55 protein-coding genes (2 of these 55 cut by a window edge) are annotated in these 56,598 nt (G+C 63.9%); 33 read left to right on the top strand and 22 right to left on the bottom strand.

Annotated features, from left to right (window positions below; all coding sequences use genetic code 11):
• The 8 genes from accD to LPW30_RS06870 form a co-directional block, all read left to right on the top strand.
• Positions 1-773: the 3' portion of an acetyl-CoA carboxylase, carboxyltransferase subunit beta gene (gene accD / locus LPW30_RS06905; protein WP_238624225.1), read on the top strand. Its footprint begins 211 nt before the window's first position; the window shows 773 of its 984 coding nt (coding positions 212-984); the start codon falls outside the window, past its left edge; the stop codon is at positions 771-773.
• On the top strand, positions 770-2,083 hold the full coding sequence (gene folC / locus LPW30_RS06900; RefSeq protein WP_239680398.1) for a bifunctional tetrahydrofolate synthase/dihydrofolate synthase: 1,314 nt from the start codon (positions 770-772) through the stop codon (positions 2,081-2,083). The genes accD and folC overlap by 4 nt, the downstream gene beginning before the upstream one ends.
• Before the next feature lie 94 nt (positions 2,084-2,177).
• Positions 2,178-2,648 (top strand): Dps family protein, encoded by a 471-nt coding sequence (locus LPW30_RS06895; protein WP_025281188.1) that lies wholly within the window; start codon positions 2,178-2,180, stop codon positions 2,646-2,648.
• A gap of 91 nt (positions 2,649-2,739) precedes the next feature.
• Positions 2,740-3,324 carry an SPOR domain-containing protein gene (locus LPW30_RS06890; protein ID WP_025281189.1) on the top strand — a complete coding sequence of 195 codons (585 nt, stop codon included), beginning with the start codon at positions 2,740-2,742 and terminating at the stop codon, positions 3,322-3,324.
• 83 nt (positions 3,325-3,407) lie between these two features.
• A complete protein-coding gene (locus LPW30_RS06885; RefSeq protein ID WP_239680397.1) occupies positions 3,408-3,902 on the top strand; it encodes a CvpA family protein in 495 nt (164 codons plus the stop codon).
• 51 nt (positions 3,903-3,953) lie between these two features.
• Positions 3,954-5,462, top strand: a complete 1,509-nt coding sequence (purF, locus tag LPW30_RS06880) for an amidophosphoribosyltransferase (protein ID WP_238624228.1) — start codon at positions 3,954-3,956, stop codon at positions 5,460-5,462.
• Between the two features lie 112 nt (positions 5,463-5,574).
• Entirely contained in the window at positions 5,575-6,126 is a 552-nt protein-coding gene (locus tag LPW30_RS06875) for a L,D-transpeptidase (protein ID WP_026623736.1), read from the top strand.
• Between the two features lie 32 nt (positions 6,127-6,158).
• Entirely contained in the window at positions 6,159-8,327 is a 2,169-nt protein-coding gene (locus LPW30_RS06870) for a malate synthase G (RefSeq protein ID WP_239680396.1), read from the top strand.
• 171 nt (positions 8,328-8,498) lie between these two features.
• Here the strand turns inward: LPW30_RS06870 and LPW30_RS06865 are convergent, their stop codons facing one another.
• The 7 genes from LPW30_RS06865 to LPW30_RS06835 all read right to left on the bottom strand — a co-directional run bounded on the left by LPW30_RS06865 (position 8,499) and on the right by LPW30_RS06835 (position 17,754).
• Positions 8,499-9,449, bottom strand: a complete 951-nt coding sequence (locus LPW30_RS06865) for an MBL fold metallo-hydrolase (RefSeq protein ID WP_238624230.1) — start codon at positions 9,447-9,449, stop codon at positions 8,499-8,501.
• Between the two features lie 67 nt (positions 9,450-9,516).
• Positions 9,517-10,965 carry a bifunctional 2-methylcitrate dehydratase/aconitate hydratase gene (locus LPW30_RS06860; RefSeq protein ID WP_239680395.1) on the bottom strand — a complete coding sequence of 483 codons (1,449 nt, stop codon included), beginning with the start codon at positions 10,963-10,965 and terminating at the stop codon, positions 9,517-9,519.
• A gap of 132 nt (positions 10,966-11,097) precedes the next feature.
• Positions 11,098-12,249, bottom strand: coding sequence for a bifunctional 2-methylcitrate synthase/citrate synthase (gene prpC / locus LPW30_RS06855; RefSeq protein ID WP_239680394.1), 1,152 nt, complete (start codon positions 12,247-12,249; stop codon positions 11,098-11,100).
• 19 nt (positions 12,250-12,268) lie between these two features.
• On the bottom strand, positions 12,269-13,153 hold the full coding sequence (prpB, locus tag LPW30_RS06850) for a methylisocitrate lyase (protein WP_025281534.1): 885 nt from the start codon (positions 13,151-13,153) through the stop codon (positions 12,269-12,271).
• Positions 13,154-13,219: 66 nt separating this feature from the next.
• Positions 13,220-13,945 (bottom strand): GntR family transcriptional regulator, encoded by a 726-nt coding sequence (locus LPW30_RS06845; RefSeq protein ID WP_025281535.1) that lies wholly within the window; start codon positions 13,943-13,945, stop codon positions 13,220-13,222.
• A gap of 148 nt (positions 13,946-14,093) precedes the next feature.
• Positions 14,094-16,043: a propionyl-CoA synthetase gene (locus LPW30_RS06840; RefSeq protein WP_338018812.1), complete on the bottom strand. Its 1,950-nt coding sequence runs from the start codon at positions 16,041-16,043 to the stop codon at positions 14,094-14,096.
• Positions 16,044-16,233: 190 nt separating this feature from the next.
• Entirely contained in the window at positions 16,234-17,754 is a 1,521-nt protein-coding gene (locus tag LPW30_RS06835; protein ID WP_025281537.1) for an FAD-linked oxidase C-terminal domain-containing protein, read from the bottom strand.
• 129 nt (positions 17,755-17,883) lie between these two features.
• Between LPW30_RS06835 and serS the strand changes: the two genes are divergently transcribed.
• Together serS and LPW30_RS06825 are read left to right on the top strand one after the other, a co-directional pair.
• Positions 17,884-19,176, top strand: a complete 1,293-nt coding sequence (serS, locus tag LPW30_RS06830; RefSeq protein ID WP_239680393.1) for a serine--tRNA ligase — start codon at positions 17,884-17,886, stop codon at positions 19,174-19,176.
• A 176-nt stretch (positions 19,177-19,352) separates the two neighbouring features.
• Positions 19,353-20,396 (top strand): thioredoxin family protein, encoded by a 1,044-nt coding sequence (locus tag LPW30_RS06825; protein WP_029762413.1) that lies wholly within the window; start codon positions 19,353-19,355, stop codon positions 20,394-20,396.
• On the opposite strand, the gene LPW30_RS06820 is transcribed toward LPW30_RS06825, so the two are convergent.
• The 4 genes from LPW30_RS06820 to LPW30_RS06805 all read right to left on the bottom strand — a co-directional run bounded on the left by LPW30_RS06820 (position 20,397) and on the right by LPW30_RS06805 (position 23,861).
• Positions 20,397-20,762, bottom strand: coding sequence for a hypothetical protein (locus LPW30_RS06820; RefSeq protein ID WP_238624235.1), 366 nt, complete (start codon positions 20,760-20,762; stop codon positions 20,397-20,399).
• 140 nt (positions 20,763-20,902) lie between these two features.
• On the bottom strand, positions 20,903-21,586 hold the full coding sequence (locus LPW30_RS06815; protein ID WP_239680392.1) for a Spy/CpxP family protein refolding chaperone: 684 nt from the start codon (positions 21,584-21,586) through the stop codon (positions 20,903-20,905).
• 87 nt (positions 21,587-21,673) lie between these two features.
• Positions 21,674-22,858 (bottom strand): toxic anion resistance protein, encoded by a 1,185-nt coding sequence (locus LPW30_RS06810; protein ID WP_025281542.1) that lies wholly within the window; start codon positions 22,856-22,858, stop codon positions 21,674-21,676.
• 64 nt (positions 22,859-22,922) lie between these two features.
• Positions 22,923-23,861 (bottom strand): cobyrinic acid a,c-diamide synthase, encoded by a 939-nt coding sequence (locus LPW30_RS06805; RefSeq protein WP_239680391.1) that lies wholly within the window; start codon positions 23,859-23,861, stop codon positions 22,923-22,925.
• A 480-nt stretch (positions 23,862-24,341) separates the two neighbouring features.
• Between LPW30_RS06805 and LPW30_RS06800 the strand changes: the two genes are divergently transcribed.
• Complete coding sequence (locus tag LPW30_RS06800) at positions 24,342-24,821, top strand: YbhB/YbcL family Raf kinase inhibitor-like protein (protein ID WP_025281544.1); 480 nt, start codon at positions 24,342-24,344, stop codon at positions 24,819-24,821.
• A gap of 103 nt (positions 24,822-24,924) precedes the next feature.
• Here the strand turns inward: LPW30_RS06800 and LPW30_RS06795 are convergent, their stop codons facing one another.
• Entirely contained in the window at positions 24,925-25,353 is a 429-nt protein-coding gene (locus LPW30_RS06795; protein WP_025281545.1) for a DsrE family protein, read from the bottom strand.
• Positions 25,354-25,478: 125 nt separating this feature from the next.
• Here LPW30_RS06795 and LPW30_RS06790 point away from each other — a divergent pair, with 125 nt between their 5' ends.
• A complete protein-coding gene (locus LPW30_RS06790) occupies positions 25,479-25,682 on the top strand; it encodes a hypothetical protein (RefSeq protein WP_025281546.1) in 204 nt (67 codons plus the stop codon).
• Between the two features lie 15 nt (positions 25,683-25,697).
• On the opposite strand, the gene LPW30_RS06785 is transcribed toward LPW30_RS06790, so the two are convergent.
• The gene (locus LPW30_RS06785) at positions 25,698-27,254 is read right to left on the bottom strand and encodes a GTPase family protein (RefSeq protein WP_239680390.1); all 1,557 of its coding nucleotides are present in this window, start codon (positions 27,252-27,254) and stop codon (positions 25,698-25,700) included.
• Positions 27,251-28,438 (bottom strand): YcjF family protein, encoded by a 1,188-nt coding sequence (locus LPW30_RS06780; RefSeq protein WP_239680437.1) that lies wholly within the window; start codon positions 28,436-28,438, stop codon positions 27,251-27,253. Before LPW30_RS06780 ends, LPW30_RS06785 begins: the two co-directional genes overlap by 4 nt.
• A gap of 106 nt (positions 28,439-28,544) precedes the next feature.
• On the opposite strand from LPW30_RS06780, the gene LPW30_RS06775 reads away from it, so the two are divergent.
• From LPW30_RS06775 to LPW30_RS06765, 3 genes are all read left to right on the top strand, one after another.
• Complete coding sequence (locus tag LPW30_RS06775; protein WP_239680389.1) at positions 28,545-29,897, top strand: M48 family metalloprotease; 1,353 nt, start codon at positions 28,545-28,547, stop codon at positions 29,895-29,897.
• Between the two features lie 72 nt (positions 29,898-29,969).
• Complete coding sequence (locus LPW30_RS06770; protein WP_025281550.1) at positions 29,970-30,653, top strand: TVP38/TMEM64 family protein; 684 nt, start codon at positions 29,970-29,972, stop codon at positions 30,651-30,653.
• A 122-nt stretch (positions 30,654-30,775) separates the two neighbouring features.
• Positions 30,776-31,495, top strand: coding sequence for a DUF3581 domain-containing protein (locus LPW30_RS06765; RefSeq protein WP_274520676.1), 720 nt, complete (start codon positions 30,776-30,778; stop codon positions 31,493-31,495).
• Between the two features lie 123 nt (positions 31,496-31,618).
• Here the strand turns inward: LPW30_RS06765 and LPW30_RS06760 are convergent, their stop codons facing one another.
• Positions 31,619-32,122 (bottom strand): disulfide bond formation protein B, encoded by a 504-nt coding sequence (locus tag LPW30_RS06760; RefSeq protein ID WP_239680388.1) that lies wholly within the window; start codon positions 32,120-32,122, stop codon positions 31,619-31,621.
• 199 nt (positions 32,123-32,321) lie between these two features.
• On the opposite strand from LPW30_RS06760, the gene LPW30_RS06755 reads away from it, so the two are divergent.
• The 4 genes from LPW30_RS06755 (at position 32,322) to LPW30_RS06740 (ending at position 35,066) form a co-directional block, all read left to right on the top strand.
• Positions 32,322-32,855, top strand: a complete 534-nt coding sequence (locus tag LPW30_RS06755; protein ID WP_051582693.1) for a CBS domain-containing protein — start codon at positions 32,322-32,324, stop codon at positions 32,853-32,855.
• A 9-nt stretch (positions 32,856-32,864) separates the two neighbouring features.
• Positions 32,865-34,157, top strand: coding sequence for an arsenic transporter (locus LPW30_RS06750; protein ID WP_238624241.1), 1,293 nt, complete (start codon positions 32,865-32,867; stop codon positions 34,155-34,157).
• Positions 34,158-34,197: 40 nt separating this feature from the next.
• Entirely contained in the window at positions 34,198-34,680 is a 483-nt protein-coding gene (locus tag LPW30_RS06745; protein WP_025281555.1) for an arsenate reductase ArsC, read from the top strand.
• A 71-nt stretch (positions 34,681-34,751) separates the two neighbouring features.
• The gene (locus LPW30_RS06740; protein WP_025281556.1) at positions 34,752-35,066 is read left to right on the top strand and encodes a hypothetical protein; all 315 of its coding nucleotides are present in this window, start codon (positions 34,752-34,754) and stop codon (positions 35,064-35,066) included.
• Between the two features lie 13 nt (positions 35,067-35,079).
• Here the strand turns inward: LPW30_RS06740 and mltF are convergent, their stop codons facing one another.
• Positions 35,080-36,486, bottom strand: coding sequence for a membrane-bound lytic murein transglycosylase MltF (mltF, locus tag LPW30_RS06735; RefSeq protein WP_420796954.1), 1,407 nt, complete (start codon positions 36,484-36,486; stop codon positions 35,080-35,082).
• Between the two features lie 149 nt (positions 36,487-36,635).
• Between mltF and LPW30_RS06730 the strand changes: the two genes are divergently transcribed.
• On the top strand, positions 36,636-37,271 hold the full coding sequence (locus LPW30_RS06730) for an arylesterase (RefSeq protein WP_025281558.1): 636 nt from the start codon (positions 36,636-36,638) through the stop codon (positions 37,269-37,271).
• A 113-nt stretch (positions 37,272-37,384) separates the two neighbouring features.
• On the opposite strand, the gene LPW30_RS06725 is transcribed toward LPW30_RS06730, so the two are convergent.
• On the bottom strand, positions 37,385-37,651 hold the full coding sequence (locus LPW30_RS06725; RefSeq protein WP_025281559.1) for a DUF4282 domain-containing protein: 267 nt from the start codon (positions 37,649-37,651) through the stop codon (positions 37,385-37,387).
• 213 nt (positions 37,652-37,864) lie between these two features.
• Between LPW30_RS06725 and LPW30_RS06720 the strand changes: the two genes are divergently transcribed.
• Both LPW30_RS06720 and LPW30_RS06715 read left to right on the top strand, forming a co-directional pair.
• The gene (locus LPW30_RS06720; RefSeq protein WP_025281560.1) at positions 37,865-38,638 is read left to right on the top strand and encodes a (Fe-S)-binding protein; all 774 of its coding nucleotides are present in this window, start codon (positions 37,865-37,867) and stop codon (positions 38,636-38,638) included.
• Positions 38,635-40,737, top strand: a complete 2,103-nt coding sequence (locus LPW30_RS06715; RefSeq protein ID WP_338018728.1) for an LUD domain-containing protein — start codon at positions 38,635-38,637, stop codon at positions 40,735-40,737. The genes LPW30_RS06720 and LPW30_RS06715 overlap by 4 nt, the downstream gene beginning before the upstream one ends.
• A gap of 170 nt (positions 40,738-40,907) precedes the next feature.
• Here the strand turns inward: LPW30_RS06715 and LPW30_RS06705 are convergent, their stop codons facing one another.
• Positions 40,908-43,655 carry a cation-transporting P-type ATPase gene (locus LPW30_RS06705; protein WP_239680386.1) on the bottom strand — a complete coding sequence of 916 codons (2,748 nt, stop codon included), beginning with the start codon at positions 43,653-43,655 and terminating at the stop codon, positions 40,908-40,910.
• A gap of 128 nt (positions 43,656-43,783) precedes the next feature.
• On the opposite strand from LPW30_RS06705, the gene LPW30_RS06700 reads away from it, so the two are divergent.
• The 6 genes from LPW30_RS06700 to LPW30_RS06675 all read left to right on the top strand — a co-directional run bounded on the left by LPW30_RS06700 (position 43,784) and on the right by LPW30_RS06675 (position 48,056).
• Positions 43,784-44,167, top strand: coding sequence for a DUF6394 family protein (locus LPW30_RS06700; RefSeq protein ID WP_025282364.1), 384 nt, complete (start codon positions 43,784-43,786; stop codon positions 44,165-44,167).
• 34 nt (positions 44,168-44,201) lie between these two features.
• Positions 44,202-45,917: a potassium channel family protein gene (locus LPW30_RS06695; RefSeq protein WP_239680385.1), complete on the top strand. Its 1,716-nt coding sequence runs from the start codon at positions 44,202-44,204 to the stop codon at positions 45,915-45,917.
• A 19-nt stretch (positions 45,918-45,936) separates the two neighbouring features.
• Positions 45,937-46,326, top strand: coding sequence for a YajD family HNH nuclease (locus LPW30_RS06690; protein ID WP_025282362.1), 390 nt, complete (start codon positions 45,937-45,939; stop codon positions 46,324-46,326).
• 56 nt (positions 46,327-46,382) lie between these two features.
• Complete coding sequence (locus tag LPW30_RS06685; protein ID WP_239680384.1) at positions 46,383-46,538, top strand: hypothetical protein; 156 nt, start codon at positions 46,383-46,385, stop codon at positions 46,536-46,538.
• A 47-nt stretch (positions 46,539-46,585) separates the two neighbouring features.
• A complete protein-coding gene (locus LPW30_RS06680; protein ID WP_025282361.1) occupies positions 46,586-47,503 on the top strand; it encodes a TIGR01777 family oxidoreductase in 918 nt (305 codons plus the stop codon).
• A gap of 70 nt (positions 47,504-47,573) precedes the next feature.
• Positions 47,574-48,056, top strand: a complete 483-nt coding sequence (locus LPW30_RS06675; RefSeq protein ID WP_128571939.1) for a hypothetical protein — start codon at positions 47,574-47,576, stop codon at positions 48,054-48,056.
• Between the two features lie 189 nt (positions 48,057-48,245).
• Here the strand turns inward: LPW30_RS06675 and LPW30_RS06670 are convergent, their stop codons facing one another.
• Together LPW30_RS06670 and LPW30_RS06665 are read right to left on the bottom strand one after the other, a co-directional pair.
• The gene (locus LPW30_RS06670) at positions 48,246-49,319 is read right to left on the bottom strand and encodes a lipoate--protein ligase (RefSeq protein ID WP_238624246.1); all 1,074 of its coding nucleotides are present in this window, start codon (positions 49,317-49,319) and stop codon (positions 48,246-48,248) included.
• Positions 49,320-49,380: 61 nt separating this feature from the next.
• A complete protein-coding gene (locus LPW30_RS06665; protein WP_239680383.1) occupies positions 49,381-50,880 on the bottom strand; it encodes a fumarate hydratase in 1,500 nt (499 codons plus the stop codon).
• A 168-nt stretch (positions 50,881-51,048) separates the two neighbouring features.
• Between LPW30_RS06665 and dacB the strand changes: the two genes are divergently transcribed.
• The 3 genes from dacB (at position 51,049) to LPW30_RS06650 (ending at position 55,081) form a co-directional block, all read left to right on the top strand.
• Complete coding sequence (gene dacB, locus LPW30_RS06660; RefSeq protein ID WP_238624247.1) at positions 51,049-52,443, top strand: D-alanyl-D-alanine carboxypeptidase/D-alanyl-D-alanine endopeptidase; 1,395 nt, start codon at positions 51,049-51,051, stop codon at positions 52,441-52,443.
• 147 nt (positions 52,444-52,590) lie between these two features.
• Positions 52,591-52,875, top strand: a complete 285-nt coding sequence (locus LPW30_RS06655; protein WP_025282356.1) for a late competence development ComFB family protein — start codon at positions 52,591-52,593, stop codon at positions 52,873-52,875.
• 13 nt (positions 52,876-52,888) lie between these two features.
• Positions 52,889-55,081 (top strand): YgiQ family radical SAM protein, encoded by a 2,193-nt coding sequence (locus LPW30_RS06650; protein ID WP_420796950.1) that lies wholly within the window; start codon positions 52,889-52,891, stop codon positions 55,079-55,081.
• Positions 55,082-55,234: 153 nt separating this feature from the next.
• Here LPW30_RS06650 and LPW30_RS06645 read toward each other — a convergent pair whose 3' ends face one another.
• The gene (locus tag LPW30_RS06645; protein WP_025282354.1) at positions 55,235-55,420 is read right to left on the bottom strand and encodes a PLD nuclease N-terminal domain-containing protein; all 186 of its coding nucleotides are present in this window, start codon (positions 55,418-55,420) and stop codon (positions 55,235-55,237) included.
• A gap of 149 nt (positions 55,421-55,569) precedes the next feature.
• Here LPW30_RS06645 and LPW30_RS06640 point away from each other — a divergent pair, with 149 nt between their 5' ends.
• Complete coding sequence (locus LPW30_RS06640; RefSeq protein WP_025282353.1) at positions 55,570-55,770, top strand: tautomerase family protein; 201 nt, start codon at positions 55,570-55,572, stop codon at positions 55,768-55,770.
• Between the two features lie 15 nt (positions 55,771-55,785).
• A complete protein-coding gene (locus LPW30_RS06635; protein WP_025282352.1) occupies positions 55,786-55,995 on the top strand; it encodes a hypothetical protein in 210 nt (69 codons plus the stop codon).
• 22 nt (positions 55,996-56,017) lie between these two features.
• On the opposite strand, the gene LPW30_RS06630 is transcribed toward LPW30_RS06635, so the two are convergent.
• Positions 56,018-56,598, bottom strand: partial view of a ParA family protein gene (locus LPW30_RS06630; RefSeq protein WP_025282351.1) — the 3' portion only. The gene runs 214 nt beyond the window's last position; the window shows 581 of its 795 coding nt (coding positions 215-795); its start codon lies off the right edge, out of view — the gene reads right to left on this strand; the stop codon is at positions 56,018-56,020.

Genomic DNA, 56,598 nt, shown 5'->3' with positions numbered 1-56,598 from the left:
GCGAACGCGAGGAGATCGGGGCCCAGATCGAGCCGGTGGACATGCTGCGCTTTCGCGACAGCAAGCGCTACAAGGATCGCCTGCAGGCGGCCCAGAAGACCACGGGCGAGAAGGACGCGCTGGTGGTCATGAAGGGGACGGTGCGGGACGTGCCTGTGGTGGCCGCGGCCTTCAACTTCAACTTCATGGGCGGCTCCATGGGTTCCGTGGTGGGTGAGCGTTTCGTGCGCGGCGTGAATACTGCCGTGGAACAGGGCGTCCCCATGGTGTGCTTCTCGGCCAGTGGCGGGGCCCGCATGCAGGAGGCCTTGTTCTCGCTGATGCAGATGGCCAAGACCAGTGCCGCCCTGGCGCGGTTGCGCGAGGCGCGCCTGCCCTATGTCTCCGTGATGACTGATCCCACCATGGGGGGGGTATCGGCCAGCCTGGCCATGCTCGGCGACATCAATGCCGCCGAGCCGGGCGCCTTGATCGGCTTTGCCGGCCCACGGGTCATCAAGCAGACGGTACGTGAAACCCTGCCAGAAGGTTTCCAGCGATCCGAGTTCCTGCTGGAACACGGCGCCATTGACATGATCATTGATCGCCGGGAAATGCGAAACCGTCTCTCCTCGGTGCTGTGCCTGCTGACCCACCGGCCTGGCCAGCCGGTTCCCGAGGCCGAGGCCTTCGACGAGGAGCTCGAACCGGAGAGGGTGGGGCAACCTCCCGAGGGTGTGGTCGATCCGTCTTCGGAGCAGGATAAGGCTGCGCAGGGGCCGGCCAGTTCATGAGTGAACCCGGCGCGCCCCGGCCGCGATTCGACAACCTGTCGGACTGGCTGGACTGGCAGGAGCGTTTTCACATACGCCCCATTGATCTGGGGCTTGAGCGGGTGGGGCGCGTAGCCGACCTCATGGGTCTGCGGCCGGCCTCTGCCCCGGTGATCACCGTGGGTGGCACCAACGGGAAAGGGTCGACGGTGGCGTTTCTGGAGGCCATCTACCGGGCCGCGGGCTATCGCGTGGGTGTTTACACCTCGCCTCATCTGCTGCGTTATAACGAACGTATTCGCCTGCAAGGCGAGCCTGTGGGGGATGGCCCCCTGTGCGAGGCCTTTGCCGCCATCGACCGGGCCCGGGACAACATCAGCCTGAGTTATTTCGAGTTCGGCACCCTGGCGGCCCTGTGGCTGTTCCGTCGAGAAGCCATGGATGTGATCCTGCTGGAGGTGGGGTTGGGGGGGCGTCTGGATGCGGTCAATATCCTGGACGCCCACGTGGCGGTGGTCACCTCGGTGGGGATCGATCATCAAAGCTGGCTGGGGGAAGACAGGGAAGCCATTGGTTTCGAGAAGGCGGGCATCTTTCGCGGTGAACAGCCGGCGGTGTGTGGTGATATGGATCCGCCCCGTCGCCTGCTGGAACACGCCGCCAGCCTGGACACCCCCCTGGCCCTGGCCGGCAGCGACTTTCATCCCGGACCCGTGGCCGAAAATGGTGTGTGGGATTATCACGGCATGGGCATGACCCTCACGGCGTTGCCGCCACCGGGCCTGGCCGGATCAGTGCAGCGCGGCAATGCCGCCACCGCCATCACCGCAGCCCTGCTATTGGAGGATCAGGTCCCCCTGACCGAGCGGGCGGTGCGTGAGGGGATCGCCCAGGCACGGCTGGCGGGGCGGTATCAGTGCCTTCAGCAGGACCCCGCAGTGTGGGTGGATGTGGCGCACAATCCACAAGGCGCCCGCATCCTTGGGGGGCACCTGGCGGATGAGCCCGTCAAGGGCCGCACTCTGGCCGTCATGGCCGTCATGGCCGACAAGGATGTGCCGGGAATTCTGGAGCCATTGAGATCGTTGGTGGATGCCTGGTACCTGGGGGCGCTGGATGTTCCTCGAGCCCTGGCGCCCGAGGAACTGGCTGTCCATCTGGAGGGGGCAGCGCCGGTGCAGATCCAGGCCAGCGTTGCCGAGGCCTGCGAGGCGGCGCTTTTGCAGGCCAGCCCCGGGGATCGCATTATCGTCTTCGGTTCCTTTCATACCGTGGCCGCCGTGTTGCAGGCCCCGTTCCCCTGGGCCGATGCACCCTTGAAGAGCGCCTGATTCGCCCATACCTTGGTATGGGTGAGGGTGGTTTTTGATTGACCCATCCCTCTCGTTGATTCAAATCCGTCCGTTTAGCAAGGAGAACAAACCAGTGAGCAAGATCGATATCGGCATCAATGAACAGGACAGACTCAGTATTGCCGAGGGCCTCAAGCGCCTGCTGGCCGACTCCTACACCCTGTACCTGCAGACCCACAATTTCCACTGGAACGTGGTGGGCCCGCAGTTCCGCGAACTGCACCTGATGTTTGAGGAACACTACACCGAGCTGGCGACCGCGGTGGACGATATCGCCGAGCGTATCCGCACCCTGGATGTGGTGGCTCCAGGCACCTACAAGCAACTGGCTTCCCTGAGTTCCATCGAAGAGGTGGAGGGCGTACCTGCCGGTCGGGAGATGGTGGACATCCTCACCGACAGTCACGAGAAGGTGGTCAAGTGCTGCCGCGATGTCCTCAAGGTGGCGCAGGAGGCCGATGACGAGTCCACCGCCGCGCTGGTGTCGGATCGTATGCGGGTTCATGAAAAGACCGCGTGGATGCTGCGGGCACTGAACCAGTAACATGCGGCCTTTGGCTGCAGTGCCCGTGGGCCGGATCTCTTGCCTTGAGGTGAGGGGCCCGGCCCGTGGCTTTTGAGATGATGGGCAACACGTGGAAGCACCCCTGAAACAACGTCTGTTGGGTGCCACCGTCCTGGTGGCCCTGGCCGTGATCTTCCTGCCCATGCTGCTGGATGGCTCCGGGCGGGAGGCTCGCCTGGACACCACTCAAGCCATTCCCCCGGAACCGGTCTTTGATCGCCCGACCACGGCGGCAGCGCCCCGTGGCGACGCAACCGTGGCACCCGATGTATCCACACCGCGAATGCTTCAGGCGCCCGCCCCCGGGTCGGCGCGTGAGCCTCAGGCGCGTCCCCTGCCGGATAACGCCGCGTCGCAACCGGCGCCTTCGGCGGAATCCCGTCCGCCGGCACGTCCTCAGCCTGGCAGCACGCCGGTGGCCGGCGGCTGGGTGGTGCAGGTGGGCAGTTTCAGTCAGGAGTCCAATGCCCGGGCCGAGGCCGAGCGCCTCAGGCAGGCAGGATTCCCGGCCTTTGTGGAACGCACCGAGGCAGAAGGGCGATCTCTCTTCCGGGTGAAGGTGGGCCCCGAACTGGAGAGGCGCGCTGCCCAGGCCCTCAAGGCGCGGCTCGAACGGGAACAGGAGCTACCCGGTATCGTTGTGACCCATCCGTGATCGGGTTATTTTTCGGGCAAATGGCCATCCGCGCCTTCGATCTTTGTTAAAATCCCGTTCATGTTCCTGCAATCTTCAAGACAATGATCTGGATTGATTTGGTTATCGTGGCCATCATCGTCGTCTCGGCGGTGATCAGCCTGTTCCGAGGGTTCATCAAGGAGGCCATTTCCCTGGCCACCTGGGTGCTGGCCTTCCTGGTGTCGCTGACCTACGCGACCCCCTTCTCCGAACACCTCCCCCTGGGCATCGAAGATCCTACCCTGTTGGTGGGGATCGCCTTTGCCATTCTCTTCATCCTTACCCTGATTGTGGGTGGGGTGGTGAATCTGCTGGCGAGCCAGTTGGTGAAAAAGACGGGCCTTTCGGGCACCGATCGCAGCATCGGGGCTGTTTTTGGCCTGGCGCGCGGCGTGGCCATTGTGGCCGTGGTGGTCCTGATGGCGAGCCTGACCGTCGTGCCCCAGGAGCTCTGGTGGCAGGAAAGCCAGCTACTGCCCCAGTTTGAACGTATCGCACTGTGGATGCGTGATTTCCTGCCCCAGGATATCGCAGATAATTTCTCCTTCGGGGACTGACCCCCGGATTGGGTTCCCCCGCTCTTTTTTGAATCTTCAAGAGGCCTTCCCATGTGCGGAATCGTCGGAATCGTCGGTCGCAGCCCTGTCAATCAGGCGCTGTACGACGCCCTGTTGGTATTGCAGCACCGGGGTCAGGATGCGGCCGGCATCGTCACCTGTGACCTGGAGGGTCATCTGCATCTGCGCAAGGACAACGGCCTGGTCAGGGACGTCTTTCACGAGCAGCACATGCGCAACCTGACCGGCCCCATGGGGATCGGCCATGTGCGTTACCCCACCGCCGGCAGTGCCTCCTCCGCCGAGGCCCAGCCCTTCTACGTGAATTCCCCCTACGGCATCACCCTGGGGCACAACGGCAACCTCACCAACGCCAGTGACCTCAAGCGCGAGCTCTTCCTCGAAGACCGCCGCCACATCAATACCGAATCGGACTCCGAGATCCTGCTGAACGTGCTGGCCCAGGAACTGATCCGCCAGGACGGTCTGGCGGTCACTCAGGAGGAGATCTTCAACGCCGTGAGCGGCGTGCATCGCCGCTGCCAGGGGGCCTATGCCGTGGTGGCCATGGTGGCCGGGCGGGGTGTGGTGGGCTTTCGGGATCCCCACGGCATCCGTCCGGTCGTTTTCGGTCGACGGGAAACCCCGGAGGGCCCCGAATACATGGTGGCCTCGGAAAGCGTGGCCCTGGACACCCTGGGTTTTGAACTGGTGCGGGATCTGGACCCGGGTGAAGCGGTCTATATCGAGATGGATGGCACCGTGCACACCCGCCACTGCGCCGAACAGGCCACACTCTCTCCGTGCATCTTCGAATACGTGTATTTTGCCCGCCCCGACTCGGTGATCGATGACGTGGTGGTGCACCGGGCGCGCATGCGCATGGGCACGCGTCTGGGCAAGAAGATCCTGCGGGAATGGCCGGATCACGACATCGACGTGATCATCCCCATCCCGGATACCGGGCGCACGGTGGCCATCGAGATGGCCCATGAACTGAACGTGAAATACCGGGAAGGCTTCATCAAGAATCGCTACATCGGCCGCACCTTCATCATGCCGGGTCAGACCCAGCGACGAAAATCGGTGCGCCAGAAGCTCAATGCCATCGGGCTGGAGTTCAAGGGCAAGAACGTGCTGCTGGTGGATGACTCCATCGTGCGCGGTACCACCTCCCGGGAGATCGTCATGATGGCGCGTGAATCCGGGGCCCGTAAGGTCTACTTTGCCTCCGCCGCGCCGCCGGTGCGCTACCCCAACGTGTATGGCATCGACATGCCCGCCGCCCAGGAACTCATCGCTCACGGACGCAGCGAGGACGAGGTCTGCCAGGCGGTTGCCGCCGATAGATTGATCTATCAGGATCTGGAAGACCTGGTGGGTGCCGTGCGCAAGGGCAATCCGCGCCTGGAAGATTTCGATTGTTCCGTGTTCACGGGTGAATACGTCACCCAGGTCAGTCGTGATTATCTGGCCCATCTGGAGGAACGTCGCAATGACCTGGCCAAAAAGAAAAAGGAACGCGAATACGCCAACCTTGATCTGTACAACAACGCCTGATCTCATGTTGCGCCGCATCCAGACCATGGCCATGCTGGTGTTGTGTCTGTTTGCCTTCGGCCCCATGGCGGGCGCAGGCTGGTACGTGGAAACCTTCGATACGGAACGCGAGATGTCGCCCTGGTATCAACCCGTGCTCAAGCGATTGCAGTCGGATTTCCCCGAATTCTTCGTGGCCGACCCGGTGGCGGTGGTGCGGATTGATGAACAACGCCTCTATCTGATCCGCCAGGGGCAGATCCAGAGGGAATATCCTATTTCCACATCCCGCCACGGCATCGGCAATCAGGACGGCAGCTTCCGTACGCCGCTGGGGGTGCATCGGATCCACAGCAAGTTCGGTGATGGCGTGCCCAAGGGCACGGTGTTCAGGGCCCGCGAGAACACGGGCAAGATTGCGCCCATCGTGACTGCGCCCGAGCGCACTCCCGGTGATTACATCACGACCCGCATCCTCTGGCTTGAAGGGCTTGAGGATGGCGTGAACCGGGGAGAGGGGATCGATTCCTTTTCCCGCTACATCTATATCCATGGCACCGACGAGGAGGGGCTGATCGGTCAGCCTGCCTCGGAGGGCTGTGTGCGCATGACCAATGCGGATGTGATAGAACTGTTCGAAACCATGCCAGAGGGCACGCTGGTCGTGATCCAGTCGTCGCCCTGAAAGCCCAAGCCCCAGGAAGCAGAGGACAGCATATGAGCGAGTACGTCACGGCGGGTCAGTTGCAGGTTGCCGCCCAACTGCACGATTTCATCAACCAGGAAGCCCTGCCGGGCACGAATGTCTCTGCCGAGGCCTTCTGGGGTGGCCTGGACCGGATCGTTCATGATCTGGCCCCCCGAAACCGTGAGTTGCTGGACAAGCGCGATGCCATGCAGGTGTCCATTGACGACTGGCACAAGGCGCATCCCGGCCCTGTGGATATGCAGGCCTACCAGGATTCCCTGCGGGAATCCGGCTACCTGTTGCCCGAAGGCGAAGATTTCCAGGTTACCACGTCCAATGTGGATGCCGAGGTGGCCAGCCAGGCCGGGCCACAGCTGGTGGTGCCGGTGATGAACGCCCGCTATGCCCTGAATGCCGCCAATGCCCGCTGGGGTAGCCTTTATGACGCCCTCTACGGTACGGACGCCATTGCCGATGCGGATGGCTGTGAGCGCGGGGCCGAGTACAACCCCCGCCGTGGTGCCAGGGTGGTGGAGTTCGCGCGGCAGTTTCTGGATGACGCCGCACCCCTGCAGCAGGGCAGTCATGGTGGCTCCAGGGGCTATGCCGTGGTGGATGGGGTGCTGCGCGTCACGTGTGCCGATGGCAGCGAGACCGGCCTCAAGGTACCCGTGCAGCTCAAGGGCTACCAGGGCGATGCGTCGGCCCCCAAGGCGGTACTCCTGGAGCACAACGGCATTCACTTCGAAATCCAGTTTGATGCCGAACACCCCATTGGCAAGACCGATTCCGCCAGCATCAAGGACATACTCATGGAGTCGGCCCTGACCGCCATCATGGACTGCGAGGACTCGGTGGCCGCAGTGGACGCGGAAGACAAGGTGGTGGTCTACCGTAACTGGCTGGGCCTGATGAAGGGTGACCTGTCCACCACCTTCCAGAAGGGTGGCAAGAGCGTGGAGCGCTCCATGCACCCGGACCGGGAATACACCACGCCGGAAGGCGGTCGCCTGGTGATGCAGGGCCGCTCGCTCATGTTCGTGCGCAATGTGGGTCACCTCATGACCATTGATGCCGTGCGTGACAAGGATGGCCAGCCCGTTCCCGAGGGCATTCTGGATGGGATGATCACCAGCCTGATCGCCTTGCATGACCTGAACAAGACCACCGGCCTGCGCAATTCCCGCAGCGGTTCTGTATATATCGTCAAGCCCAAGATGCACGGCCCGGAAGAGGTGGCCTTCACCAACGAACTCTTCGGGCGCGTCGAGGATGCCCTGGGCATGACCCGTCACACCCTGAAGGTGGGGGTGATGGACGAGGAGCGGCGCACCACCTTGAACCTCAAGGCCTGCATCCGCGAGGTGAAGGAGCGCATCGTTTTCATCAACACCGGATTCCTGGATCGCACCGGGGACGAGATCCACACCTCCATGGAAGCCGGCCCCATGATTCGCAAGGCTGCCATGAAGAACTCCCGCTGGTTGCAGGCCTACGAGGACTGGAACGTGGATGTGGGTCTGGCCTGTGGCCTCAAGGGGCATGCCCAGATCGGCAAGGGCATGTGGGCCATGCCTGATCTGATGGCCGACATGCTCAAGCAGAAGGTGGGACATCCCAAGGCCGGTGCCAACACCGCCTGGGTGCCGTCCCCCACGGCCGCCACCCTGCATGCCCTGCATTATCACCAGGTGAACGTGGCCGACGTGCAGGCCCAACTGGCCGGTCAGCGCCGCGCGCGGCTGGAGGATATCCTCACCATCCCGGTGGAGGCCGATCCCCAGTGGAGCGCCGAGGAGATCCAGCAGGAACTGGACAACAACGCCCAGGGCATCCTGGGTTACGTGGTGCGCTGGATCGACCACGGCGTGGGTTGCTCCAAGGTGCCAGACATCAATAATGTGGGACTGATGGAGGACCGGGCCACCCTGCGTATCTCCAGCCAGCACATCGCCAACTGGCTGCATCACGGCATCTGCAGTGAGGCTCAGGTGGTGGAGACCCTCAAGCGCATGGCCAGGGTGGTGGATGAGCAGAACGCCAGTGATCCCACCTATCACCCCATGTCGGCGAACTTCAATGCCTCGGTGGCCTTCCAGGCGGCTTGTGATCTGGTCTTCAAGGGCCGCGAGCAACCCAGCGGCTATACGGAGCCGGTACTTCATCAGCGCCGGATCGAGGCCAAGGCAAGGGTCTGATGGACTCAGCGCCGGCAGGCTGGATTGTGCGTTGACGCATCGATGTTGACGTGTCGATGTTGGCGTATCGAAAAAGGGGGCGGCCCATGGGCCGCCCCCTTTTCAATGGTTCAATCTCTTCAATGGTTCAATTCAGTTGACCGGTCAATTGTCCGGTCTGGCTGTCGAGGCTCATTCGTGATCCAGCCAGAACTCCAGGCCCTGCACATTCAGTTCCACATCCATCCCCAGCAGCTCCCTGACCCGAGGTTCCGGCATGTCGCAGCCGTGGGTCCGCAGACGCTTCACCAGCAAGGCCATCATGCCTTCCACCAGGGCCTCGTGCCGACCCTCGCCGGCGTCCGCATGCGCACGGGCCATGTCCACGTAGGCATCGATCATCTCGTGCTGCTCCGCCTGCAGGCGCGATAGATCGTTCACGCGCCCATAGTGGGTGAGATACATGGCGTCCAACCCCTGATCCACCAGGCGATCCACTGAGGCATGCAGGGCATCGGGGTCGAATTGCACCGGGGTGGTGGTGGGCAGGGCGAAAGCGCCACGGTCCGTATCGAATTCACGATAGGACAACCCGAACGTATCTCCGCTGAAGGCCCCATGCCCGGCCTCGTCCACCACGCTGAAATGGTGCTTCGCATGTCCTGGGGTGTCCAGGAAGGTGAGGGTGCGGCCATTGAGTGAGACCGTGTCGCCGTCCTGGGCCTGAATGACCCGCTCTTCGGGGATGGGCAGGATCTCACCAAACATGCGCGCCATGGCCTCTTCCCCATAAACGGCCGTGGCGCCGGCGATGAGCTTGGAGGGGTCGATCATGTGCCGGGCACCCCGAGGGTGGATCACCAGCCGGGCCTGGGGCAGGTGGCTCATGAGTGCGCCGGCACCGCCGGCGTGATCCAGGTGGACGTGGGTGGGGATCACATAGTCCACCTGATCCCGGGTGATGCCCTTGTGCTCCAGCACTTCCAGCAGCCCAGGTACGGACAGGGCAGTACCCGTCTCCACGAAGGCGGCACGATCCCCTTCCTGAATGAGATAGCAGGCGGCCAGACCGGGGCGCTGGATCTGTGCGTCGATCAGGGTGATCCCGTGGCCCAGTTCCTGGTATGTCGCTGCTGGTGGCATGAAAAACCTCCTGGAATGTCTTGTGGGTGGGCTTGCAGGTGGGCGTTGGGGGTAGGGTGGTCGGGGTTCAGATCATGAAACGGTCCATGAACTCATGTACTGGCGTGTTGTTCAGGCGATTCGCATCGGTGCACAAAGCCAGGATCTCCTGGGCCTGCCCCTTGGGGAAACGCCCACGCAGGGCGTTCTCGAACTTGCGTTCCAGTTCCGGAAGGCCCTCGTCGCGGCGGCGCCGGTGGCCGATGGGGTATTCCACCTCCACCTTATCGGTCTGACTGCCGTCCTTGAAGAACACCTGCACTGCGTTGGCGATGGAGCGTTTTTCCGGGTCGTGGTATTCACGGGAATAGCGCTCATCCTCCACCACATGCATCTTCTCGCGCAGTACATCGATGCGCGGGTCAGCGGCCACGTCGTCCTCGTAATGACGGGCGGTCAGTGCCCCGAAGATCAGAGGCACGGCCACCATGTACTGCAGGCAGTGGTCCCGGTCGGCGGGATTGTACAGGGGGCCTTGCTTGCTGATGATGCGGATGGCCGAATCCTGGGTGGTGAGTTCCACCCGGTCGATCTCGTCCAGGCGATCTTTCACCTCATCGTGCAGCGCCAGGGCGGCCTCCACTGCCGTCTGGGCGTGGAACTCGGCCGGAAAGCTGATCTTGAACAGGATCTGCTCCATCACGTAGCTGCCATAGGGCCGCTGGAACCGGAAGGGCTGACCCTTGAAGAGGACGTCATAAAAGCCCCAGCGCGGCGCACTGAGCACGCTGGGCAGGCCCATCTCGCCCTTCATGACCATCATGGCCAGGCGTACGGCGCGACCACAGGCATCGCCTGCAGCCCAGGACTTGCGTGAGCCGGCATTGGGGGCATGGCGATAGGTGCGCAGGGCTTGTCCGTCCACAAAGGCCTGTGAGACGGCGTCGATCACCTGATCGTGCCGGGCGCCGAGCAGATGGGCGCTGACGGCAGCAGAGGCCACCTTCACCAGCACCACGTGGTCCAGCCCCACCTGGTTGAAGCTGTTCTCCAGGGCCAGCACGCCCTGGATCTCGTGGGCCTTGACCATGGCCTGGAGTACCTGGCTCATGGTGAGGGGAGGGTGGCCGTTGGCCACGGCCTGTCGGCTCAGGTGATCGGCCACGGCGAAGATGGCCCCCAGGTTATCCGAGGGATGCCCCCACTCGGCCGCCAGCCAGGTGTCGTTGAAGTCCAGCCAGCGCACCATGGCGCCGACGTTGAAGGCCCCCTGGATGGGGTCCAGCTGGAACGAGGTGCCAGGGATGCGGGTGCCGTTGGGCACGATGGTGCCGGGGACAACGGGCCCCAGGTGTTTGGTGCATTCGGGATATTGCAGGGCCAGCAGGGCGCAGGCCAGGGAGTCCATGAGGCAGTGGCGTGCGGTGTCCAGGGCCTCGGGGGAGGTGATGGGGTCGCCGCAGACGTAATCGGCGATGGCGACAAGTTCTGGATCGGGTTCGGGGCGAAGGTTGGTGTCGGCGGTGCTCGCGGTCATCGGTCATTCCCCCTGGTTTGGGTGGTCATGTGGCCGCCGGCGCCCTCACCCCGACCCCTCTCCCCCTGGGGAGAGGGGCTTCAGTGTCCCTTCTCCCCTCTGGGGAGAAGGGCCGGGGATGAGGGGAGAGCATCAACCCCGCTGGTTCATCGGCGCCCAGGCCCGGTTTTCCGGGCCGATGTAGTTGGCGCTGGGACGGATGATCTTGCCGTCCTGGCGCTGCTCGATCACGTGGGCCGCCCAGCCGGCGGTGCGGGCGATCACGAAGATCGGGGTGAACAGCGGTGTGGGGATCCCCATCATGTTGTAGGAGACCGCAGAGAACCAGTCCAGGTTCGGGAACATCTTCTTGGCATCCCACATGACCGTTTCCAGACGCTCGGCCACTTCGTACATGCGCATGTCACCCTGCTGCTCCGACAGACGGCGGGCCACTTCCTTGATCACCTTGTTACGCGGATCGGAGATGGTGTACACGGGATGACCAAAGCCGATCACGATTTCCTTGCGGGCCATGCGCTCACGGATGTCTGCCTCGGCCTCATCCGCATCATGATAACGCTGCTGGATGTCGCAGGCCGCCTCGTTGGCGCCGCCATGCTTGGGACCACGGAGGGCACCGATGGCGCCGGTCAGGGCCGAGTAGATATCGGAGTTGGTGCCGGCGACCACGCGGGAGGTGAAGGTGGAGGCGTTGAACTCGTGCTCGGCGTACAGGTTCAGGGAGGTGTGCATTGCCCGCACCCACTCCTCGGGGGGCTTGCGACCATGCATCAGGTGCAGGAAGTGGCCGCCCATGCTGTCATCGTCCGTTTCCACGTCAATGCGACGGCCGTGGTGGGCGAAATGGTACCAGTACAGCAGCGCCGAACTCAGGCAAGCCAGCAGGCGGTCGGCAATCAAACGGGCGCCGGCCACGTTCATGTCTTCCTTTTCCAGCTCCAGGGTGCCCAGCATGGACACGGCGGTGCGCATCACATCCATGGGGTGGGCTGAGGGCGGGATCTGCTCCAGGGTGACGCGCAGCGCGGCGGGCAGGCCGCGCATGGAGCGCAGCAGGGCCTTGTAGCGCTCAAGCTCGGCGCGGTTGGGCAGGGTGCCGTGGACCAGCAGGTAGGCAATCTCCTCGAATTCCGCCTCATCGGCGAAATCCAGGATGTCATAACCACGGTAGTGCAGGTCGTTGCCGGTGCGGCCCACGGTACAGATGGCGGTATTGCCCGCGACCGTGCCCGACAGGGCAACGGACTTCTTCGGCTTGGGCTTGTTCTCGGTTTCACTCATTTTGCGGTTCTCCGTCTTCTTAGCCGCCTTTGCGGTATAGCTGGTCCAGTTTCTCTTCGTAGGCGTGATAGCCCAGATGCTCGTAAAGCTCGGCGCGGGTCTGCATGGTGTGCAGGGCGGCTTCCTGCGTGCCATCCCGGCGGATGGTCTCGTAGACATTCAGCGCCGCCTTGTTCATGGCGCGGAAGGCGGATAGCGGATACAGCACCAGGCCTACGCCCACGCTCTTTAGTTGTTCGGTGGTGAACAGCGGGGTGCTGCCAAATTCCGTGATATTGGCCAGCACGGGCACGTCCACCGCGTCCACGAACTGCTGATACTGTTCGAGGGTGGTCATGGCCTCGGGGAAAATCATGTCCGCGCCGGCCTCCACGCAGGCCTTGGCTCGCTCGATGGCCGAGTCAATGCCTTCCACGGCCAGGGCATCGGTCCGGGCCATGATGACGAAGTCCTGGTCGCGGGCGTCGGCAGCGGCCTTGATGCGGTCGACCATCTCTTCCTGGGTGACAATCGCCTTGCCGGGGCGGTGACCGCAGCGCTTGGACTGCACCTGGTCCTCGATGTGGCAGCCGGCGGCGCCGGCGCGGATGAGTTCCCTCACTGTGCGGGAGATATTGAATGCGCTGGAGCCAAATCCGGTATCGGCATCCACCAGCAGCGGCACGTCGGTCACATAGGTGATGCGGCGCACGTCCTCCAGGACATCATGCAGGGTGCTGATGCCCAGATCGGGCAGGGCCAGGGAACCGGCGGCCACGCCGCCTCCAGAGAGGTACAGGGCCTTGTAGCCCACGTGCTCGGCCATCATGGCGTGATAGGCATTGATGGCGCCCACCACCTGCAACGGTTGCTCTTCCTGTACGGCGGCACGCAGGCGCGCCCCGGGCGTGGATGGATCGCTCATGTGAACTCCTGAAACCAAAGGAATGAAAAACGAAAGGTATGCGTGCAGACCCGCTCCAGTAGCGGGCTATCCGGTGGCACCCAGGTCCTGACCCTGACGCCGGGTCAGCGACGCTTGAGCATCGAACAGCATCTCCACGTTCACCCGTGAACTGCGAATGTGACGGCGCATGATCAATTCGGCCATTTCCGGGTCCCGGTCGGCGATCGCCTCGACGATGTGGCGATGCTCGCGAAAGGCAATCCTCGCCCGGGAACTGGCCATGCCGAACTGGTATCGATACATGCGCATCAGGTGGTACAGCTCGTTGCACAGAAACTGGATCAACCGGGCATTACCGCTGGCCTTGATGATCCGGTAATGAAAATCCAGATCGCCTTCCTTTTGAAAGTAGGCGATGCCGTCCTTCACGTCGGCCCGTTGCTCGTGCTGCTTGAGCAACTGGCGCAGGCTGTCGATTTCCGTGGCGGGCATGCGCTCCGCCGCAAGCCGGGCCGCCATGCCCTCCAGGGCCTCCCGCAGCAAATAGAGTTCCAGCAGGTCTTCCTGGCTGAGGGAGACCACCCGGGCCCCCACGTTGGCGCGTCGTTCCACCAGATGACAGGCCTCGAGGCGGCCCATGGCATCCCGCAGTGGACCGCGGCTGATACCGTATTCAGTGGCCAGTTCCGGCTCGCTGATCTTGCTCCCGGCCGGGATCTGGCCTTCCACGATGGCCTTGCGCAAGCGGGAGAAGACCCGATCGGCAATGGTCACGCCCTGTTCGCCTGGCTGCTCGGTATACGGTGGCATGGGTGGGTCCGGATTGTTAACAATATTAGGTTAACAGTATGGAAAGCAGGGGTAAAGGGGAAAGGTTTGCTGACAATTTGCCTTCACCCCTCACCCCAACCCCTCTCCCCTGAGGGGAGAGGGGCGCGGAGGGCAGTGGGCATGCCGGTTACCCCTTTTTTCCCTCCGCATACCCGATGCCCGTCAGGTTCTCCCGAATTTCATCCAGTATAGCCGGGTCATCGATGGTGGCCGGGGGCTGGAAGGGCTCGTTATCGGCGATCTTGCGCATGATGGCCCGCAGGATCTTGCCCGAGCGGGTCTTGGGCAGGCGCTTGACCACTGCCACCAGCTTGAAGGCCGCCACGGGGCCGATCTGGTCGCGCACCTGGGCCACCAGTTCCTTGCGCAGGCTCTCTTCATCCTGCTCCACGCCGCTCTTGATGACCACCAGACCCATGGGTAGCGACCCCTTGAGGGTATCCTGCACGCCGATGACGGCACATTCCGCCACCGCCGGGTGGGAGGCCAGCACCTCTTCCATGGCACCGGTGGACAGGCGATGGCCGGCCACATTGATGGTGTCGTCGATACGGCCCATCACGTACAGGAACCCTTCCTCGTCCAGGTAACCGGAGTCGCCGGTCAGATAGTAGCCGGGCTGGGCACTGAGATAGGCCTCCTGGAAGCGCTGGTCATTCTGCCACAGGGTGGGCAGGCAGGCCGGGGGCAGCGGCAGCTTGATCATGATGCGGCCCATCTGACCGGCAGGTATGGGCGCACCATGGTCGTCGAGGATTTGCACGTTGTAACCGGGCACGGGCTTGCCGGCGGTGCCGGGACGGATGGGGAACTGTTCAATACCCAGGAAGTTGGCGGCGATGGGCCAGCCCGTCTCTGTTTGCCACCAGTGGTCGATGACCGGACGCTCCAGGATCTCCTGAGCCCAGCCCAGGGTGTCGGGATCGCAGCGTTCACCGGCCAGGAACAGGGCCCGGAACTTGCTCATGTCGTAACGCTTGAGGTGCTCGGCCTTGCTGTCCTCTTTCTTGATGGCTCGAAACGCCGTCGGAGCGGTGAACATGACCGAGACTTCGTGCTCCTGAATCACTCGCCAGAAGGCACCCGGGTCTGGTGTACCCACGGGCTTGCCTTCGTACACGACCGTGGTGCAGCCGTAGAGCAGGGGGGCGTAAACGATATAGGAGTGTCCGACCACCCAGCCCACATCGGAGGCGGCCCAGAAGACTTCGCCGGGCTCCATGCCATAGATGTTCTTCATGCTCCAGTTCAGGGCCACGGCGTGACCGCCATTGTCCCGCACCACGCCCTTGGGTTTGCCGGTGGTGCCGGAGGTGTAGAGGATGTAGAGGGGGTCGGTGGCCTTGACGGGCACACAGGGGTGGGGTTCCACACCGTCGATGGACTCGTTCCATTCCAGGTCGCGACCCGCCGTCATCTCGCCCGGTCCCTGGGGGCGCTGCAGGACCACGCAATGGTCCGGCTTGTGTTCGGCCATCTCGAAGGCCTTGTCCAGCAGAGGCTTGTAGGGCACCACACGGTTGGGCTCGATGCCGCAGGAAGCCGCGACCAGCGCCTTGGGCTTGGCGTCGTTGATGCGTGTGGCCAACTCGTTGGAGGAAAAGCCGCCAAACACGACGGAATGGATGGCGCCCAATCGCGCGCAGGCCAGCATGGCCACCAGGGCCTCGGGGATCATGGGCATGTAGATGATGACCCGGTCACCCTTCTCCACCCCCAGGCGCGCCAGGCCGCCGGCAAACAGGGAAACCTGCTGCTGTAGCTGGGCATAGGTGATGGTCTGCTTGTTCTGGGTGACGGGGCTGTCGTAGATGATGGCCGCCTGCTTGCCCCGGCCGCTCTCCACATGCCGGTCCACCGCGTTGTAGCAGGTGTTCAGTTCACCACCGGCGAACCAGTGGTAAAAGGGCGCCTTGCTGTCATCCAGCACCTTGTCATACGGCTTGTACCAGTCGATCCCTTCGGCGGCTTCACCCCAGAAACCCTCCGGATCATTGACCGAGCGGTTATAAACCTCTGCGTAACCCATGACTCGCTCCTGCTGTGCTTGTCCCCCATCAGGGGGGGTGATGGCCACGTTCTGGTGGGTGGCCTTTTCGATGGTGAGCCCGTGAAGGGCCTGGTTCGTATCTCGTCAAGGCATGACCTTAGAGGATTTGGCGAATGTGTCAACAATTTCCGGGGGGTGTTGCGAGTATGGGCGCATGATGGGCCAATCCGGACCATGCATGTGGGTCATGTGTCGACTCCCGAATCCCGGTGCTTTGTCAGAATCGGGGCAGGTCAGGGAAGGGTAGCTGCCCTCGATGCACGTGCATGGCACCGAATTCGGCGCAGCGGTGCAAGGTGGGCACCGCCTTGCCCGGATTGAGCAGGCCCTGGGGATCAAAGGCCGCCTTCACCGCGTGAAACTGGGTGAGCTCCGCAGGCTGGAACTGCACGCACATCTGGTTGATCTTTTCGATGCCCACGCCGTGCTCGCCAGTGATGGTGCCACCCACCTCCACGCACAACTCCAGGATCTGACCGCCCAGCTCTTCGGCTTTCTCCAGTTCGCCCGGCTGGTTGGCATCGAACAGGATCAGTGGGTGCAGGTTGCCATCCCCGGCATGAAACACGTTGGCCACCCTGAGTCCGTAGGCCTTTGACAGGTCGGCAATCCCGCCCAGCACTTTGCCCAGCTGGCGCCGGGGGATGGTGCCATCCATGCAGTAGTAGTCCGGCGAGATACGCCCAACAGCAGGGAAGGCGGCCTTGCGGCCGGCCCAGAAGCGCATGCGCTCGGCCTCGTCGGTGGCGGTGCGCACCTCGGTGGCTCCGGCCCCGAGCAGCAGTTCGCGCACCTCGTGCACCTGCTCGGAGACTTCGGCGTCGGTACCATCCAGCTCACATAGCAGGATGGCCGCTGCGTCCACCGGATAGCCGGCATGGACGAAGTCTTCGGCTGCACGGATGGCGTCGTTGTCCATCATTTCCAGGCCACCCGGGATGATTCCCTGGCCGATGAGGGCGGCCACGGCTTCGCCAGCCACCTGGGGGTTGTCGAAGGCGGCCATGAGTACCTGGGCGCGCTCGGGTCTGGGCAGCAACCGGACCGTGACCTCGACAATGATGCCCAGCATGCCCTCCGATCCGTGGATGAGAGCCAGCAGGTCATATCCCGGGCTGTCCAGGGCCTCGGACCCCAGGGTGACCAGGTCGCCTTCAATGGTGAGCATTTTCACCGCCACCACGTTGTGCACGGTCAGGCCGTACTTGAGGCAATGCACGCCGCCGGAGTTCTCGGCCACGTTGCCGCCAATGGAGCAGGCAATCTGCGAGGAGGGGTCGGGGGCGTAGTAGAGCCCGTGGGGGGCAGCCGCTTCGGAGATGGCCAGGTTGCGCACCCCGGGCTGAACTCGGGCGAGTCGCTTGACCGGGTCCAGATCGATGATCTCGTTGAAGCGCGCCAGGCTCATGAGCACGCCATTGGGGAAGGGCAGGGCGCCGCCGGAGAGCCCGGTGCCGGCGCCGCGAGCGGTGATGGGAATGCCCCGCTCCCGACAGATGGCCAGGGCCTGCCGGGCCTGATCCAGGTCGTGGGGGATGATCACCGCCAGCGGCAGTCGCCGGTAGGCGGACAGGCCATCGCACTCGTAGGGTCTCAGGTCTTCTTCTTCGTGGAGGACGGTGTCCGCCTGCAGGGCCTGCTCCAGCGCCTTGATGAGATCCGCCTTCGCTTGTGGGCTGACGGTAGGGTGAGGATCGGGGTAGAGCGGATCCTTGGGAGTCTGGGGTTGAGCGGACATGAAACCCTCCTCACGAAGACATTGCATGGAGTGTCCTACCCCCGGCCCGTGCGGTCAATCGCCAAGGGACCCTGTGCTACCATCCCCTCAGTTTTCATCCACCTTTTTCCTGATCCTGGATACGGACGCATGCTCGATCCCAAGACCCTCAGAAATGACCTGGACACCATCGCCGCCCGCCTGGCGCGCCGGGGCTTTGCGCTGGATACCGATGCCTTCAATCGCATGGAGACCGCCCGCAAGGAATTGCAGGTGCGCACCCAGGAGTTGCAGAACGAGCGCAACACCCGTTCCAAGGCCATCGGCCAGGCCAAGGCGCGGGGCGAGGACATCGAGCCCCTGAAGGCGGAGGTGTCGCGTCTGGGAGATGAACTCAAGGACTGCGAAAGGCGCCTGGGTGAACTGCAGCAGGAACTGTCGGACTTTATGATGGGCATCCCCAACCTGCCCCACGAGAGCGTGCCCCAGGGGGATGATGAGGATCAGAACGAGGAGGTGCGTCGCTGGGGTGAGCCCCGCGCGCTGGACTTCGAGCCCCGGGATCACGTGGACCTGGGGGCGCCCCATGGCTGGATGGATTTTGACAGCGCGGCGCGCATCAGCGGCAGCCGCTTTGCGGTGATGCGCGGTGCCATGGCCCGGCTGCACCGGGCGCTGATCCAGTTCATGCTGGACGTGCACACCCGGGAGCATGGCTATCAGGAAGTCTATGTGCCTTACCTGGTGAATGCCGATAGCATGCGGGGCACGGGGCAGTTGCCCAAGTTCGCGGCGGATTCCTTCCGGATGGCCGATGATCCGGGCTTTTACCTGATTCCCACGGCCGAGGTGCCGGTGACCAATCTGGCCCGGGACAGCATCCTGTCCGCCGAGCAGGTGCCGGCCCGGTTCGTGTGTCACACGCCGTGCTTCCGCTCGGAGGCGGGTGCCTATGGCAAGGACACCCGGGGGCTGATCCGCCAGCATCAGTTCGAGAAGGTGGAGATGGTGCAGCTGGTGCCCGCGGGTGATTCCTGGCGTGCCCTGGAGGAGTTGACCGGGCATGCCGAGAGCATCCTGCAGCGTCTGGAACTGCCCTATCGGGTGGTCACCCTGTGCACGGGGGATCTGGGTTTCTCGTCGGCCAAGACCTACGATCTGGAGGTGTGGTTGCCGGGGCAGAATGCCTATAGGGAAATCTCCTCCTGCTCCAATTTCGAGGATTTCCAGGCCCGGCGGATGATGGCCCGCTATCGTAACCCGGAGACGGGCAAGCCGGAGTTGCTGCATACGTTGAATGGGTCGGGTCTGGCGGTGGGCCGCACCTTGGTCGCCGTGGTGGAGAACGGTCAGGATGCCGAGGGGCGCATCCATATCCCTGAGGCATTGCAGCCTTATATGGGTGGGCTGAGTGTGCTGGATCCTGGGGTGGGGGCCGGCTGATTCCGCGGGTATCGCCTTCTCCTTGGCACGCGGCTCCTTCGGTTGGCTTCAGGGTGGGGGCCGGAGACTGGTGTGGCTTCGATGGGTCGTCATCGTGGGGTGTTGTGAGGAGTCTTGCCGCGGACGATTGAAGGGTGATGGTTTGCCGCACTGATGGGCATTCGAAGGAGTGGACGATGAGGCATTGTTTATCGCGACATCGATTGACGCTGGCCGGATGGCTTTGCGGGCTCCTGGTGGCGTTCCTGGGCCTTGGGGCACCGGCGGTGGCGAAGGATCAGCCTCCCATTGATGACACGCCGCGCCTGATCGGTCTGCAGCATCCCCACTGGTTCGAGCTCTCCCTGCTGGATCTGCGGGAGGATCTGGAGAGGGTGCGGGAGCAGGGCAAGCGGGCCTTGGCCGTGTACGTGGGTATGGATGACTGTCCTTATTGCGAGGCCCTGTTCGAGGTCAATTTTGCCGAGCCGGACATCGTTGAATACACGCGGCGGCATTTCAATGTGGTGGGGCTGGATGTGCTGGGCAGCCGCGAGATGACCACGCTTGAGGGTGAGTCCATGACGGAGCGGGAGTTCGCCGTGGGCAAGGGGCTGAATTTCACGCCTGCCTTCATCTTCTATGAGCCGGACGGCACACCGGTGTTTCGTCTGCGCGGGTATCACTCACCTTATCGTTTCCGCGCCGCGCTGGAATACGTGGCCGATGGTCACTACGAGAACGAGACCTTCCGCGAGTATCTGGCTCGCGCGGATCCACCGCCAAGATTCGATCCGGATGATCTGAATCACCAGGATTTCTTTGCCCCCAAGCCCTTCGCCCTGGATCGCTCACGCATCCCAGCCGACCGCCCGCTGGCGGTGTTTTTCGAGCAGGGGGAGTGTCACGCCTGCGACATTCTGCATACCGAGCCGCTGGGCGACGAGCAGGTGCTGGAGTTGCTGGATCTGTTCGAGGTGGTGCAACTGGATATGTGGTCGGAGGAAACGCCGGTACGCACGCCGGACGGCCGTTCCATGACGGCCCGCGCCTGGGCGGAGGATCTGGGCCTGTTCTACGCACCCACGCTGATCTTCTTTGACGAGGCGGGTGAGGAGATCATCCGCATCGATTCGGTGGTGCGGCTGCACCGGCTGCGTTCGGTGCTGGAATACGTGCTCACCCGGGGGTACGAGGACTATCCCACCTACCAGCGCTGGCGGATGGAACAGGGCGGCTGATCAGTCGCGGTCGTCCCGGTCCACGGGGGGATCAATGCGAGGGGGTCCCGCCCGCTTCTGGGAGACCAGTTGCGCCACCAGGTGGGCGATGCCGGTCATGAAGGCCACCATGAAGAACAGCGCCAGCATCGGGATGCCGGCGATCACGAACAAGAAACCCAGGGGCGAGACCTGGATCAGCCAGGCTCCCAGGGCAATGAGCATCCAGCGCCCGGCAAAGGTCCCGCAGTGGTCCCGGCACCAGGCTGCTCGGGCCAGTCTCTCTTCGGGCGTGGCCTTGGGCATGTCCTTGAGGTGCCAGGGGGCGAGCAGGTAGGCCAGCACGGTATGGTGGACTGGCGAATTCTTTGGGTCGGTCTGATTCATGGTGCTGCTCGCAAAGGGGCCGGTGGGCAGGTCACGGAGCATTCAGGTTATCACGCGGGCCTGTTGCGATCCGACAGGGCAGCGCTGGAACGGGCGGGCCGCGTGGAGGCGGCCCGCCCGATGAAGCCTGGAGGTGGTGACTATCGCCCCATGCCGGGCTGGTCCAGACCGCCAGCCGGGGGTGGCTCAAGGCCGCGTCCCTGTCCAGGGGGCTGTTGGTTCAGGCCTCTACCCTGGCCCGGGGGTTGCTGGTCCAGTCCCCGACCCTGGCCCGGCGGTTGGTCGAGGCCACGGCCTTGCCCCATGCCGGGCTGGCCCATGCCGGGTTGAGGCCGGGTCCCGTCTTGATCCTGCCAGCGCGTCCACTCCCGGGCGGTGGGTGAGTTATCGAGGATGTCCCGTTGCCCGCGGTCCAGGGATCGGTACAGTGCCCGTGCGGCATTTCGAGCCTCCCGGGCCTCTTCCAGCCGCACTTGGGCCATCGAGACGCGCGTTTCCATGCGACTCAGGAAATCCGTCTCCTGCATGGCTTCGCGGCGCTGGGATCGATCCTCAGGGGTCTGACGAGGTCCCATGTGCTGGACGAACTCGTTCCACAGGGCCCGTTGCTCATTGTCGAGATCGAGGGACGCCTCCAGTTGCTCAATACCCCGCTGCCCCGGCGCCATGCCGGGCTGCTGCATGCCCCCCTGTCCCATTCCGGCCTGAGCCAGGGTCACGGGCTCATCGGCCTGGAGCGGAGCGGCCAGGCCAGCCATCAGCACTGCCGTGGCAACGCCCACATACAGGGCCGTCGAGCGATTGTGATTCGATCGTTTCATCATGCAACCTCCGAGAAAAGATCTTGAAAAGGGCCGCTCCCACCGGGACACGCCTTTGCACCATGGCCTTTGCCCCGACACGGGTCAACCTCAAATGGCCTGGTCCACCCGTGCGGAATCGCCCTTGTCCATGCGCTCGATGGCCTCGTTGCCCTGCTGGGCCAGGGCATCCAGGCGATCGATCTGCGCATCCAGCTTGGGCAGGGCCTCCTGACGGTAACGGGATACCTCATCGATGGCCCCCACCACGTCCTCGAAGGCTTCCTCCAGCTTTTCCATGTCCAGCATGGTCGAGGCGGCCCGGTTCTGGATTTCCACCCCCTGGGTGCGCAGTGCGTGGGCCGTGCCGGCAATCATGTCCGAAGTGGTGGTGTTGATGGCCTCCACCCGGTCCAGTACCAGGCGCTGGTTGGCCAGGGCCATGGCCACGGTGACGGCCACATTCAAGGCGGACACGGTGACGTTGATGGCCCGGTCCACGCCGCGCATCAGCTCCCGGTTATTGCGGATCACCACCTCAAGAGACAGGATGCCCTGCTGGCTCACCGCCAGTTGCTGCTGCAGATCCACCACCCGCTGGCGCAGCGGGAAGAGCAGTTCTTCGTCCACAAACCGCTTGCGACCGTCATCCTCCGGAAGTTGCCGGGATTTTTCGCTGAGACGCCGATCAATCAGGCGCCCCAGGGCGATCTGTCGCTTGAGCTGCTCCAGGCTCTCGCGCAAGGATTTCTGGTCGTCGCTGAGGGTGAGGTTGTCCCGGTGAAGCATGTCCTTGCCTGATTCCAGATCCTTGATGATGGCATCCAGCGCCTCCTGGGCCGTCTCGAACTTGTGGAAGTACCGCTGCAGGGGCGTGCCTACCCCTGGCAGGCGGGACAGCATGCGTTTCAGGCCGCTGGCACCGAGATTGTGTCGGCGTGGATCCAGATCCACCATCCGGTCGCGCAGATCCAGCAGCGACTTGGCCACCGGACCACCCTCGTCGCCCTGATGGGCCAGTTTGCGGATGGGGGCCTGCAGCATCTGGCTGCGATGGGCCGCCTGGCGCTGGATATTCAGCCCCATCTCATCCACCGCCTGACGGTGGCGATGGTCTGGTGTTTCCTTCGGTTCGCCTCCCAGCACCTGATCGAGGAAACGGTCCGCCAGGGCATTCAGTTCCGGATCATCCGTCACCGTTTCCGGATCGCTCTCCTTTTTCACCTGGGACTCGATCTCCTCGGTGGTGGGCAGCGAGAGATTCAAAGGGTCGGAATCATGGCGGCTGACGTTCATCTCGGGCCTCGGCTAGGGACTGCGGCGTGAATGCCCATGATACGCATGCGGCAGCCCGGGTTCACTAACCCTTGCGACCGTAGTGGTGGGCCTTTTCCACGAATTGGCGCAGATCCTCCATGGCCTGTTCGGCGGCCACCGAGGCGCGGGGGCGGTCGGTGTTGACGGCGGACACAGCCACGGCGGCATCGTCCAGGGCGGTGATGGCGGCCTCGTTGCGGGCACCCAGGTCGCGCAGGCGGGTTTCGGTTTCCTGCACCAGTTCCAGGCGTCGCTCCAGGGCGCGCCGTTCCTCGTCGCTCATATGGGACTCCCGATCCAGGCGGCCCCGTACATGATTCACGTCCACCCCTCGTACGCCGCGTGCCACCGAGGCCATGGTGTTCAGGTTGTCCACTGCGGTCCAGGAGACTTCCCGGACCAGCTTGAGGGAGCGTTCGAAGGTCAGTTCACGTTCGTCGAACTTGCCCTCAAGCACCTCGTTCACGTGGGCGTAGCGGGTATAGATGCGATCCACCTGGCTGGCCAGATCTGGCCGCCGTGCCTTCAGCAGAGCGCCCTTGGTGTCGCACAGGGCTCGCACCAGTTCATCGGCACCCACCGGCGGTTGCTCCGGATCCAGAATGGCCAACCCGGCTTCCCTTGCCTTGTGTTCCAATGCCGCCCGCTCCCGCTGCGCCGCCGCCTCCTGCTCGGCCTCCTGACGTCGCTCGGCGCGTCGCCGAAGCCACCCACGCCAGGACCGCTCCGCCGGGATGGCCACGAAGATGGCCAGCAGCCCCGCTACCCAGCCACCCAGGGTGGGACCAAAGCCGCCAAACAGGGAAGTGACCCAGAGGATGAAGGCGATGAAGGGGATGATGAGCCAGTAGCGCAGCATCACATGCCAGCGGGTGGGGTTCTCCAGAGGCACGGCCATGCGTGGCTCGATCAGTCCGATGATCAGCCAAGGCAGGCAGGAGATGAACAGCCCGTAGGCAAAACCTTGCAGGAATCCCAGCATGGGGTCAGTCTACTATTTCCAGCAGCCAAAACGGAGTCCCTGAACGGAAGCCGGACCCGCTGGAACATCCCGCGTGGGACCGGCCCCCGGCTGCGAAGCCCATGTCGGGGATGACTCCTGTGGTGATCCCGGGCCCCCATTCGCGGGCAGGCCCGCTCCCACAAAAAATCACCACCAACCACTGGGAGTTTCTGCCTCTTTTTTCTTTTTTCCAAGAGCCACCTGAGTGTCCGGGCCTCGGCGGGGTGGCATGTCTGGGAGCGGGTGTTCGCCGCATGGATGCGGCGGTCAAGCCTACAGGGAGGTATTCACGGCGTCCCGCGGACAGGCATGCCACCCCGCCGAGGCCTTGCCCGGATGCTGAACCCAGGGAAGAGGCGAAAAGGGGTCTGTCCCCGTTTTGAGTTTTGTTAGACTCGGGTGGGGAAGAGCCATGCCTGGGGCATTCTCGCGCCGGGCTCACGCAACAGGAGGGAATCCATGGGTTTTGCACTGTCCGACATGCAACTGACCAGCCCCGCCTTTTCCCAGGGCGGCGCCATCCCCAGCCGGCATACCGGGGAGGGCGAGGATGTCTCGCCGGCGCTGGCCTGGAGTGGTGCTCCTCAGGGCACCAAGGCCTTTGCCGTCATCTGCCACGACCCCGATGCACCACTGATTTCTCCGGGTGGTACCTACGGCTTCGTCCACTGGGTGCTCTACAACATCCCAGGATCAGTGGCCCGATTGCCCGAGGGGGTGGAGGAATACACCAGCGGCGCCACCGATTTCGGCCGTACCGGCTATGGGGGCCCCATGCCGCCCGAGGGGCACGGCGTGCATCAGTATTACTTCTGGGTGCTGGCGCTGGATCGGGAAATGGATCTGCCGGAGGGACTCACCCTGTGGCAGTTGCTGGAGAAGATCGAGCCGGCCGTGATCGGCATGAATCGGCTGGTGGGGACGTATCAGCGCGGCTGACCCCATCGCCTGCATTGGCATTTTCAAGCGCCAGGGATTGCCACAAAAAAGGCCACCCCGGTTACGACCGGGGTGGCCTTTGAGGCGGGTCCGACCTGTCGCCTTAGAATGTCATGAAGCGGGCGTCATCAAACATCAGTTCGCCCATTTGCGGCGGGGTGGCCACGCCAACACCGTCGATCAGGTCATCCTTGGTGTAGTCACTGTTGGGAAGGAACAGGGCGCAGACCTGCACGCTGGCAGCGCCACGCATGACGTTCTGCATGATCTGCTGGGGAGTGGCGTCGGCGCCCTTCATGGTGGGGCCTTCGTAGGAACGGGTGGCCAGTTCGCCGCCCTTGTCGCACAGCAGTACATGCAGTTCGGCACCGCGCTCTACAAGCTGCCCGGACAGGATCATGGCCATTGCCTGGGTCTGAGGCTGGTCGGTGGTGACGGTGACCACCACGCGGTTGCTGTCAGCCGCGGCAGCCAGAGGAATCATGGCCAACAGCAGGGCCAGGGAAATGATGCCGGTCTTGAGATGCTTCATGGTCAGCAATACTCCTGTTTGCGAATGACGATGAACACCATATCATCAAATTCTAATGTTTGTCTCCCGTTGAGCGGGATGGAATTCACAGTTCCGGCATACGCAGCCGGCGGAGCCTTGTATCCATGGTCAAATTTCTCACCCTGCTGATCCTGCTGGCCTTCGCCTGGTGGCGCTTCAAGCGCTGGTGGCGAGTGCGGCAACTCAAGGCGCAGGGGCAGCCGGTGCCTGAGGAGACGGGTATCCGGCCGATCACCCTGCTCAGCATCGTCCTGCTGGGCGTCTACGGCGGCTTCCTGCTCTGGCATCTGTTCGGGCAGCCCCAATGAGGTTATGACGGGACATCAGCGCGAGCGCATCCAGCGCCGTGTGACCTCGGCCCCGGCGCGAGCCGTCTGCTTCAGCACCCTTTTCCATTCCCCCGGCGAGGCCTTGAGCAGGATGCGCATGGCACGGCCCCGCTGCGCCCGATCCAGCTGGCCATTGACCCGGTCCCATATGGCGTCGACGTTGTAGGCCTTCTCCCGGGTATCCAGCCGAGCCGGAATGGTGGATTCCACGGACACGCCCAGATCAGTGGAAATCACCTCCATGGCGCGGCGTATTGCCTGCGCCTTGGGGCGCGTGGGAGCCTGCAGCTCATAGGGAGGCTCCCACTCCCGCGGCGGCGACAGGCGATCCACGTGGCTCAGGATGACCAGGATCGGGGGCAGGATGCGGCGCGGGTCGGCGGCAAAGCGCTGTCGCAGGTGCTCCAGTGCCCGTCCATCCAGGGCCCGATCGGCCCGGTGGGCATCCACCACCCAGAGGATGCAGTCGCTCTCGCAGAGTGTGTCCACCAGGGCATCAATGCCCTCCCTGTCCTTGAGTCCCGGGGTGTCCACGAGCACCGCCTCGGGCAGACCATCACGCTCCAGCAGATAGCCGTTGGCCTCATGAGTGCTGGGGAGTACATCCACACCGGCAGCCACCCGGTCAAGCAGACAATTGACCAGGCTGGATTTACCTGCGTTGGCCTGACCGGCCACCATGATGCGGATGGGCCCCCCCTTGTCCGCCAGAGCCACGCCCGGCCCCATGGCCTGCATGGCCGCGGCTTCGTCCAGTTGTTCGGTATCGATGCGCAGCCGCCCGGAATACAGTTCAATGGCGGCGCGGCCCACTTCCTCCACCCAGATGCGGGCACCGCGCCGTCGCAGATAATCCCCGGCCTCACCCATCATCATGGACACCATGCGTTCCCGGGCCTCGGCCATCACGGCGCCCAGGGGATTGACCAGTCGGGCCGCCCGGTACACCCGCGTGGCACCGCGAAACCAGCGCATGCTGGTGCTGGCAGCCGGCTGAAAGTCCCACAATCGCATCAACTGACTGGCGCGGATCATGTGGGAGCCAGGCACCTTGTCCAGCATCACCCGGCGCAGGCGCACGCTCACCCGCTCGGTGAGCAACAGCGCCTCGGGTACGGTGAAACGCCACATGGGGTGGCGTTCCTCCGGGTGATAGTGGCGGGCCACCTGCTCGATGGTTTGCCGGCCGGCCAGCAACAGCAGGCGGTAATCGCCGACGATATGGGGGTCTGAGTCGGCCGCGATCTGTTGCACGCTTTGCCAGGCGGCCATGTCCCGGGGGGACCAGTCCGCATCCGGTGCCGAGACCGCGCCCTGATCCTTGTCATCGCTGATGGCATCCACGCGCTCGGCCCGCCGTTGCAGCCACAGGGACAAGGTGTATCCGACCAGTCCCAGCCCGGTGGCGATGCCCAGCCAGATCAGGAGCCAGCCCTGCTGCCACAGCCAGAAGGCCCCCAGGGGGATCAGGATCAGAAAGGGCAGGGTGGCGGCGGCAAAGGCTGCGGCCAGGGCGCCCCAGCGGGTCCAGAGCGTGCCGGGCCGGGTCATGAGTGGGGTCCTCCCGAGGGCGGGGATGGGTTAAGCCCGTTTTGTCGCCGGAACAGGGTGTGAGCCTCCTTGAGGGCGCCATTGAAGGCCTCGGACACACCCTCGGGTGTATTCACACCCATGCGCACCTGTTCCAGGTAATAGCAGGCGGCGCGCCCCAGCGCGTAGGTGACGGCGGCGCTGGCCGCTCCCGCCACCGCCGCCCCCGCAGCCTGACCATACACCGGGATCAGCTTGCCCAGTTGCCGGGCGGCGAACCCGGCCCCCAGGCCCAGCAGGGTGCCCGAGCCCAGGGAGGCCATGAAGGCCTTGAGCGTGGGCCGATCCCAGGTGAGGGCATAGAATTCCCCGATGCTGTGCAACATCTTGCCCTGCAGGGTGGGTACGGTGACCATGCCTACCACGGGCACCATGTCGGTGACCCCGGCAGCGGTGGCATAGCCCAGTATGTGCGGGCGGATGCGGGCCTGGCGGCTGTCGCGAGCGTTGCGTGCCAGTTCCCGGATCAGGCCGGCGCGCCCGGCACTGCAGGCCGCCTCCAGGGCGTCCAGCAGGGCATCAAGGCCGTAGTCCGGGTCACTGAAGTCGTCCTCCGGGCGGGTGAGGTCCACGGCCACCTGGTGGAATGGCCCGTGGCCCGGCAGTTCACGGAAGGCCCGCGCCTGGGTTTCCATGGAGCGCCGCAGATCCTCAAGGTCGGGGTCACGGGCCAGGGCTTCAGGCCCTGGATGATCCCGGTCATCCGGGTAGCCGTCATGCAGGCGGGTCTGCACCAGCACGATGGCCCAGTCCGGATGGCGGCGGCGCACCTGCCTGAGCACCCGCAGGAGGGTCTCCTGCTGTGGGTCCATGGCCCGTGCCACAGCAATCACCGCATGGGCGCCCCGTTCCACCACGGCCAGATCATCGCTGGGGTCGTAACCCGCTTCCTCCAGGCCGCGCGTATCCAGAAACCGCACCACCGGGACATCCGCCGGGAACTCATGGATGCGCGAGGCCCGGGTGCACGGCTCAAAGGCGTTGCCGATCTCCACCCCGGGGTCGCCAGTGACACTGCGCACAATGGAGCTCTTGCCCGATTGCACCTTGCCCAGCAGCCACAGTACCGGGGCCCGGGCACGGGCCTGGGTACGGATGTCGGCCGCCAGGCCCGGATCCGGTTCGGGTTTGAGTACGGCGTCCATGAAGCGTCGCCATGGGGTGGTGGGTTTCAAGACTTGGGAACCTCCGCATCCAGGAGTAGACTCAGATTTTACATCCCTACCCGCAAGCACCCGGAGAGATTGCATCATGGACGCCCACCCAGGTAACCGTATCCTCCAGCGCCGCATGACCCGGCGTGACTTCCTGTGGCTCATGTCCGCCGCCTCCGCCGGTGCGGTGGTGGTACCCCAGTTGCAGGGCTGCGCAACCGATCCGGTCACCGGCCAACAGCGTCTCATGCTCATGTCCGAGCAGGAAGAGATCAATATTGACAGGCAGCACTCGCCGCACCAGTTCTCCAACGACTTCGGGTTGTTGCGCGACGATCGGGTGAACCGCTACGTGAGCGAGGTGGGCACTTCCGTGGCCGAGGTCTCCCATCGTCCCCACATGCCCTACAGCCACAATGTGGTCAATGCCAACTATATCAATGCCTACACCTTTCCCGGGGGCACCATGGCCTGCACTCGCGGCATCATGGTGGAAATGGAGGACGAGGCACAGCTGGCTGCCCTGCTGGGTCATGAGACCGGCCACGTCAATGCCCGGCACACGGCGCGACGCCAGACCACCGGCTTGCTGGCCTCCCTGGCGCTGGGAGGGCTTGGCATTGCTGCGGCCCAGTCCGAGCAGCTCTCCGGATACAGCAATCTCATCTACGCCGTGAGCGCGGTCGGCGCCACGGCGCTGCTGGCCCACTACAGCCGCCAGAACGAGCGTGAGGCAGACGATCTGGGGCTGCAGTACATGGCCGAGGCGGGCCAGAATCCCCAGGGAATGGTGGATCTCATGGACATGCTGCGCTCCATGTCCGACCGTCAGCCCAATGCCCTGGAAACCATGTTCTCCACCCATCCCATGAGCCAGGAGCGCTTTGATACCGCCCAGCGTGAGGCCCGGTCCCGTCATGGCGATGCCATGGATCGCAACGTGCGGCGCGAGCGGTACATGGACAATACCCGTGACCTGCGCCGCATCAAGCCGGCGATCAAGGAGATGCAGGCAGGAGAGGAGCGTCTGGCCCGGGAACAGCCCCGGCAGGCCGAGGAGCACTTTGCCAAGGCCCTGCGCCAGGTGCCGGACGACTATCCCGGCCTGGTGCTCATGTCCAAGGCCAAGTCGGCCCAGGGGCAACATCAGGAGGCCCGGCGCTATCTGGAACAGGCGCGGGCGGCCTACCCCGAGGAGGGACAGGCAGTCCATCTCAGTGGCATCAATCAGCTGGCACTGAATCGGCCAGAGGCCGCCCTGGATCATTTCCAGCAATACGAGCGCATGCTGCCCGGCAATCCGAACACGATCTTCCTCAAGGGGGTGGCCCACGAGGGTATGCAAAACCGCCAGGCGGCTGCCCGGGAGTATCAGCGTTTCGTTCAGCAGGTGGGCACCCAGACCCCGCAGGGTCGGTTTGCAGCCCAGCGCCTGGAGGCGTGGCAATAGGTCATTGCTTGACGTGGCCCGCTTGTCGCGGAGGGGGGGAGTGGGTAGTTTTGGTGGATGAACCCATCATCCGTGACTGATCGAAAGCCGCGTCGTCACCCCCTCGCCCGTCCGCGCCTGTGGATCCTGATCATCCTGGTCGTGACCGGGCTGGTGCTGGCCGCCTGGCAGCCCATCTCCCTGGATGCCCTGCTGGACTGGGGCCACGCCATGAGTGCCAACCCCCTGGTGGCCGTGGGCATCATCCTGCTCCAGGCACTGCTGCTGGCTGCGGCCCTGCCAGGTACCCTCATGCTCTGGGTGGTGGCCCCGGTCTATGCACCGCCGGTGGCTGCCTTGATCCTCACCTGCGGCAGCGTGCTCGGTGCCCTGGGGGCCTACATGGTCGCCCGGCGCCTGCGGGGCGCCCACCCCGAAGAGGTCGACCATGGGCGGGTGCTGAATTTGTTGCGGGAGCGCGGGGATCTGCTCACGCAACTGACCCTGCGGGTGACGCCCGGATTTCCCCATTCGGTGGTCAACTACGCCGCCGGTATGCTGCATTTGCCCTTGAAGACCTTTCTGGTGGCGGCGGTGATCGGCCTTGGGGTCAAGTGGATGGTGTATGCCGCGGCCGTGGATGCCTTGGTGGATGTCGGTACTGGCGCCGAACCTCTGGGCCTGGAGTCGGTGGCCCCGCTATTGGTGCTGGCCCTGTTCCTGGGCATCGGCGCAGTGGCCCGACACCTGTTCCTGCGCCACCGCGGCCGCCGGTGATTCAGTATCCACATGACACTGACCATGCCCGGTCATGCAGGGAACTGGCTTTGGACTCAACGGGCTTAGTAGAATCCACCGGCTTTGCAGCATCACAACCCACATCCCGGGAGATTGACCCCTTGCCTTCCTACCTTGACGAATTTCACGCCCGTGACAACGGGGCTGTCCGAGTCACGCCGGATCAGGCCAGCCGCTTTGCCAAGGAGGTGGCCGGGGACTTCAATCCGATTCACAATCCGGATGCCAAGCGCTTCTGTGTGCCGGGTGACCTGCTGTTCTGCCTGGTGCTCAACGAATATGGCGTGAGTCAGCGCATGAGCTTTCGCTTTACCAACATGGTAGGCCCCGACGTGGCGCTGCGGTTCTCGCCCTCCGAGGAGTCCAGCCTTGCCATCCAGGATGAAGCGGGCAAGACCTATCTGGAAGTGGAGCGGGAGGGTGAGCCCTCCACGGACCCCCAACTGATCGAATCCCTCACCCGGGACTATGCTGCGTTTTCCGGCCAGAATTTTCCTCACATCCTGGTGCCGCTGATGAAACAGCATGGCGTGATGGTCAACCCGCAGCGCCCGCTGGTGTTCTACGACAGCATGTCCTTTGCCTTTGATCAGTGGCCGGCACCGGCCCCGAGCCTGCGCTTTGCCAACGCCGAGCTGGTGGTGAACGGCAAGCGCGGCGACGTCGCCCTGGATTTCGATCTGCTGGCGGATGAGAAGGTGGTGGGGAGTGGTCGCAAGAAGCTGGTCATCTCCGGTCTGCGCCCCTTTGAACAGGCGGTGATGGATGACCTGGTGCGTCAGTACGATGGCTGGAAGTCGGACTATCAGTCCAGAGGGTAAGCACTTTGCATCGCTGCTTGGTGCAGCATCGGGCGCGGGTTGCCGGCCGCCTGCGCTCTGGTTGTGCTTCCAGGCAGGCCCGAAGAGGCTGGGCCCTGACTGCTCCAGCCTCCCCGGAAGCGGTCAGAACTGTTGTCGCGACCGCCACAGGGCCCAGATGGCCAGTCCAATGACCAGCAAATGGCCCACAACCGCCGCATTGGCCAGGGTGATGCCCAGGACCTGAGGTCCCATCTCGTCACACATGCCCGTGGCCATGAACAACGTGGGTGCCTGGTCCCCCAGCCACTCCACAAGGCGTTCGATGGGTCCCGGTTCAACGCCCACGCAGGAAAACCCCAGATCCGCGGGCTGGCGTTCCAGCCAGCTCTGATAGCCAGCCGCCCCCAGCCCCGTGCCCGCTGTCGCGACCACCAGCACGCCCAGGATCATGCCGGGCAAGGCGGCCCCGAATAGAACGCCGCCCAGGGCCAGTGCCGTCAGGACCATGAAAATCAGTCTCTGGAAGATGCACAGATGACACGGGTGAAGATTGAAGAACTCGGTCAGAACAATGCTCAGGCTGGCCGCCAGGGCACAGAGCAAGGCTATCGCGAGCCAGAGGGGGCGAACCGCCGGTGTGAACATGTGGAGTCTCTCATGGTTTGCGTGAACATATGCGGTTGATGAGATATATCGCAGAGCGTATGCTTCATGAGCAATGTCATTCTCCTGGAGGCGCTCATCATGACCGAAGTGACCGGATTCGATCCACCCTTGTGCTGCTCGCGAGTGGGGGGTGGAGCTCTGGACGAGACCTGCGATTGAGAATGAAGAGGCATTGCTGATGCGCATACGCGATTTAATGACCGCGGATCCCCGGCAGATCCACGCGGATACACCCATCCCCGAGGTGGCTCGCCTGATGGTTGAGCATCGCATCAACGGCGTGCCAGTGGTGAGTGGGGAAGGGCATCTGGAGGGCATCGTCACCACAGGCGATCTCACCCATCGGCTGGCCGATGAGCGCATCGAACAACGGGAATCCTGGTGGAAGGAGTCCTACTATCGGTCGCCCATCGGTGGCGCCCGGGACGAGGGCCCGAATCGCGCCAGCGGTCGCACCGCCGGTGAGGTGATGACCCGCAAACTGGTCACACTGGGCCCCGATGACGACATGACCCTGGCGGCCCGCATGTTTCTGGAACATGGAGTACAGGCCCTGCCGGTGGTGGAGGGAGAACGCCTCGTGGGAATCATCTCCCGATTCGACCTGTTGGCCTGCCTCGCGGAAGACCCGGGGTGTTGCAATCCTTTCCGGGGGGGGAGGGCCGACCATGTGTCCCAGGACACAGACCCGGATGAACCAACCGAACCTTAGGACACTTTCATGCTCCTCACCGCCCTGACGATCTTCATCGCCACCATCACCCTCGTCATATGGCAACCCAAGGGCCTGGGCATCGGCTGGAGTGCCATGGCCGGCGCCGCGCTGGCCCTGGCCACCGGTGTGGTGCAGTTCTCCGACGTGCCCATCGTGGTGGACATCGTCTGGAATGCCACCCTGACCTTCGTCTTCATCATCATCATCTCCCTGTTGCTGGACGAGGCCGGGTTCTTTGAATGGGCGGCCCTGCACGTGGCCCGTTGGGGCGCGGGCAGCGGCCCCAGGCTGTATGCCTTCATCATCCTCCTGGGGGCCGCCGTGGCCGCCATGTTCGCCAATGACGGCGCCGCCCTGATGCTCACACCCATCGTGCTGGAGATGCTGCTGGCGCTGGGGTTCTCCGCCGGGGCGGCCTTTGCCTTCGTGATCGCCGCCGGTTTCATCGCCGACACGGCCAGTCTGCCCCTGGTGATCTCCAATCTGGTGAACATCGTTTCTGCCGACTTCTTCGGGATCAGTTTCCGTGAATACGCCTCGGTGATGGTGGTGGTCAACCTGGTCTCGGTGGCCGCGTCCCTGGCCGTGCTCTATCTGTTCTTCCGCAAGCAGATCCCGCGCACCTATCAACTGGCCGGGCTGCGTACGCCCCAACAGGCCATCAAGGACCCGGCCGTCTTCAAGGCCGGTTGGGGTGTGCTGGCCCTGCTGCTGTTCTCCTTTCTTGTGATCGAGCCCATGGGGGTGCCCATCTCCGCCATCGTGGGTGTGGGCGCTGCGGTGTTACTGGCCGTGGCCGCCCGGGGGCGGGCCATCTCCACCCGGCGGGTGGTGGTCAGTGCCCCCTGGCAGATCGTGATCTTCTCCATTGGCATGTACCTGGTGGTCTACGGTCTGCGCAATGCCGGACTCACCGCCGATATTGCCGGGGCATTGAACTGGATCGGTCAGTACGGCGTCATGGCCTCCGCTGTGGGGACCGGGTTCATTGCCGCTTTCCTCTCCTCAATCATGAACAACATGCCGGCCGTGATGGTGGTTGCCTTGTCCATCGACGAGGCCCAGGTGACCGGTGTCATCAAGGAGGCCATGATCTATGCCAATGTGGTCGGCTCGGATCTGGGCCCCAAGATCACGCCCATTGGTTCCTTGGCCACGCTGCTGTGGCTGCATGTGCTGGCGCGCAGGGGCATCCACATCACCTGGGGGCAGTACTTCAAGATTGGCATCATGATCACGCCGCCGGTGCTGCTGGTGACCCTGCTGGCCCTGGCTGGCTGGCTGAGCATCATTCGCTGATACCCCTGTCCCGTTCCATTGGTCACGAGAGTAACGCTCCATGAACCTGCTGTTTCTGTGTACCGGGAATTCCTGCCGTTCCATCCTGGCCGAGGCCACCTTCAACGCCCTGGCCCCCGAGGGCTGGCAGGCCATGAGTGCCGGCAGTCAGCCCACCGGGGCGGTCCATCCCCGCTCCCTGGCCTTGCTGGAGCGGGAGGGCATTCCCACCCTGGGGCTTCACAGCAAATCCTGGGAAGATCTGCCTCAACCCCCGGACGTGGTGGTCACGGTCTGTGCCAGCGCGGCCGGGGAGACGTGTCCGGTGTACCTGGGATCGGCCCTGCGCACCCACTGGGGTGTGGATGATCCGGCCAAGGCCACCGGCACAGAGGAGCAAATCAACGCCTCCTTTGAACAGGCCTACCGCACCTTGAGGCATCGCATCGAGGCGTTCCTGGCGCTGGGGCGGGATCATCCGGTGTTGCAAGATCCGGACGCCCTCAAGGCGGTTCTGGATCGCATCGGGGAACAAACCCCCTGAGGCAGGGGTCCATTGCACAAAGGTGCACGAAGCGATAACGTCACCAACTTGCCACCTGTGAGGCCTCATCCATGCTTGACCGCATCCTTGCCAGACACTCGATCGACCGCCAGCAGTTCCAACTGGGGGCACTGGTACTGTTCACCGGGCTGGTGCTCACGCTGCAGAACCCGGATGCGCGGGACTCGGCCGCGGAGCTGATATCCCACGTGGAGATGCCTTCCCTGTCCAACATCATGGAAATGCGCCCCAGCGGCCCGCCGCCGTGGATGGACAGCGATCAGTTCCTGATGGAAGACGCCGAGGAGATCCAGCCGGCGCTGGCGACGCTGGATCGGGATCAAGCCGTTCCTGCAGGGGATCTTCGGGAGCGCCCGCAGCGTTAAGGGGCGACGTGTTTCAGTCGAACGCCTGACTCAATACGTCGCGGTAATTGCGAATGCGCTGCACGAAATGCACCGGCTCGTAACCCCGCGCGTAGCCATATCTCAGTTGAGGGTAATACCGCTCATCCGAGAGTAGTGGCAACACCTCCCGCATGTCGGACCAACTGTCCGGGTCCTTCCCCAGGTCCCGGGCCAGTTGGCGGGCATCCAGGAGATGGCCGCGACCCACGTTGTAGCTGGCCAGGGCCAGGAAGAGGCGATCAGGTTCCGGGATATGCTCTGGCAGCCGCCGGTGGCGGTCCTCCAGATAACGCGCTCCCGCCAGGATACTCTGCTCGGGATCCAGCCGATTGGTGACGCCCAGGGAGCGTGCGGTGTTCTGTGTAAGCATCATCATGCCGCGCACGCCGGTGGGGCTTCGGGCATTGGGGTTCCAGTGGGACTCCTGATAGGACAGGGCCGCCAGCAGGTCGGCTGGCATGTCGGTTTCCTCCTCAGCGGCCAGGAAAAGCTCCTTGTACTCAGGCAGGCGGTCCTCGATGCGCCGGTTCAGTGCTCGCAAGTCCACGAAATCGAACTCAGTGATGTAGGCGTAATGGCGCCGCTCCATGCGATCAATGGCCTCATCACCCTCCCGGCTGTTCATCCACCCAAAGGCCTGTTCCGCCAGCTCCGTGGCTCCTCCAGCCAGGTACCAGCCCAGATTCTGCCCCTCGCTGAGATCCATGGCCACGCTCAGTGATGGCATGAATCGGCGATTGACCTTGACGATGTTGGAGTCGGCCACAGTGCATTGCAGGGCCTTTTCCGCGACTTCTCCCAGCAGTCGCTCGGTGCCCTTGTTCACTTCCTGAAAACTGAGCCCCTCGTGATCGCTCGCCAGCGTCCGCAGCCGCTCGGCATAGCTGGAATCCGCTGTCACTGCGATTTCCACGTTGGCCAGATCCGCGTTCTGGCGGGGCTTGCTGGCAAGATCACGATGGCAGACCACCTGTTGAGTGACCTCGGTGTGAGCCGGACCCCGTTCAAAGCGCTGGTTGCGGGATTCCAGGTGCGTCAGCCCCGAAGCAGCCAGATGGGCCTTGCCGGCCTCCAGTGCCTCGATCACCTGGGCGGTGGAGTCGACCACCATCCAGTCCACCTCCCATCCATGGGCCTTGGCAAAATCGGTCACCAGGTCATATTCAGGGCCGCTGGGGCGCTCGTGACGGTCCAGGTAGTAGGTGGTGGGACCATTTCGGGTCACCACGACCAACACCCCGGATTCGTCCGGATGGACCTGGGCGACCCCGGAACCCCGCTCACAGCCGCTGAGCAGCCAGGGGAGCAGGCACAGGAGGATCAGAGCAGTGAGCAATCGTCTAATGTGAAAGGAATCCATCAATTCTCTTCGCTCCAATGACAGGGATCTTTCGGTCAGACACCGCGTGGGCGGAGGCTTTTCCGAGCTTAAGACTATACTTAATCTGAAGATTTTGCGCAGATCCAGGCCAGTTGATCCGGGGGATTCGAGCCTCGATCAAAGCGCCTGCCATGAGACACTCAACCCATATCCTCAGAGGGGTTTTCATGCTGTCCGGATACCGTCGTGCCCCGTGGTCACTGATGCTGGTGGTGTGCCTGTTCGTGCTGGGGGCCTGCTCCCCCCGGCCGGAGCCCCTGCTGCTATTGCCGCCGGATGCCGTGATCCTGGCCTTTGGTGACAGCCTGACCTACGGCACCGGGGCTCCGGCGGGAGCCAGTTACCCGTCCCATCTGGCGCGGATGACCGGTCTTGAGGTGATCAACGCAGGCGTGCCCGGCGAGGTGACCACTCAGGGGCGGGCGCGTTTGCCCGGGTTGCTGGATCAGTATCAACCGGATCTGCTGATCCTGATCCACGGTGGCAACGACATGCTGAGGCGGGGCGACAGCGAACACAAGCGGCAGAATCTGGAGGCCATGATCTTCACGGCTCGCGAGCGGGACATCCAGGTGGTGATGGCGGCCGTGCCCACACCGGCCCTGTGGCGGCTCAGTGGTGCCCAGGTGTACCAGGATCTGGCCGATGAACTGGGCGTGACCCTGGAGGGTGACGCCCTGGCCTATATTCTTTCCCGGGATTCCCTCAAGGCGGATCCCATCCATCCCAACGCCGAGGGCTATCGCATCCTGGCGGAGCGAGTCCATGATCTGCTCCGGGAGGCAGGCGCGTTGATCAACTGAAGTATCAAACAGCTTCGGGTGCGAGGTGATAGTGTGGCACACACATCCCGGGCATGAGAGGGCAGGGAGATACCCAGTGCCTCGCCGTTGCCGAGGCACTGGGGGCGTGGAGTTCAGGTCCGGGTGTCTGGGCCTGGACTCGAGTCAGGCTTTCTGGCGATCTCCGAGAGCCGGTCGTGAATGCTGAACAGGACCAGCATCAGTTCACAGGTGATGCGCCAGAACACCACGCCCAGCACCAGCATCAAAACCCCGGCGAAGAAGTTTTGACCGAACATGGTCCCCAAGGCGCTGACCACGATGGCGGCCACACCGATCCAGAAAATGATATGGATGAAGGGCGGGGTGATCATCTTGCGAAACAGCAGATAGTCATTCATTGGTGTCACTCCCCTTAAGGTTCTTCCTGAAACGAACCGGCGCGCGCACGCCGATCCATGAAAGCGGTCGAATGCCGCGGGGCAGCCCGGCGCCCGCTCCGAACGAACGCGATCCCCCTTGAAAGTATAGTGGGTTGACAGCAAGACGCTGCCAACGCGGTGTGGAGCGTCTATCCTTGGCAAAGCCTGCCCATTCATTTCGTGATGGCGACCATGACCGTGAATTCCCCCGCACAGCCCCATGTGGCCCTGTATGCCACGTGCCTGATGGACCTGTATCGCCCCAATGTGGGGTTCTCTGCCATCCAGTTACTGGAGTCGGCGGGCTGTCGGGTGAGTGTGCCGCGAGGCCAGACCTGCTGCGGACAGCCGGCCTACAACAGCGGTGATCGCGCCACCGCCCGGGCGTTGGCGCTGCGGGTGTTGAAGGAATTTGAGGGTTTTGACTACGTGGTGCTGCCCTCGGGCACCTGCGGCGCCATGATAGGTGCGTATCCTGAGCTGCTTTCCGATGACCCCGAGTTGCAGGTCCGGGCTCGGGACCTGGCGGACCGGACCTTTGAGCTGACGTCCTTTCTGGTGGATGTGATGGGGGTGACAGCGGTGAGTGCGCGTCTGGATGGTGTGGCCACCTATCACGATTCCTGCTCCGGGCTTCGCGAACTGGGGGTGCGGGATCAGCCGCGCCGCCTGCTGTCCACGGTGCAGGGCCTGGAGCTGAACGAGATGACCGACGCCCAGGTCTGCTGTGGGTTCGGGGGCCTGTTCAGCGTGAAATATCCTGAGATCTCCGGACGCATGGTGGCCGACAAGGGTCGGCGGGTGAGCGAGAGCGGTGCCCGGTTCCTGTTGGGCGGTGACCTGGGATGCCTGTTGAATATTGCCGGGCGGCTGCGCCATGAGGGCAGCCCGGTCCGGGTCTTTCATGTGGCGGAGGTGCTGGCCGGACGGGCAGATGGGCAGGCCATCGGGGAGGGCAGGGCATGAACACGTCCACGACAGATTTCAAGGCCCGGGTCCGGGTGGCACTGAACGATCGACATCTGGAGCAGGCACTGGGCCGCGCGCGAGACGGCTTCGTGCTCAAGCGCCGCAAGGCGGTGGATGCCCGTCCTGACTTCGAGGCCCTGCGCGACCAGGGGGTGGCCATCCGGGACCACACCCTGGATCACCTGGAAGATTACCTGGATCAGTTCATTCAGGCCTTCGAGGCCCAGGGTGGTCAGGTGCATCGGGCCGCCGACGCCGAGGAGGCTCGGCGCATTGTCCTGGATATCTGCGCGCAGGCGGGTGCCCGGCGCGTGACCAAGGGCAAGTCCATGGTGGCCGAGGAGGTGGGGCTCAACGAGGCCCTGGATGATGCCGGCTACGATCGGGTGGAGACCGACCTGGGTGAGTACATCATCCAGCTGGCCCATGAGACCCCCAGCCACATCATTGCGCCTGCGGTCCACAAGACCCGCGAGCAGATCACCGAACTCTTCCACGAACACCACCGGAAACTGGGTTTTGCCGAGCGGGTGACCAGTATCCCGGGCCTGGTGAACGAGGCCCGCAGTGTGCTGCGTGAGCGCTTCCTCACCGCCGATGTGGGCATCACCGGTGCCAACTTCCTGGTGGCCGAGAACGGCGCCAGTGTGATTGTCACCAACGAGGGCAACGGGGATCTGACCGCCACGTTGCCCCGGGTGCATGTTTCCGTGACGGGTATCGAAAGGGTAGTGCCCACGCTGGAGGACATGACAAACCTGCTGCGCCTGCTGGGCCGCAGTGCCACGGGACAGGTGATGACGAGCTACACCACCCTGTCCACCGGCCCACGCCGCGCCGATGACACGGATGGCCCGCTGGCCCATCACGTGGTGCTGGTGGACAACGGCCGCTCCGGGATGCTGGCAGATCCGCGTTACCGGGCCATGCTGCGCTGCATTCGTTGCGGGGCCTGTCTGAATCACTGTCCCGTGTATGGCGCCATCGGCGGTCATGCCTATGGATGGGTGTACCCCGGGCCCATGGGTTCGGTGCTCACCCCCCTGACCCGCGGCCTGGGCAGTGCCCAGGATCTCCCCCAGGCCTGCACGCTGAATGGTCATTGTGCCGAGGTGTGCCCGGTGAAGATTCCGTTGCCGGAACTGCTTCGGGGGCTGAGGGAGTATCAATTCGAGCAGCGGGTGATCGGTCGACGGCCCCGCTGGGCAGTGTGGCTATGGGGTCAGGTGGCCAGGCGGCCGGGGTTGTACCGCCCGGTGGCGCGATGGTCGGCGCGGACCCTGGGCTGGCTGGGGAGGGGGCAGGGTGTGCTCCAGCGTTTGCCCATGGCGTCCGGGTGGTTCAAGGGCGGGAGATATCTGCCGGTACCGGAGGGGCGCAGTTTTCTGGAGATGTTGGGCGGAGGAGATACCGTGCCCTCCACACCCCTCACCCCAACCCCTCTCCCCGGGGGGGAGAGGGGCTCTGGATCTGAGGCTGAGGGCTCCACCCATGATCTCCCTTCTCCTCTCGGGGGAGAATGGTCGGGGATGAGGGGCACGGGGAGCACAGTGCCTGAGTTTCCCCGCACCCCAACCTCTCTCCCGGGAGGGGAGAGAGACTTTGAAAGTGCGCTGGAGCAGGCCGCCGGCACCGTTGAATGGCTGGATCAGCCAGATGACATTCCCCGACAACTTGCCCGCGTCATGCAGCAACAGGGCCTTGATGGGCCGGTCGTCGTGGCCCCGGCGCTGGCTCACCTGGACTGGGCTGGCGCCGGACTGGCCCCCCGCTTCGGCCCCGCCCTGGGCGATGAAACCGTCGGCCTGAGTCAGGCGGTCTGTGGCGTGGCCGAGACGGGTACCCTGGTCCTTGCTTCAGGTGCAGATGACCCCACCACCATCAACTTCCTGCCTGAATACCACTTCGTGGTGCTGGCGTCAGCGAACGTGGTGGACCGCCTGGAGGATGCCTGGATGCGACTCCGGGAGCGGGATAAGCCCTGGCCACGAACCGTCAATCTCATCACCGGCCCCTCGCGCACCGCCGACGTTGAGCAGACCATCCAGCTCGGCGCCCACGGCCCCCGCAGCCTGAAGGTGTTCATGCTCAGCTAAGGGTTCAGCTACAGACACTCCCTCCTCCCCCACGGGTGGGAAGGGCTAGGGATGCGATAGGCACTGTAACGGCCATCGCCCCTCACCCCAACCCCTCTCCCCCGTGGGGAGAGGGGCTCGTGACGTATCTTTCTTCGTCTGGGGTGCATTACCACCTTGGTGCATGAGAGTTAGTCAGTGTTCACCCAGGGCAGCCGCCGCAACACCGTCTTCTCCAGTTCCACGATCACGAACACCACCAGACCAAACAGCAGGATGCGGGCCCAGTCTTCCCAGCCGATGGCCGTGGTGCCGAACAGGGTGTTCATCACCGGGGCATAGGTGAAAGCCAGTTGCAACAGCACCAGGATGCCGATGGCCAGCCACATGGCGCGGGACTGGAAGATCGCCCAACCGCGCAGCACCGGCTGATAGATCAGGCGCAGATTCAGCAGGTAGAAGGCCTGACCGGCCACCAGGGTGTTGATGGCCACGGTGCGCGCCAGTTCCTCGGAACTGCCCACCACCTCCTGCATCCACACGAAATGCCCAAAGGTGCCCAGCCACAGGAGCACCGCCACGAAAGGGATGCGCCAGAGCAGAAAGCCCGATAGCAACGGGGCATTGGGGTTGCGCGGTGGTCGCTTCATCACCCCCGGCTCACTGGGCTCGAAGGCGAGGGCCATGGCCAGCGTCACCGAGGTGACCATGTTCACCCACAGCACCTGCACCGGGGTGAGGGGCAAGGCCAGGCCCATGAGGATGGCCATCATGATGGTCATGGACTGCCCGGCATTGGTGGGCAGCATGTGCAGGATGGCCTTGCGGATGTTGTCGTACACCGTGCGACCTTCCTCCACCGCATGGGCGATGGAGGCGAAGTTGTCATCGGCCAGCACCATCTCCGAGGCCTCCTTGGCCGCCTCGGTGCCCTTGTGGCCCATGGCCACGCCCACATCGGCGCGCTTCAGGGCAGGGGCGTCGTTGACGCCATCCCCCGTCATGGCCACGATGCTGCCGCCGTGCTGCAGGGCCTGCACCAGTCGCAGCTTGTGCTCGGGGGTGGTGCGGGCGAACACGTCTGTCTTGTGGGCCGTCTCCCTGAGTTGTTCCGGCGTCAATTGATCCAGTTCGTGGCCGGCGATGGCGGTGGCCTTGTCCTTGTCCTTGCCGCCGATCCCCAGCAACCCGCCCACGGCCTGGGCCGTGATGAGATGATCGCCAGTGATCATCTTCACCCGGATGCCCGCCTCCAGGGATTGACCCACCGCCCGGATGGCTTCCTCCCGGGGCGGGTCGATGATGCCCAGGATGGCCAGCAGGGAAAATCCGCCAGCCTCCACCTGGCTGTAATTGAGGTCGTTCTGGTGCGGTCGGGCATCTCTCGCCGCCACGGCGAGCAGGCGCTCACCCCGGGCGGCCACTTCTTCCATGGCCTGCTCCCACCAGGCCCGCTCCAGTGGGCGTGCCCCATCGCGGGTCTGCTCATGCTCACACAACTCCAGCACGCGCTCCGGCGCACCCTTGAGGTAGATCACGCCCTGCCCGTCGTGATCTCGATGCAGGGTGGCCATGTACTTGTGATCCGACTCGAAGGGGATTACATCCACCCGGGGCATCTGTCCCTGTTCGGTCTGCGGGTCCATGCCGGCCTTGCGGGCCAGAACCACCAGGGAGCCCTCCGTGGGGTCCCCCTCCATCACCCAGTGACCTTCCTTTTCGAATACCTGGGCATCGTTGCAGAGCAGGCCCACCCTCAGGGCCTGGGCCAGCACCGGGTCGTCATCGGGATTGATGTCCTGGTCGTCCTCGGAAAACCCGCCCTGGGGCGCGTAGCCCACGCCATCCACCTCCACATGGCGTTCACGGCTGCGCAGTGAGGAGACGGTCATCTCGTTGCGGGTGAGGGTGCCGGTCTTGTCGGAACAGATGGTGGACACCGAGCCCAGGGTCTCCACCGCCGGCAGGCGCCGGATGATGGCATTGCGTCGGGCCATCTTCTGCACACCGATGGCCAGGGCGATGGTCAGGATGGCCGGCAGACCCTCGGGGATGGTGGAGACCGCCAGGCTGGCGGCGGCGAGGAACATCTCGTCCAGGGGGTAGCTGCGAACCCAGTAACCAAAGGCAAAGGTGGCTGCTGCGACCACGATGATGACACCCGCCAGCCAACGCCCGAACTGCTCCATCTGCCGTACCAGCGGCGTTTGCAGGCTGTCCACCTCGCCCAGCATGGTGGAGATGCGGCCCACCTCCGTGGTCTGCCCGGTGGCCACCACCAGGCCCCGCCCGCGACCAAAGGTGACCAGGGTGCCGGAGTAGGCCATGCAGAGGCGATCGCCCAGGGGGGCATCCTTCTCAACGGGTGGCACCGCCTTCTCCACCGGTACCGACTCTCCGGTGAGCACGGCCTCGTCGATGCGCAGGTTCTTGGCATTCAGCAATCGCAGGTCCGCCGGCACCTTGTCGCCCGCCTGCAAATAGACCACATCCCCGGGCACCAGGCTGCTGGCCTCCACCTCGCGGCGATGACCATCCCGCAGCACCAGGGCCCGGGGTGAGAGCATCTTGCGGATGGCGTCCAGAGCCTTTTCGGCCTTTCCCTCCTGCACGAAGCCAATCAGTGTATTGATCAGCACCACTGCCAGAATCACCCCGGTGTCCACCCAGTGGCCCAGCAGGGCGGTGCCCAGGGCAGCCACCATCAGGATATAGATCAGGATGTTGTGGAAGTGGCGGAAGAACCGAATCAACGGGCCGGCTTTTTCCGGCGGGCGCAGTTCGTTGGGGCCATATTGCTCCAGACGCTGTTCCGCCGCCTGTGCGGTCAAGCCATCGGCATGGGACTCCCAATGCCGGACCACCTTGTCGGGATCCTGGGCGTGCCAGGCCGGGCTCTCGTGGGTGTCATCTTCATTCTGCGGGGTGTTGGAATCCATCGGTACCGCTCCAATCTTCAAATATCCGGCAAGTGGTGATCATGCCCCTGGCATGTCGCATCTGCCGCTTGATCCCTTCAAGATTAACACCGAACATAGGGGCTCAAACCATCCCAAGGGACGCCCCGGTGAGCCTGGAAAAGGTCTTTTTTGGTTTCTTCATCCTGCTGGCACTGACCCTGAATTTCGGGTTCGTGCTGGGGGAGTTCGACAATCCCGATCATCACAATACCTACGAACTGCTCGCCGTGATCATCGTCAACCTGATCGCCACCGTTCTCAAGTTCGGGGACCGCACACAGACCGGGGCCCTGCTGCTGGCCAGTTCGCTGGTGGCGGACCTGCAGTTACTGGCGGCGGCCCTGGTATGGGCCTATGCCGTGCACGTGCATGCAGGGGGCATGGACGCCATGTTCATGGCCAGTATCGTCTCCCTGGCCGCTGGCGCGTTGCTGGCCAACATTGTTTCGGTGGTGCTGGTGATCATTGATACCGTGAACCTGCGGCGTTGATGGCCAACGGTTCCAGGCTCACGCCCACACGCCCATGAACAAGGTCCTTTTCCTCTTTCTGCGGCGCATGAGAACCCCGCTGCTGGTTCTCATCGGCGCCTACACCCTGGCCGGGCTCGGGTTGTTGCTGATCCCGGGGGTGGATGAGCACGGCGAGACCTGGCGCATGGACATCCTGCATGTGCTGTATTTTCTCAGCTACACAGCCACCACCACCGGTTTTGGAGAGGTCCCCCGTGATTTCAGTGAGGCCCAGCGACTGTGGGTGATGTTCTCCATTTACCTCACGATCATTGCCTGGCTGTATGCCATCGGCAAGATCCTCGCCCTGGTGCAGGAACCCGCATTCAGGCAGGCCGTCCGATATCAGGGCTTCGAGCGCCATGTCAGGCGCATGCAGGAGCCTTTCTATATTGTCTGCGGTTACGGGGATACCGGGTCCATGCTGGTGAAGGCCCTTGTGCACCGGGGGCAGCGGGCAGTGGTGATCGACTTGAATCTCGATCGCATCAATGACCTGGAACTCACGGATCTGAGCAGTCATGTGCCGGCCATGGTGGGGGATGCCAGCGTGTCCAGGCATCTGCGTACTGCCGGTCTGCGTCATCCCCTGTGCCAGGGCGTGCTGGCGGTCACGGATAACGACGATGCCAATCTGAAGATCGCCATCACCGTCAAGCTGCTCAATCCCACCCTGCCGGTGGTTTGCCGCGCCCACACCCGCGCCACCCGGGACAACATGGCCTCATTCGGCACGGATCATATCGTCAATCCCTTTGATGCCTTCGGCGAGCGCCTCACCCTGGCATTGCAGTCGCCGGGGCTGTACCTGTTGAGGGAATGGCTCACCAGCGTGCCGGATACGCCCCTGCAGCGGCCCGTGGAACCGCCCCGGGGCACCTGGATCCTGGTGGGGTTCGGTCGTCTGGGAGGGGCAGTGAAACAGGGCATGAAATCCCTGGGCATGGGTACCGTGGTGATCGAGGAACTCGCCGAGCGGGCGGATCCCGATGGCCCCAGCCTGCATGGTCGTGGCACGGAGGCCGACACGCTGCAGCAGGCGGGCGTTGCCAACGCGGTGGGTCTGCTGGCCGGCACCGATGAGGACACCAACAATCTTTCCTGCCTGATGACCGCCCGGGCCCTGAACCCCGATTTGTTCATCGTGGCCCGGCAGAACCACCACGATAACCGGGACATCTTCAGAGCCGCCAAACCGGACCTGATCATGCGCCCCAGCGAGATGATCGCCGAGGCCATTCTGGCGCACCTGAGCGCCCCCTTGCTGGCCCGCTTTCTGGAGTTGTCTCGGGAAAAGGACGACGACTGGGCCAACGAACTGCTGAGCCGGATCACCGGCGTCACCGATGAGGTGGTGCCCGAGGTCTGGCTGGTGAACGTGAACGACAAGTCAGCGCCGGCCCTGGTCCGGCTGCTCCAGGAGCAGTCCGTCACCCTGGGGGCGCTGCTGGATGCCACCCATGCATGGCGGGACTCTTTCAATTGCGTGCCCCTCATGCGGGTACGTGAGGGAGAAGCCTTGCTGACCCCCGGGCCCGAGACCGATATCCAGACGGGCGATCGGCTGCTGTTGTGCGGCCAGCCCCGGGTGGCGGATCGTTTTCATCACCTGCTGCGGGATGTTCAGGCCCTGCGCTACCTGGTGACGGGCTACAATCGGCCCGATGGCTGGGTGTGGCGCGCGGGCAGCGGGCGTGGCCGGCCCGGCACCACGGGCAACACGAATTGACGAGGACAAGACCATGGCAGTGAATTCATCCGGCGGTGGCCGCCTGGATCAGGTGGTCGCCAACAGCCACCGGGAACGCGAGGATCGGGAAAAGGGCTACCGGGCCAAGGCCCTGAAGATGTACCCCTGGGTCTGCGGTCGTTGCGGGCGCACCTTTGATCACAAGAACGTGCGCGAACTGACCGTCCACCATCGCGATCATAACCACGACAACAACCCGCCCGATGGCTCCAACTGGGAGTTGTTGTGCGTGTATTGTCACGATAACGAGCATCAGCGCCTCACCGAGGCCATGAGTGGTCATGGTGGCGGGCAGGGGGATGGTCCTGGCCAGGGGGCCACCCATAATCCCTTCGCCGCCCTCGGGGATCTGCTCAAGGGGCAGGGTGGGGGCAATCGCGGGGATTGACCCGGCCACGGGGCGCGGCGTAGCTTCAGACCATACCAGTTGAGGAGAGACAGACCATGGGTGAGGGTTCGGACATCAAGGCCCTTGAAGGCCTATTGATCGTTGCTGTGGTCGCTGCCTTTGGTATCTGGCAGTTCATCTCCCTGCGCCGCGATCGGGAAGAGCGAGAGCGCCGCAAGGACGAGAAGGCCCGGGAGAACAAGGACAAGTAACACCAGGGGGGCGCGGCTCCCCGCTGACCCAAGCACATGGAGGCTATATGAGAATACTCATCACCGGCGGGACCGGTTTCGTCGGTTCGCGGCTGATCGCCCGCATGCAGCCCCAGGGACACGAGTTCGTGGTGCTCACCCGCAATGCCGAGAAGGCCCGGCGCAAGCTGGGCATGGATACCTTCCGCATCATCGAATGGGACACCCGTTCTCCCATTCCCCCGGATGCCTTTCAGGGCGTTGAGGCCGCCGTGAACCTGGTGGGTGAGAGCATTGCCAGCAAGCGCTGGAGCGCCCAACAGAAAAAGAAGATCATCAACTCACGCGTGGAACCCACCCGCGCCCTGGTGGAGGGCATCAATGCGCATGCGCCCCAGTGCCGTGCCCTGGTGTCTGCTTCGGCCATTGGTTACTACCCGGTGAACCAGCCGGAGCCGCTGGAGGAGGAAAGCGAGCCCGCCGCCGGCTTCATGTCGGAGATCTGCCAGAAGTGGGAGGCGGAGGCCGAGCGTGTGAACGAGGGCACGCGGCTGGTCATCGTGCGCATCGGTGTGGTGCTGGGACGGGGGGGTGGTGTGATCGGCCGTCTCATGCCCATCTTCAAGGCCGGGCTGGGTGGGCCGGTCTCCGATGGTTCCCAGATGATGAGCTGGATCCATGTGGATGACCTGGCCGGGATTCTCTCCCGGGCCCTCAAGGAGGATTCGATGCGCGGGGTCTACAACGCCGTGGCTCCCCATCCGGTGACCAATCGGGAGTTCTCCAAGGCTTTTGCCAAGGCCCTGGGCCGTCCGGCCCTGCTGCCTGCTCCGGCCTTCATGCTGCGGGCCACCATGGGAGAAATGGCGGATATCGTTCTGGATTCCCAGGCCATTTCCGGGCGCAAGGTGCAGGAGGAGGGCGGCTACAGTTTCCTGTATCCGCGCATTGAACACGCCATGAATGAGATCGCCGGTCGCTCATGATGCTGGAAGGTATCGACGTTTCGTCCCGGCCCGGCCGGGTGATCCTGATCTGTGAGGGAATTCTTCGTTCATGGTAATTCGTCACCCCGACCCCATGGCCATGTTGCTGCAGGCCATGCCCATCGTGGCCATGGTGGTGTATGGCACGATCTATCTGCGCCAGTTCCTGGATGGCTACCCCCCTCCGTTGGCCAATCTCGCCATCCTGATCGCCTTGGGCGGCATGTCTTTCTATGCCCTGTGGCGCCTGTCGCCCTTCACCCTGTACCGGTTCCGGCATTCGCCGGCCCATGTGGCCATCGAGAAGCAGCGACTTGTCGGTCGTAACCCGTTGCTGGAGCATGACCTCTCCCGTGTGCAGCGCATCAGCATCGAGCGCTATCCCTTCAACCGGGGTTATCGTTACGTGGTCTGCATGCACCTGGCGGACGGTCGCCGCATTGTGGAAGGCATGCCGGACGCGCCGAGACCCGAGCCCATCTATGATTTCGCGGTGCGCGTGGCTCGGTTCTACGGCGTCGCCGAAGGGCCCGGGGGCCCCCCGGAAGAGTAGAGTAAAGGGCGGGCGTTTTGTTTGCCCCGGCCCAGCAGGTTCCGTTTCTCCACGGTGAGTCGTTTTTGCGGGAGCGGGCCTGCCCGCGAAGGGGGGATTGCCATGCGCGTTGTCTTCGGCATGGGCTTCGCGGCCGAGGGCCGCTCCCACGGGCGAGCATGGTAAGCGGGGATTGGAAAATTCCCTTTGTCAGCTGCCCCGGAAGGCGGCGGTGATGGCGGTGGCGATATCCACGTGGGTGACGCCGGGGATGTCCAGGGCCACATCGGTCATGGCCTGCTGGGTGGCGCCCTGGAGTGAGTCCTGAGTGAGGGGTACGCCCTTGAGGGCGTCGGCCAGGCGCTGCATGCCGTCCTCCGGGAAGACTGTGAAATCGCCGCTCAGGGACAGGTCCACGATGTGGTCGTCCTTGGCCAGCAGACGGCTGCGGATCAAGCCGCCGGGGGCCTTGAAGGCGCCTTCGGCCAGGTGGGTGTCGGCGGAGATCTTTACGCCCCGCTCGATGAATCGACGCCCCTTCTGGTAGGTCCACTCGGGGTCCTGCAATTCCCTTTCCTGCCTGGCAATGGCCGCCTCCTCGTCCTGCGTGGCCTGATCCATCACCGGGTCCACCTGCAGATGGATGGCCAGTTCCTCCATGAAGGTCTTGATCACCGTCTCCCGTGAGGGGGGCGTGTCCAGTTCCCGGGTGAGGGTGGTGATGTAGTCGGACATGCCGGCCCGCAGCTTGTCGCGGAACTTCTCCGAGGGCACCTTCAGGCACCGGGACATGGTATCCACGTCGAAATCGAACATGAAACTGCCCACCATGAGGGTGGCATCCCCGATGGAGGCGGCGCCGGTGCCGCCGATCTTGCGACCGTCCACATGGATGTCGTTCACCGGGCGAAAGATCGCCTGCACGCCCAGTCGGTGATAGGTCTGGATCACCGGCTCAATGAAATGTGAATAGATGTCGCTGACCCGCCGTGGGGCCTTCTCGGCGGGGTAGATGAAGTGGAAGAAGAGTTGATTCTGGTCCAGAAACACGGCTCCGCCGCCCACATGGCGACGGATGATCGGCAGTTGATGCTCCCGACAGTAGTCCTCGTCCACCTCGAGGGTCACGTCCTGATGCAGACCCACGCAGACATAGGGTGATGAGGGATTCACCAGGGTGAGCACCGGCGTGTCGCCGGGTTGCATATGGTGGGCAATGCCGTGATACACCGCTTGGGATCGCAGGGCGGGCTGGGATCCAAAGTCGAGCACTCGAAGCTGCATGGGGCGTGTCCTTCCGGGTTGTGATCGGTGTGCGTTGGATTTGGTGTCGGCATCCGGCCCGTCAGGCCTGCTCGATCCGGATGCGCCACTCCTTGGGACCGGTTTCATGCACGGAGGTGCCCTGGCTGTCCACGGCCACGGTGACCGGCATGTCCTTGACCTCGAACTCGTAGATGGCCTCCATGCCCAGATCCTCGAAGGCCACCACCCGGGAGGCCTTGATGGCCTTGGACACCAGGTAGGCGGCACCGCCCACGGCCATCAGGTACACGGCCTTGTTGTCACGGATGGCCTCCACGGCGGTGGGGCCGCGCTCGGCCTTGCCCACCATGCCCAGAAGTCCGGTCTGCTCCAGCATCTGGCGGGTGAACTTGTCCATGCGTGTGGCGGTGGTGGGGCCGGCCGGACCCATCACCTCGTCGCGTACCGGGTCGACGGGGCCCACGTAGTAGATGAAGCGGTTGGTGAAATCCACCGGCAGGGTTTCTCCTGCATCCAGCATCTGGGTGAGACGCTTGTGGGCGGCGTCCCGTCCGGTGAGCAGGCGGCCATTGAGCAGCAGCACATCACCCGGCTGCCAGCTGGCCACGTCTTCGGGGGTGATGCTGTCCAGATCAACGCGCTTGCCTTTGCTGGGGTCGTAATCCAGTTCCGGCCAGTCTTCCAGGGCGGGTGGGGTGAGTTGTGCCGGACCGCTGCCGTCCAGGTGGAAGTGCACATGACGGGTGGCCGCGCAGTTGGGGATCATGGCCACGGGGAGGGAGGCGGCGTGGGTGGGGTAGTCCAGGATCTTCACGTCCACCACGGTGGTCAGACCCCCCAGACCCTGGGCGCCGATGCCCAGGGCGTTCACCTTCTCATAGAGCTCCAGGCGCAGCTCCTCCACCCGGTTGGCCGGCCCGCGGGCCTGAAGCTCCTGGACATCCACGGGGGCCATCAGCGATTCCTTGGCCATGAGCATGGCCTTCTCCGGCGTGCCGCCGATGCCCAGACCCAGAATCCCCGGCGGACACCAGCCGGCGCCCATGGTGGGGACGGTCTTGAGCACCCAGTCGACGATGGAGTCGGAAGGGTTGAGCATGGCCACCTTGGCCTTGTTCTCGGAGCCGCCCCCCTTGGCAGCGCAGATCACCTCCAGGTGATCGCCGGGCACCGTCTCCATGTGCACCACGGCCGGGGTGTTGTCCTTCGAGTTGCGGCGCTCGCCGGCGGGATCCAGCAGCACCGAGGCGCGCAGGGTGTTGTCGGGATCGGTATAGGCGCGGCGCACGCCCTCATCCACCATTTCCTGAACACTCATCGTCGCCTCCCAGCGCACGTTCATCCCGATCTTGAGGAACACCAGGGCAATGCCGGTGTCCTGACAGATGGGGCGGTGTCCCTGGGCGCACATCCGGGAGTTCACCAGGATCTGGGCCATGGCGTCTTTCGCCGCGGGGGACTGTTCACGCTCGTAGGCCTGGGTGAGGGCCTGGATGTAATCCTTGGGATGGTAATAGCTGATGAACTGGAAGGCGTCTGCAATGCTCTGGATCAGGTCTTCCTGGCGGATGACGGACATGCAATGGCTCCGGCGGTATGACGATGGGCGGTATGACGACGGTTGGTAACCCACCATCTTACTGAGTTCGCGGTCGGAGTAGAATAATGACCTCAAGAACCTTCCACTTCCATTGCACCCATGGCCATCATGATCCCCGCGAGATCCCATCTCCTTTTTCGACTGTCAGTGTTGCTGCTGATGATGGCCCTGGGGTCATCAACCGCCTCTGCCGGTCTGCCTCATGCCATTGTCCAGGTGCTGGAACGCCACGGCGTGCCCCAGGACGCGGTCAGCCTCTGGGTGCAGCCTCCGGGGGCATCCCCCACGATCGCCCATCGGGTGGATGTGCCGCGTAACCCGGCCTCCACCATGAAGCTGGTCACCACCCTGGCGGCCCTGGATATCCTGGGCCCCGCGCATCGCTGGGAGACTCGCCTGCACACCTTTGCGCCGGTGGAAAATGGTGTGCTCAAGGGCGATCTTTACGTGCTTGGCGGCGGCGATCCCTTTCTGGTGACCGAGCAGGTGTGGAAGCTGGCAGGGGCCCTCAGGCGCAGCGGCATCGAGCGCATCGAAGGGGATCTGGTCTTTGATCTCAGTCATTACGATGTGGCCCCGGAAGATCCGGGTGAGTTCGATGGCCAGGCCTTCCGGGCCTACAATCAGCCGCCTCATGCCCTGCTGATGAATTTCAATGCCGTCCGTTTCGAGTTTCGTCCTGCGGAGGATGGTCGTTCGGTGCAGGTGACCACCGACCCCCCGCTGTCGCGTTTGCAACTGGATAACCGCCTGCGCCTGGCAGCGGGGCCCTGCGAGGGGTATCAGCGCGGCGTGGCCTATCACGTGGAGGATGCGGGTCGCGTGCGCCTGGAGGGGAGCTTCCCCCGGGGGTGCGATCAGTACAGCCTGCTGCGCACGGCCCTGGCTCCCGAGGCCTATGCCCACGGCCTGTTCAGCGAACTCTGGGAGCAATGGGGCGGGACGCTTGATGGCAACTGGCGTGTTGGCACGCTACCGCACAAGGATGCCAAGCCCCGGGTGGTGCATGAATCCCCTCCCTTGGGTGACCTGATTCGTCTGATCAACAAGTACAGCAACAATGTCATGACCCGGCAGCTCAAGCTGGCCCTGGGGGTGGCGGTGTACGAGGGTCCGGCCACCGTGGACAAGGGGCATGCGGCCATCCGGGCCATGCTGGCCCGCAACGGGGTGGATACCCTGGGCCTGGAGCTGGACAACGCCGCCGGTCTCTCGCGCAGCAACCGCATCACCGCCCGGCAGCTGGCTCAGGTGCTGCAAGTGGGTCGAAACAGCCCCTATATGCCCGAATATCTGTCCTCCCTGGCCGTTTCCGGCGAGGATGGCACCTTGCGCCGGCGCTTCGTGGATGCCCCAGGGGCGGGGGACATGCGCATGAAGACCGGGTATCTCAATGGGGTCTCTGCGGTGGCCGGTTACCTGCGCACCGCCCGGGGAGAGGACCGCATCGTGGTGCTCATGATCAATCACCCCGGGTTGCAGCACTGGCGGGGCACCCGGATACAGGATGGGATTCTCGACTGGCTGCATGCCAACGGATGACGATTGGCCCCGCATCGTGCAGTCAAACGGCTCAAGTCCTGTCAGAATACAAGACAGGTACCGCTGGGTTTTGAGAGATGGATGGGCCAAGAGACTCGATGTCTCGACAGAGACCGTGGCTTGAACGACGTTTCGAGGAGCGAACGCATGATCGGCAACATACAGAACTACTACGAACACCTGGTTTACGACCGGATTCGCCATGTGCTGCTGGAGCTTGGGGATGCCCTGGACACCACCCACATGGACGATCTGGCCTGCGTGGCCCTCAACCGGCTGCCGCCGCGGTATGTGCGTTTTTCCGTGGATCTGACCACGCGGCTCACCGACGAGGACTGGGAGCTGATCAGCTCCCAGGTGAACGAGGCGGTGGATTACGCCATGCGCACCACCGGGCGGCGCCAGGAGATCCGTCTGGGCGAGGACGAGTGAAGCCCATTTGTCCATGATGTCGCTGACCGCACCGCCCAAACCGCTGTTCTCCCATCGGCCCTACTGGGCTGCGCGTTTCGGCGTGGCCCCCTTTCTGCCCATGTCCCGTGCCGAAATGGACGAACTGGGCTGGGATAGCTGCGACGTGATCCTGGTCACCGGCGATGCCTATGTGGATCATCCCAGCTTCGGCGTGGCCATCATCGGTCGGCTGCTGGAGGCCCAGGGGTTTCGGGTGGGCGTGATCGCCCAGCCCGACTGGCGCTCCGCCGACCCTTTCAAGGCCCTGGGACCGCCGAACCTGTTCTTTGGCATCACCGCGGGCAACATGGATTCCATGGTGAACCGCTACACCGCCGACCGCCGCATTCGCCGCAACGATGCCTACAGCCCCGATGACGAGGGCGGGCGACGCCCGGACCGGGCGGTGATCGTCTACAGCCAGCGGGTACGCGAGGCCTATCGGGATGTGCCCATCATCATCGGCGGCATCGAGGCCAGCCTGCGGCGGGTGGCCCATTACGATTACTGGTCCGACAAGGTGCGTCGCTCGGTGCTGCTGGACTCCAAGGCGGATCTGCTGCTGTATGGCAATGCCGAGCGGGCCCTGGTGGAGGCGGCGCATCGCATTGCCGGCGGCGAACATCCGCGCAGCCTCCGGGATCTGCGGGGTACTGCGTTTCTCAGTGATGGCCTGCTGGATGGCTGGCAGGAACTGGATTCCACCCTGCTGGACCGGCCCGGCCCGGTGGATCGCCATCGCGATCCCTACTGCGAGGACATCCCGGAACATTGTGGCCCTGGACAGGCCGTGGCCTGGCGGGCGGGCACCGGTGCCCAGGTGGTGCGGGTGCAGCGTCGGGCGGTGGCCGCCCATCCGCGGGAGAGCACCGTCATCCGTCTGCCCCAGTGGGATGCGGTCACGGACGATCCGGCCCTGTACGCCCATGCGGCCCGCCTGCTGCACCTGGAGACCAATCCGGGCAACGCCCGCGCCCTGGTCCAGGGGCATGGGGATCGGGATCTGTGGGTCAATCCGCCCCCCATTCCGCTGACCACGGCGGAGCTGGATACCCTGTTCGATCTGCCCTTCGCCCGGGCTCCGCATCCCGCCTACCGGGGGGCGCGCATCCCCGCCTGGGAGATGATCCGCTTCTCCGTCAACATCATGCGGGGTTGCTTTGGCGGCTGCACCTTCTGCTCCATCACCGAGCACGAGGGGCGCATCATCCAGTCCCGCTCCGAGGACTCCATCGTCCGCGAGGTGGACGAGATCCGTGACCGGGTGGAGGGATTCACCGGCATCATCTCCGACCTGGGTGGACCCACGGCCAACATGTATCAGCTGGGCTGCAAGGACAAGGCCATCGAGGCCCGATGCCGGCGCCTGTCCTGCGTCTACCCGCGCATCTGCTCCAATCTGAACACGGATCACGGTCCCCTGATCAGCCTGTATCGCCGCATTCGTCAGCGCCCTGGCGTGAAGAAGGTCCTGGTGGCCTCGGGGGTGCGATACGACCTGGCGGTGCTTTCCAAGGAGTACGTGAAGGAACTGGTCACCCATCACGTGGGCGGTTATCTCAAGATTGCCCCGGAACACACCGAGAGTGGCCCCCTGTCCAAGATGATGAAACCGGGCATGGATGTCTACGAGCGTTTCAAGGCCCTGTTCGATCACTACACCCGGGAGGCGGGCAAGGAGCAGTACCTGGTGCCGTACTTCATTGCCGCCCACCCGGGCACCACGGACCAGGACATGCTGCACCTGGCTGTGTGGCTCAAGCGCAACGGCTTTCGTCCGGACCAGGTGCAGGGCTTTCTCCCTGGCCCCATGGCCCTGGCCACCACCATGTATCACACGGGCAAAAACCCCCTCAAACCCATTCGCCGTGAGGGAGGAGAGGTGGTCAGCAATGCCCGTGGCCTGCGCCAGCGACGGCTGCACAAGGCCTTTTTGCGATACCACGACCCGGAAAACTGGCCGCTGTTGCGCAAGGCCCTGCAGGACATGGGTCGAGCGGACCTCATCGGCAATGGCAAGCGTCACCTGGTGCCCCGCTATCAGCCGGAGGGTACGGGGCAGTCGGGGGAGGGTCGGCGTCGTGGCAGTGGTGTGACGCCCGCTCGGAAGGGCCAGCCCAAGGCCTCAGGGCGCCCTGCAGCAGGCAGAGGTCGCGGGCAGGCTGGACGAACAAGGCGCCGGTAGGGGATGAAACTCCCTCCTCCCTGGACGGCCCTCACCCCAATCCCTCTCCCGCCAGCGGGAGAGGGGCTAAATGCTCCTTTCTACCCTCCAGACTCCACCATGCGGTGGGAAGAAGGGTCGGGCATAGGGCCAGGTGAGGGATGACTCAGGCGGTCAGCGCCCCGCCTTCGGCCCCAGCAGCAGCCAGAGGATGAAGCCGATCAGCGGCAGCAGGACAATCAACACGATCCACAGGACCTTGGTTCCGGTTCCTGCGCGGCTTTGAACGGTACTCACGATTGCCCAGATCACCGCGATCAGCAGTACGAGACCCAGCAGGCCACCCACTTCGATGCCCATGATGTCACTCCTTGTTGTGTTCAGGTAGGTTCGGTTTGGTACTCTCTCAACACGCTCAACATACAGGCAGAGCACCGAACGTGACCACCCCCGAGCGCCGGGGGCGACACGGAGGCTTTCCCATCATGCCCACCCTGGAGTCCTGATTCATGCCCTATGTCAACATCAAGATCACCCGCGAAGGAGCGACCCCCGAGCAGAAGGCGGAACTCATCCGCGGCGCCACGCAGTTGCTGGTGGATGTGCTGGACAAGAACCCCAACACCACCGTGGTGGTGATCGACGAGGTGGAGACGGACAACTGGGGCGTGGGGGGTGAGACCATCACCGTGCGCCGCCAACGGGAATAAGGGGGAAGAACACCGATGACACGACGCAAGAAGACCGACACGGGCCTGGTGGTGATCGGCCTGCTGCTCCTGGGCGTGGGCGGCTTCGCCCTGTTTGGCGGCGAGATCTGGATCAGTCGTCTCACGGTGGGTGAGGGGCAGGGGATCGGCGGTACGGCGGCCCTGGTGATCGGCGGGATCTTCATCGGCCTGGGGCTTTACTTCCTCAAGGAGTCCCGCAAATAGGGCAGGGCCCCTGGCGCCCGCCTCAGGCGGGCTCCACGGCCTCGCCGTTCAGTAGCCGATAGAGGGCCACGTATTCCCCGGTAAGCTTGTGATTGGGGGCCATGTGGATCAGCGGCTGGGCCGCCTGATGGGATTCACGCACCTTCACCGAGGCGGAGAGATAACTGCCCAGCACCGGCAGGTTCTCGGTGATGAGTTCGTCCACCACCGCCCGGGGAAGGTTCGCGTTGGACTGGAACTGATTGACGATGATCCCTTCCACCATCAGTTGCTCGTTGTGATCCTCCTGGATCTCGCGCACGTTATCCAACAGTTCATACAGGGCGCGCCGGGAAAAATCGTCGCAATCGAAGGGGATCAGGCAGCGATCCGCTGCAATCAGGGCAGATCGCGTAAAGAAGTTCAGGGCCGGTGGGGTGTCGATGAAGACCGCGTCGTAGCGATCGGCAATCCCCTGCAGGGCATCGCGCAGCTTGTAGATCTTGTAGCGGGATTCCAGCTTGCCCTGGAGGTTCTCCAGTTCCCGGTTGGCCGGTACGATGTGCAGTTCCTCAAAGGGGGTCTGCAAGGGGATCAGGTCCACCGGCTTGCGTGACTTGAAGC

This window comes from Ectothiorhodospira variabilis (assembly GCF_022227625.1).
In the GTDB taxonomy this organism is placed as follows: domain Bacteria; phylum Pseudomonadota; class Gammaproteobacteria; order Ectothiorhodospirales; family Ectothiorhodospiraceae; genus Ectothiorhodospira; species Ectothiorhodospira haloalkaliphila.
This window is presented reverse-complemented; position numbering and strand designations above follow the sequence as displayed.

Coding starts and splice junctions, on each gene's coding strand:
- LPW30_RS06810 (WP_025281542.1), bottom strand. CDS start 22,858: ATGAACGTCAGCCGCCATGATTCCGACCCTTTGAATCTCTCGCTGCCC.
- prpC (WP_239680394.1), bottom strand. CDS start 12,249: ATGAGTGAAACCGAGAACAAGCCCAAGCCGAAGAAGTCCGTTGCCCTG.
- LPW30_RS06655 (WP_025282356.1), top strand. CDS start 52,591: ATGATCGGCAACATACAGAACTACTACGAACACCTGGTTTACGACCGG.
- folC (WP_239680398.1), top strand. CDS start 770: ATGAGTGAACCCGGCGCGCCCCGGCCGCGATTCGACAACCTGTCGGAC.
- LPW30_RS06860 (WP_239680395.1), bottom strand. CDS start 10,965: ATGACCGCGAGCACCGCCGACACCAACCTTCGCCCCGAACCCGATCCA.
- LPW30_RS06785 (WP_239680390.1), bottom strand. CDS start 27,254: ATGACCCGGCCCGGCACGCTCTGGACCCGCTGGGGCGCCCTGGCCGCA.
- LPW30_RS06640 (WP_025282353.1), top strand. CDS start 55,570: ATGCCCTATGTCAACATCAAGATCACCCGCGAAGGAGCGACCCCCGAG.
- LPW30_RS06755 (WP_051582693.1), top strand. CDS start 32,322: ATGCGCATACGCGATTTAATGACCGCGGATCCCCGGCAGATCCACGCG.
- LPW30_RS06705 (WP_239680386.1), bottom strand. CDS start 43,655: ATGGATTCCAACACCCCGCAGAATGAAGATGACACCCACGAGAGCCCG.
- LPW30_RS06845 (WP_025281535.1), bottom strand. CDS start 13,945: ATGCCACCGTATACCGAGCAGCCAGGCGAACAGGGCGTGACCATTGCC.
- LPW30_RS06780 (WP_239680437.1), bottom strand. CDS start 28,438: ATGGACGCCGTACTCAAACCCGAACCGGATCCGGGCCTGGCGGCCGAC.
- LPW30_RS06815 (WP_239680392.1), bottom strand. CDS start 21,586: ATGATGAAACGATCGAATCACAATCGCTCGACGGCCCTGTATGTGGGC.
- LPW30_RS06730 (WP_025281558.1), top strand. CDS start 36,636: ATGCTGTCCGGATACCGTCGTGCCCCGTGGTCACTGATGCTGGTGGTG.
- LPW30_RS06800 (WP_025281544.1), top strand. CDS start 24,342: ATGGGTTTTGCACTGTCCGACATGCAACTGACCAGCCCCGCCTTTTCC.
- LPW30_RS06825 (WP_029762413.1), top strand. CDS start 19,353: ATGAGGCATTGTTTATCGCGACATCGATTGACGCTGGCCGGATGGCTT.
- LPW30_RS06750 (WP_238624241.1), top strand. CDS start 32,865: ATGCTCCTCACCGCCCTGACGATCTTCATCGCCACCATCACCCTCGTC.
- LPW30_RS06645 (WP_025282354.1), bottom strand. CDS start 55,420: ATGGGCATCGAAGTGGGTGGCCTGCTGGGTCTCGTACTGCTGATCGCG.
- LPW30_RS06665 (WP_239680383.1), bottom strand. CDS start 50,880: ATGTCCGTCATCCGCCAGGAAGACCTGATCCAGAGCATTGCAGACGCC.
- LPW30_RS06715 (WP_338018728.1), top strand. CDS start 38,635: ATGAACACGTCCACGACAGATTTCAAGGCCCGGGTCCGGGTGGCACTG.
- LPW30_RS06795 (WP_025281545.1), bottom strand. CDS start 25,353: ATGAAGCATCTCAAGACCGGCATCATTTCCCTGGCCCTGCTGTTGGCC.
- LPW30_RS06740 (WP_025281556.1), top strand. CDS start 34,752: ATGCTTGACCGCATCCTTGCCAGACACTCGATCGACCGCCAGCAGTTC.
- LPW30_RS06875 (WP_026623736.1), top strand. CDS start 5,575: ATGTCGCCCTGGTATCAACCCGTGCTCAAGCGATTGCAGTCGGATTTC.
- serS (WP_239680393.1), top strand. CDS start 17,884: ATGCTCGATCCCAAGACCCTCAGAAATGACCTGGACACCATCGCCGCC.
- purF (WP_238624228.1), top strand. CDS start 3,954: ATGTGCGGAATCGTCGGAATCGTCGGTCGCAGCCCTGTCAATCAGGCG.
- LPW30_RS06835 (WP_025281537.1), bottom strand. CDS start 17,754: ATGTCCGCTCAACCCCAGACTCCCAAGGATCCGCTCTACCCCGATCCT.
- LPW30_RS06790 (WP_025281546.1), top strand. CDS start 25,479: ATGGTCAAATTTCTCACCCTGCTGATCCTGCTGGCCTTCGCCTGGTGG.
- LPW30_RS06885 (WP_239680397.1), top strand. CDS start 3,408: ATGATCTGGATTGATTTGGTTATCGTGGCCATCATCGTCGTCTCGGCG.
- LPW30_RS06775 (WP_239680389.1), top strand. CDS start 28,545: ATGGACGCCCACCCAGGTAACCGTATCCTCCAGCGCCGCATGACCCGG.
- LPW30_RS06720 (WP_025281560.1), top strand. CDS start 37,865: ATGACCGTGAATTCCCCCGCACAGCCCCATGTGGCCCTGTATGCCACG.
- prpB (WP_025281534.1), bottom strand. CDS start 13,153: ATGAGCGATCCATCCACGCCCGGGGCGCGCCTGCGTGCCGCCGTACAG.
- LPW30_RS06760 (WP_239680388.1), bottom strand. CDS start 32,122: ATGTTCACACCGGCGGTTCGCCCCCTCTGGCTCGCGATAGCCTTGCTC.
- LPW30_RS06725 (WP_025281559.1), bottom strand. CDS start 37,651: ATGAATGACTATCTGCTGTTTCGCAAGATGATCACCCCGCCCTTCATC.
- LPW30_RS06675 (WP_128571939.1), top strand. CDS start 47,574: ATGGTAATTCGTCACCCCGACCCCATGGCCATGTTGCTGCAGGCCATG.
- LPW30_RS06680 (WP_025282361.1), top strand. CDS start 46,586: ATGAGAATACTCATCACCGGCGGGACCGGTTTCGTCGGTTCGCGGCTG.
- LPW30_RS06695 (WP_239680385.1), top strand. CDS start 44,202: ATGAACAAGGTCCTTTTCCTCTTTCTGCGGCGCATGAGAACCCCGCTG.
- LPW30_RS06745 (WP_025281555.1), top strand. CDS start 34,198: ATGAACCTGCTGTTTCTGTGTACCGGGAATTCCTGCCGTTCCATCCTG.
- LPW30_RS06820 (WP_238624235.1), bottom strand. CDS start 20,762: ATGAATCAGACCGACCCAAAGAATTCGCCAGTCCACCATACCGTGCTG.
- LPW30_RS06870 (WP_239680396.1), top strand. CDS start 6,159: ATGAGCGAGTACGTCACGGCGGGTCAGTTGCAGGTTGCCGCCCAACTG.
- LPW30_RS06670 (WP_238624246.1), bottom strand. CDS start 49,319: ATGCAGCTTCGAGTGCTCGACTTTGGATCCCAGCCCGCCCTGCGATCC.
- LPW30_RS06805 (WP_239680391.1), bottom strand. CDS start 23,861: ATGCTGGGATTCCTGCAAGGTTTTGCCTACGGGCTGTTCATCTCCTGC.
- LPW30_RS06685 (WP_239680384.1), top strand. CDS start 46,383: ATGGGTGAGGGTTCGGACATCAAGGCCCTTGAAGGCCTATTGATCGTT.
- LPW30_RS06865 (WP_238624230.1), bottom strand. CDS start 9,449: ATGCCACCAGCAGCGACATACCAGGAACTGGGCCACGGGATCACCCTG.
- LPW30_RS06650 (WP_420796950.1), top strand. CDS start 52,889: ATGATGTCGCTGACCGCACCGCCCAAACCGCTGTTCTCCCATCGGCCC.
- LPW30_RS06635 (WP_025282352.1), top strand. CDS start 55,786: ATGACACGACGCAAGAAGACCGACACGGGCCTGGTGGTGATCGGCCTG.